Raw genomic sequence first — 54580 nt, forward strand, 5'->3', positions numbered from 1 at the left:
CCTTGTTTTTTTATATATTTTTTTTTTTTTTTTGAAAATGTGAATTATCTTCTGATAATTAATAAATTATATTTTTCCAAGAAATGCATTTTTAATTTTTGTAAAAACACCTTCCTGATATAGAGATTTGAGATTGCCACTTAGGGCTAAAAGTCCGATAAATCCGACAATTACAATCAAAGCAAGTATAATCCCGTACTCGACCATTGATTGACCTTTCTCTTCTTGTGTAATAAATTTATAAGTATCTACGATAGTAACTTTAAAATCTTTTCTAATAGCATCCATAAATTAACTCCTTTATTTATAAGTCCTGTTACAATTCCTATCATAATAAATCCAGCTAGTGGAATATATGACTTCATGGTTAGATAATGTGTCATCAAACCATAAACTATGTAAGCCAACATGACACTCATAGTAATAAAGATACCAAATATTAAATCAGGATAGCCTAATAAAAAAGACATAACCATCATTAGTTTTAAGTCTCCGGCTCCTCCGGGCACAGTCTTAAATAAAAACTTCCCAAAGATTAAGAAACTTCCGACTAATAATATAAAAGTCCCTATTGATGAAGCTATACTATTTAATAAATAAATTATACCGCCATCAATAAGTCTAAATGGTATACTTATTACAACCATTAATAATATCATTTCATTTGCAATAATTCTTACTTTATTATCCACTAAGGTTCCAACACATGCAATAAATGAAAATATTAATAGAAATATAAATTTCCAAAGCGGAAAATATATAAGTCCTAAATAAGATACCAATACCCCAACAGTGAATGATAAAAAGTAACCGAATATTTTCGAACTGTGCATATGACTATAAGGTTTTCCATTTTTATTTTCTTTGTACTCTATAAGCTTGTCTGTACATATAGGTACGAAGTAAACAAAAATGAATCCAATCACTATAGGGATAATATAATTTAATAACCCTTCCAAATAATTCTCCTTTTTCGTTTTTTAGTCATAACTGACTTTTTTATTTTACATCTCTGAACTTTTTTGTCAATTTCTAACGCAAATTTTTTTCGTTTTGCCTCCAGAACAAATGAACATTCATTCAAAGATTTTAAATTAATATTCAAAAAAACTTGAATATTTTTATATATTTTTGCTTGAATTTAATTTTTTATAATTTTTTTTGCATACAGAAAAGATGTTACATTTTTTTAATAAATGTATATTTACTCTATTTTTATTAATTTTAAATTTTCTATTAAAAGCTACCCCCCCCCCTCAAATTTTGGCTTATTTACAGGTTTTAGTGAAAAATTGTATTTTTTCACTGAAAAATTTTTGTCATAAAATAAACAAAAATATTATTTTTAACGTTTATATATTAATTAATTTTATAACAAAAAAGTTATATAACATTATTGTTATAAAATTATTATTCACTTTTTTCACTTTTTTACACTTTTTTGCGAAATGCGTATTTTTACACGTTTATAGCATATACTGAAAATATGAGTTTTATAATATAAAATTAAATATTTATGCCTCATTTTTAAAAAAATCCTTTTTAAATTTAAAGTTTTTGTGTAAATATAGCTATTTCATACAATATTAACCACTACATATAGTGTAACTACTCAAATAATGATTTAATAGTAAAAAATTCTTTTTATAGATATATTAGTTATTTTTTCATATTTTATTTTCATTTTTTGTAAATTTTTTCTAAAATATAATAAAATTTTTGACGAAAAATGCCTATTTTTACAAAAAAGTTATATAAATACAGTTGGAATTAATAGTGATTTTATAAAAATATAATTTAATGGAAGTTTTTTATATGAAAATACCGGCGAGCTCGTTTCGTGATGACTTACGAAAGGAGCTCACCGGTGGGTTTTCTTGAAAAATGTATTTTATTATTCTATTTTTGATTTAAATGCTTTTATTAAATTCATTTTATTTCCATAATTTAGTGTCCCCTGTCTATATATCTTAATGGAAATTATGGACATAATCGCTGTGGTTACTATCAATATAATAAAACTCAAAGCAATTTGATATAAGGCTACATTACTTCCTAATGATCTTGTAAGCATTGAAGTCGGCGATGAAAATGGCACAAATGATGCAACTTTCAATATAGTTGAATCAGGTTTTGTCATTAATCCCATAGGTATAAACGTTGCAAACATCACTAAAATCATTACCGGAGATAGTGCTTGATTTAATTCATCCAATCTTGAAACAAGTGAGCCGAGAGCAGCAAATATATAGAAATACATTGTCACACCGACTACGGTAAATAACACTAAAACTAATATATCTGTTGTTTTTATTTCTGATATGATTGTCTTTATAGTGTTTGACACTTCAGGTTTATCGTGTAAATTTATCATTAATCCCACTACGGCAGATAAAATAGTTAAAATTAAATTAACAAAACTTGTAAACACTCCGGAAAATACTTTTCCATGTATCAAAGCTGACGATTTAACATTTGTAATTAATATTTCCATTGTCCTTGTTTCTTTTTCTTTCGCTACATTTGTGGCAATTTGTGAACCGTGTAGCATTATTATCATATATAAAAACATAACACTGAAATATGACAAGATAGTGCCCGACATTGGGTTTCTCCCAAATGATTCAATTTCAATTTTTGGAGTGACAGAATCAATTTCTATAATTTTATTAACATCAATGCCCAGCTTCTTATATTCTATATTGTATTTGTAATTTTCCTTTAGTATATCTTCTATTAAATACGCCCTAATAGTACCTATACTGCTTTTACTAATTTCTGAAATTTTATTTGAGCTTTTATAAAGTTTCGCACTTATATTATCTTTTAATAAAATCCCCTCCGCAACTTCTTCCTTTTTAACTTTTTCTTTTAGTTCATTCTCATTATTTACCTTTATTAAATTATATCTTTTTGAAAGTGTATCAATAACGGACTTATCAACTCCCTCTTTAGCAAAATATGCCAAATCTTTTTTACTATCATTTGGCAATGATTTTTCATTTATTTCAAACTTTGAATTTGAAGCTTTTCCCGAATCCATATAATTTGTAATTTTAGGTATAAATGTTATACCAAAAAATATCGCACACGATATTAAAAGAGAAATTAAAAATGTTTTTTCCTTAAATTTTTGCTTTGTTTCAAATAAAAATACTGTCAATATATCTCTCATATTACACTTCCTTATCTAATTCAATAAATATTTCTTCCAAACTAGGCTTGTATGGTTCAAACCTCAAAATTTCAATATTATTTTCAATAATTTCTTGTAAAATTTGATTTGTGTCCATATCCTCATTTAATCCAAATATATATCCGGATTTTATTTCATCCAATATAGATATCGACTTTATTTTACTTAATTTTTCAAATAATTCACTTGAATTTGATTCAATCAAATATTTTCCATTTCCCTTGTCAGCCTTTATTCTTTCCAAATTATCAGACAAAATTATTTTGCCTTGTTTTATAAATGTAACATCATCACAAAATTCCTCCACATAACTCATTTGATGTGATGAAAAAATAACTATCCTGTTTTTTCTAATAAATTCTGAGATAATATCCTTTAATACCATTGAATTTACCGGATCCAAACCGCTAAATGGCTCATCAAATACTACAATATCCGGGTCATTAATTATCGCTTGTAAAATCTGAACTTTTTGCTGATTTCCCTTAGACAATGTTTCCAGTTTCTTATTAGCATATTCACTAAGCTCTACTTTCTCCAATAATTGTAATGCAGATTTTCTAGCCTCTTTAGATTTCATCCCTTTTAATTCCCCAAAATATACAAGTTGGTCAATTATATTAATTTTTTGATACATACCTCTTTCTTCAGGCAAATATCCAATCTTATATTTTCTTCTATCAAATGGCTCTCCATCTAATAAAAATTCTCCGCTATCCGGCTTAAATACATTCATAAGTGTTCTGATAGTAGTCGTCTTTCCTGCACCATTCCTACCCAAAAATCCCATAGCCTTACCGCTTTCAATAGAAAAACTGACATTATGTAAAATTTGTTTTTTATTAAAACTTTTATTTATATTTTTTAGTTCTAATCTCATGTAACCTCTCCTTTAATACTTTTTACTATAATATATGTATGACATAATATATATCAAATAAATCGCACCAATAATAACAAGCAACGATTCTCTTAATGAAAAATCTATATTAAATGTTGCAAATACTATGCTCATAAACGACAATATTATTAAAATTATTATCAATGTTGTTTCTGAAGTTTTTTTACCAATATATTTTATTCTTTCATCATTTAATTTAGCATATAATTTTTTTAATTTTTCTTCACTTCTCAATGCTTGTATATTTCTTAAAATATAGAATATAAACACCAAAATCATTCCTGTAAAAAATCCCCTTACAGATTCCATATTAGTGTTTTTACCTGAATAAACTATACTAAACACAAGCATAATTACAGCAAAAAACAATATTACAGAAGTAATAATTGTCTTATTTTTTATCTTTTTTCTAAATTTTTCTAACATATTACTCCTCACTTTTGATATCCTGCATTTGTTTATCAAATAAACCCCTTAAACTTTTACAACTTGTTGCTCCTCCACTTTTGATATCCTGCATTTGTTTATCAAATGAACCTCTTAAATTTTTACAACTTGTTACTCCTCCACTTTTGATATCCTGCATTTGTTTATCAAATAAACCCCTTAAATTTTTACAACTTGTTACTCATCCACCTCGCTAAAATCAAATACTTCCTCAATAGTCATACCAAAATATCTTGAAATTTTATATGCTAAAACTAGCGATGCCGTATATTTTCCATTTTCTAATGAAATAATTGTCTGCCTCGTAGTGCCGAGCTCATTTGCCAACTCTTCCTGAGTAAGTTTTCTGCTCTTCCTTAATTCTGAAATTCTATTTTTCAAATCCTCCCTCCTTATTTTTTATCTGCGTAGTTTTGTATTTCTTAACCTTAATCTATTTTATGTGCGAGGTTTTTGTTTCTAAAATCAAATAAAAATGTTAAGCTAATTTTACAAAATAAGTATAGTAAACTTTACATTTAAAGTCAAGTTTATTTTACATTATATATTAATTTTAAAATCTAAAAATAGCAAATCATGTAATTTGTATGTTTTTTTGATTTACAGGTAATGCCTGCCCCGCAAATTCATGTATATCAAATATTTTTACAATTTACAGGTAATCTGAGCTCGGCAGCACTCGGTAATTCATGTACTGCAATTATTTTTTTATATTACAGGTAATGGCTGCCTCGCAAATTCATGTATATCAAATATTTGTACAATTTACAGGTAATGCTATCCGCCTTGCTCATGTATAATGAATATTTCTTTGATTTACAGGTAATGGCTGCCCCGCAAATTCATGTATCTCAAATATTTTTACAATTTACAGGTAATGCGAGCTTGGCTGCCCTCGACAATTCATGTACTGCGATTATTTTTTAATATTACAGGTAATGGCTGCCTCACAAATTCATGTATTTCAAATATTTTTACAATTTACAGGTAATCTGAACTCGGCAGCCTTCGACAATTCATGTACTGCGATTATTTTTTAATATTACAGGTAATGGCTGCCTCACAAATTCATGTATATCAAATATTTTTACATTTTACAGGTAATGCGAGCTCGGCAACACTCGACAATTCATGTACTGCAATTATTTTTTTATATTACAGGTAATGGCTGCCTCACAAATTCATGTATTTCAAATATTTTTACAATTTACAGGTAATCTGAGCTCGGCAGCCTTCGACAATTCATGTACTACGATTATTTTTTAATATTACAGGTAATGGCTGCCTCGCAAATTCATGTATATCAAATATTTGTACAATTTACAGGTAATCTGAGCTCGGCAACACTCGGCAATTCATGTATAATAAAATTCTCTTTCATTTACAGGTAAGATTATTAAATTTTAAAATTTTTTTATTTAAATTTTACCTATAAATAAAAAATTTATCGAAATTGCATGAGTAGAATAAAAATTTTTACCTGTAAATAATAAAATTAAAATGTATACAGGTAAATATAAAAATATTGTAATAATAATGACAGTATACTCTAGTGTATTTTATGTAATAATAGGTATATGGAGGTATTTATGAAATTAACAAAAAAATATATTAATGATTTAATTACAAAATATACAATTATTAGTGAACAAATCAGAAAATTCAAGTTGCCTAATATTGCTGGCACGTTGCAAACTTACTTATCTAAAGGATGTTATCAATATTATATTAGAATAAAAAATCCGGAATCTAATAAATTCAAAAGAATATACTTAAATAAATCGGATAAAAATAAAATACAAATTTTGGCACAAAAAGAATATCTATATAAGGCTAATAAAATTGTAAAAAAAAATTTAAAGGCTTTAGAATATTTTAATAAAAATTTTGATGATGCAGCTCTTGATAATTTATATGAAAATACGCTTAAACCTAAACAAAATTTTATATCGCCAATAACTATGACAAAAAATCAAATTTTTAAGAAATGGAGAAATATAACTTATACTCCAAAACCAATTACTGATGAATTTATAATTATTGCTAAAAATGGCGAAAGGGTTAGATCAAAAAGTGAAAAGATATTAGCCGATATATTTTATGATAACAGGTTAGAATACAAATATGAAAAACCGTTAAATTTAAAGAATTTAAGCATTAATCCGGATTTTACTTTTTTAGATAAAGATACTTGTAAGGAAATTTATTGGGAACATTTTGGTATGATGGATAACTTAAATTATGTTTCAAGTGTTATCGATAAAATAGAATCCTATCAAATGAATAATATATATCTTGGAGAAAGATTAATTATAACCTTTGAATCTTCAAATAAAAATTTAAATTATTTATTAGTTAAAAATTTAATCAATAAGTACAATTTTCTCAAACGATAAAAACAAATATACATGTACGAGGCGGGCCACATTACCTGTAAATTGTAAAAATATTTGAAATACATGAATTTGCGGGGCAGCCATTACCTGTAATATTGAAAAATAATCACAGTACATGAATTGTCGAGGGATGCCGAACTCAGATTACCTGTAAATTGTACAAATATATGAGATACATGAAATTGTAAGGGTGACATTACCTGTAATATTAAAAAATAATCGCAGTACATGAATTGTCGAAGGCTGCCGAGCTCACATTACCTGTAAATTGTAAAAATATTTGAGATACATGAAATTGTAAGGGTGACATTACCTGTAATATTAAAAAATAATCGCAGTACATGAATTGTCGAAGGCTGCCGAGCTCACATTACCTGTAAATTGTACAAATATTTGATATACATGAATTTGTGGGACAGGCTTTACCTGTAAATCAAAGAAATATTCATTATACATGAGCACGGCGACCCACATTACCTATAAAGAATATCCTTAGATATATAACAACAAGCCGTGCAAGTTTTGGTTGATAAGTTCCAAGCCCTGCACGGCTTAATTTTTAATTAAAATCCGTTATTTTCAACTAATTTCTTATACCAATGGCCGGATTTTTTGATTGTTCTTTCTCCTGTTTCAAGGTTTAATTCAACTAATCCGTATCTGTTTTTATATGAATTTAGCCATGACCAACAATCGATGAAGGTCCAAACATGGTAACCTATACAATTTGCTCCTTCTTCTATCGCTTTGTGTAGATATGTTAGGTGTTCTTTGATAAATTCTATTCTGTAATCATCTTGAATTTGACCATTAACCTTGAATTTTTCTTCACCTTCGACCCCCATGCCATTTTCGGACATTATCCATTCTATATTGTTATAATTATCCTTAATATACATGGCTATATTGTAGACAACTGAAGGGTCTATTTCCCAACCTCTGTGGGGATTGATTCTTCTGCCCGGCATTTCATAGGGTTCGTAGAAGTTTGTTGGAAAAAATATTGCATCTTTTTTAATTTCATATTGAACAGCTTTTACTCTTAGTGGTTGATAGTAATTTACGCCTAAGAAATCAATTGTATTATTTTTGATGATTTTTAAATCCTGTTTATCGACTGTTGGTAATAAATTGTATTGTCTTAAAAGGTCAATCAATTCGGGTTGAAATGTGCCTTTGATGGAAGGATCTAAAAATGATCTTATTGCAAACATTTCTGCATATTTTGCTGCTTCTAGATCTTTTGGATGTTGTGATCTGGGAATAGCAGGTGTTAAATTTAATACAATACCGATTTTAGATGTTAAATTTAGTTTTTTAAATTCTTCAATTGCTCTTGCACTTGCAAGTTGTGTATGAAATCCAACTAATATTGCTTTTTCAGGACTAACTTCCAGGGGATAGTGATATTGCAACAAATAGCCGCATTCAACATGGACAATTGGTTCATTAAATGTAAACCATCTATCAACGTATTCTCCAAATAGCTCAAATGCAGTTTTTGCAAAATTTGCATAATGTTCAACAACATCTCTGTTTTCCCATCCACCAATATTTTGCAATTCTACCGGCATATCAAAATGATATAGATTTATAAATAGGGTCAGGCCCTCATCTTTAATTCTCTTAAATACGTCCTTGTAAAATTCAACAGATTTTTGATTAATTTCCCCATATCCTTTTGGAAAAAGTCTGGACCAACTTATGGATGTGCGGAATGAATTTTGTCCTGTAGCCTTTAATAATTTTATATCTTCTTTATAATTTTCATAAAAAGAGCTTGTTTTTGATGGACCGATTTGATTGTGAAATTTATATGATTCTTTTTCAAACCACAAATCCCAAATATTATCTCCTTTTCCATCACCTTCAACTCTTCCTTCACTTTGTGTAGCTGATGTAGCCGACCCAAAGTAAAATCCTTCAGGAAATTTAATCATTATTTCCTCCATTAAAATTATTTAGTCCATTTTTTGCAGCACCCACCAATCCGGCATCATCGCCAAATTTTGCAACTTCAATAAATATTCTATTTTTTAAGCCTTCATAAACTTTATTTTTTGTAGCCTCTATTACCTTATCAATCAAAAATTGATTTTTTGTGATTACCGACCCCCCTAAATAGAAAATTTCAGGTTCTATTATTTGTAATAAATTTGCTATAGCTCTTGAGAAATATTCTGTCCATTGATCTATGATTTCTACCGCTTTTTCATCATTTTCAGCATATTTTTCAAATAATTCTTTTGTAGAAATATCTGTTTTATATACTTGTGTAGCTTTTTTTGATAATGCAGTACCGGAGCATAGGCTTTCTAATGTCCCCGCATATAATTGACTATGATTTCTATCATCATCAGAAATTATCATCAATCCAAATTCACCGGCATATACTTTTTTTCCTTCCATAAGCTCACCTTTATAGACTATGCCTCCACCTACTCCGGTGCTTACTGTCATGAAAACTATAGTTTCTCTATTATCTCCTACCGCTTGTGCCATTGCCGCAGCATTGGCATCATTTGTTAAAAATGCTTTTCTATTTGTTTTTTCTTCTATTAGCCTTAAAAATGGCTTGTTTCTCCATTTTGGTAAATTGGGAGCATCCAAAATCATACCCAAATCTTTGTCTAAAGGTCCGGGAGAACAAATCCCTACAACTTTTGTTAAACGGTCAGGGTCAACTTTATTAATCATTTCAGATATTTCATCTATAATATCATCAAATTCCTTGTCACCTGTCTGTGTAATTTGTTTTGAAATAATATTAAAATTTTCATCAAACAGTGCAACTCTGGCACTTGTTCCACCAATATCTACACCTATTGATTTCATAATCTTACTCCTTTTTCTATTGATTTTAATAAGTTTGAATATGCTCCATATAAATTATTGTCATTATAAAATGTTACCGGTCTGATATTTATGTAGGCTAAATTAAATGGCTCTTGTCGTAAAAATTTTTTAAGTTCTCTTATGTATTTTTCAGATTGTGAAATACCGCCGCCAATATATATAACCTGAGGGTCATATATATATTGAATATTGTACAATCCCATACACATATATTGAAACATATTTTTAACTTCACTATAAAATGGTTCTACTTTATTAAAATATTTTTCTAATACAATATGAGGTTTTTCAACTATATTATATTTTTCTTTAATCCTAGATACTACATTTGGAATTGTAGCAAGCCTTGAAAAATTTGTATATTCTCCTTCTATATTTTTTAATAACATATAGCCAAATTCTCCGGCTTCAAGTCTACGCCCTCTAATAATCTGTTTATTTTTTATAATTGCTCCGCCAATTCCTGTTCCCACAATTACAAATGCAATATCTTTTTCTTTTGGTTCATCCATAAACATTTGAGCTAATGCAGCACAATTTGCATCATTTTCTATCGCCACAGGCAATTTAAACTTATCTTGTATATGCTTTGCAAAATTATATTTATGAATATAATCTATAGCACTCAAACCATAAATATTACCTGTTTTTGAATCAACTGTTCCGGGACTGCTAAATCCGACTCCTTTTATATTATATGTGCTAATATTTTTTTCCACTTGTTCTTCAAGCATTGATAAAAATTCCTTAAGAGTTTCTTTTCTCTCAATAGAATACTTTTTTATTATTTCTTTGTCTTTTATAATTCCTATTTTAGTAGACGACCCACCAATATCAAATATTAAATACATAAAATTCTCCTACATTTTTTTCTTATGCTATGATATAATTATACTTGTATACGATTAATTGTACTCATAATGAGGTGATAAAATGAATAAATCATATAAGTTTATAAAAAATCTTATTTCAAAAAAATCCATTAAACTTTCCCATTTAGAACAAGAATTTCTTGATAGACTTGGAGAAAGTAATATTGAAATTTTTGATTCTTATATAAGCGAATTATCTAAAACATTCTACATTTCAAATTCTACAATCACTAGATTTGCTAAAAAACTAGGTTTTGATGGTTTTAATGAGCTTAAATTTGCTCTTCAAAATATTCAAGAACCCGAAAAATATCAAACACAGAAAATTTATACCTCTGTAATTAATGATATTAAAGAATTTGATAAAAATGTTGTAGAATTAATTCATAATTTAGATAAATTCCACAGAATAGTAATAGTCGGCATAGGCTCTAGCGGTTTAATTGCAAATGAAATGATGTTTAAATTAGGCGAAATCGGATTAAACAATCTTGACTACGCTAAAGAACCATATGGAATTAACATTCTTTCAAATAATTTATCCGAAAATGACTTATTAATATGTATTTCACTTTCCGGTGAAAATACTCACATATTGGAAGCTTGTGAAAATGCAAAAAATCGCAATGCTACAATTTTCTCCATATCCGGAAATGTTAATTCTTCATTAAAAAATTATTCTGATTATTTACTTAAAACCCCTGGATATTCTACTTATGAATATTCCATATCTAAAATGTTACCAATATTAATATACATTGATATAATTTGTGAAATATATACTAAAAGGGATTAAACCCTTTTAGTATTTTTTATTTCTTTATTTTCTAATAATCTTTTTGCCCAAATATGTTAAAATCGCTTCACAAAACATTGAATTTGACCATGAGAACCACTCTCTTGTAAACTTAGACGGATCATCTACATCAAATCCTTCATGTAACAGATTTGTATCTGCATCAGTTGTCTCAAACCATCTTAATATTTGTTCAATTTCTTCTTTATCTGTTGATGTCATTAATTGAATTGATAAAGCAATATGCCAAATGTATCTTTCCGGTGTATGTGGTGAACCCACGCCTTTGGCAGCTTTTCCTTCATAAAAATATGGATTCAATTCTGAAAGTACAGCTTTTCTTGTATTTAGATATATGTCATCATTTTTTGATATATATCCTAAATAAGGTAATGACAATAAACTCGGAACATTAGCATCATCCATAAATAATTGATTTCCAAGACCGTCGACTTCATAAGCAAATATTTCACCAAATTTTTCATTTTTCATCATGCCATATTTTTTGATGCCATCATTAATTTCACTCGAAAGCTTTTTCATTTTCTCAATTAATTCAGTATTTTTAAAATTAATTTCTTCCAACATTTCTACCGTCTTATTTAATGAAACAACTGTAAATGCATTAGCAGGAATTAAATACTGTAATTCGCATGAATCATCACTTGGTCTAAATCCTGACCATGACATGCCTGTAAATCCTACCGGCGTACCCATATTTGATTTTCTTAATGAATCACTTGGAGCCCATGGATTTGGTCTTTCAAATCTGTATGGCGAATTTTCATGATTTTGTTCGAGTATTAATTGATCCACTAAAACTTCCATCCATTTTGCTATGTGATTATCAATAATAGATGCATCTTTTGTTTTTTCATAATACATGTGAAGTAATTGGAACATATATGCTATCGAATCCAATTCGTACTTTCTTTCCCATACCCACGGGCTATCAAAATCGGTTATATCATCATGTGTCCATTTTGAATCATCCCCCGTTTCATTAAAAGCATTTGCATATGTGTCTTTTTCAATGCAGAACCATTGTCTTTTTATTACTTTTTTAATCAGTTCATCAGCTTCGTTAGATTCAATATAAAACAAAGGTCTGATTTGTGCACTTGAATCCCTAAGCCACATAGCAGGTATATCTCCTGTTAAAACGAAGGCATCTTCTCTATCTGTAATTTTAATGGTAGTTGTGAATGTATTTTGAATTGCATTTTTAAACATTGCTTTAAGTTTGGTACTCAAAGTGGAGTTTTCAACAAATTCTATCAATTCATTTACAATATTTTTCATTAATCCTCCCATTTAATTGTTCTAATCTCATATGGATTTAAGAAACTGTTGTTTAAGGATTCATCGTTTAACGACTTACGTCCTAAAATATCACATATTTCACCATTTTGAACATATAGTCTATGTGTTATCTTATCAGGATTGTAAACTCTTAAAATCCTTTCTCCTTTTTCATTTCTGTACAATGTAGAGAAAATATTTGAACCTAAATTCATATCATAAGATGTATTTGCTTCGATTTTACCTTCATTTTTAGCAATTTGTGTTGTAAAGTAAGGCACTCTATTTCCCAATGCCCTTTGCCATGAAGATACATAATCCTTTACGAAGAAATCTAAATGAAATTCAAATTTTAAAAACTCTTGACATTGTGCATCAGGTGTTGGAAAGTATCCCCAGTCCCCCATTTCTCCAACAGCTCTAAACAAGGTCAATGCTAAACCATCTTCTGTTTGCTCATATTCTTGAACACCAACTGAAGATATTGTAAATCCGCCATCTTTATCGTGCATTTCCACAAATCTGTTAAAGTTTTGAGTAAAATCCGGATTTTCCCATGTTTTTGGAGGATAAGCATCTCTTGAAACAACTTCAAATATAGACTCAGCATTTACTTTGTCCGTATCTAAATTGTGATCAATTAAGATTCTCATTCTATGATCTTTAGCTGTATTTTCAAATTTTATTTTAGCTGTAATTGTTGACTTTAGCTTATCTATTTTAATTTTCTTATATACTAAGATGTCTACATATTCATCACAACGTGGAGCTGTTCTATTTTCTACTGAAATTACCAATTTTTGTTCATCTAATAATTGTTGTGATGCACTTTTTGGCACAGAGATTCTTTCAGTCATCTTTATTTCATAAAGTTTAGTTGTCAACTCTTCAACTGAGTAGTCAACTAAAGTTGAACTCTTAATTACCTTTTTATCTCCGGATTGTCTATAAATATATTCATTTCCGATATCTCCACTATCTTCAATCATGAATACATTTTTATATACTTTATTGTTTCGCTTGTCAGTTATTGTTAATGTTGCATTGTCTTCAATCTTCAAATTCAAAATATTTGTATCAACTTCTCTAGTGTCAATCATATTTGGTTTTCCAATATAATCTTCCTTAGGTACCAATCTGAATATTCTTCTTTCAAAAGGATCTAACTCCGTAACAAACTTAACTTGAATTTTTCTTGTAAAGTATCCTCTTCTAAATTGATTATCCGGTAATTCATAATCAAATAACACTCCCAAATCTTTTACATATGTGTCATATTCGACATAATCATCAACAACTCTTAAATTAGGGATTCTTTCTTTTTTCATTTCTTGAGTAAATTTCAAATATTCAAATCCTGAAAAATATCTCTTAGCATATTCTATTTCGATAGTTGCTTCTTTTCTTTGATGATAAGGTGTAGTATTTATAACTGTAAACACATGTTCTTCCTTATAATCATTTTTAATATTTTCACTCAAATATTTCTTTGCCTGATTTTCAAGATAATCCAAGCCTTCAACACAAGTCTTAAATCTTCTTATATTTCCATCATGCACAGAATCTACCGAGCAACCACAAATGCTATCATGTGGATGATTTGTAAATAATGTCCTATAAACATAATCAATTTTATCTACAGGATATTTTTCTTTATCAAACAACATTGTATAAAGTGGCTGAACAACTTCTTCTAATCTCATTTCAATAATTTTATTGTAATTTTTTAATCTATATCTTGATGATGAAGTTCCTTGCAATGTCCCCCAACCATTTGTAGTTTGAGATCTTAGTTCGCCCTTAATTACTGATAGTTTTGAACCGTCTACTTCCGATGCAACCGATTCATAGTAATTATCTAAGTTTGAATGTATGAATTCATAATCTTCATATAGTGTATTTGCTTTTTCGATAATTTCCCCAATATTTTTTTGTACAGGAGAATGATCGCAACCATTCATCAATAATAAATGTCTTGTTGAGGCATATTTTTCCATATCCTCAATTTTCTTATCGAGATATTTTTTCATCAATTCAGTTTCATAAGGAATATCCACTCCATTACAATACCAGTTCGCAAATAATATACCTAAAACTTTTGACCCATCCGGTGATTGCCAATACATTTCAGAACTACTTGATGTATAATCTTCAAAAACTACATTAGCAAAACCGGTAGCTTTTACACCTCTACCAAAATATGCATTGTTAATGCCTGCTTTTTTTAGAATTTGTGGTGCTTGACCTATATTTCCAAATGTATCCGGGAAATATCCAATTTTTGCAGGCACGCCCAGTTCTTCAGACTTTTTCATACCGATTTCAAGGTTTCTAACATTTGATTCTCCGGAGGTTAAAAATGAATCTTGAAGAATGTACCAAGGTCCAATTATAATCTTGCCTTCTTTTATTAATCTATAGACAACATCTCTATTTTCCGGTCTAATCGCTAAATAGTCTTCTATTGGTAAATAATGTCCATCCATTTGAAATGAGATAAATTTATTGTCTTTCGAAGCTTCTATAATCCCGTCAATAAGATCTACAAGCCTCATCTGATGGCTAACTAGGGGCATATACCATTCTCTATCCCAGTGAGAATGTGATACCACATGAACTATTTTTTTCATCTATCCTCCTAAACTAAATATATCTTTATCTAATATAATTTTACAATCAAAACTATCTAAACACAAGTATTTAACAATAATGACTGGATATTTAATAGTTACAGCTTACATACAATTTTTTTGAAAATAAGTTCAATTCTGATATATGTTTTTATCAATAAAAATATTGGAAGTATTTTTAAAAATCACCGCTTTTTCTTTTTCAATTTCAAATTTATTATTTATTATTTTTATATTTTTATGAATAGATACTTCTTTGTTTTCATTTTTCAATATCGGCTCTATCCAAATTGATTTAGTATCATTTAATTTCAAAAATTCTTTATTATATTTAAAAACATTATTTTCTATAATCATATTTTCAATTTTTCCCGATTCATACCATTCATTAGCATCATTTGATAAGTATATTGAAGCCATAGTAATATTTTCAAATATATTGTTTCTTATTACTGTTTTTTTTCTGGTAGTACATAGTAAAGCTCTGGATGGAACATTTGAAAATTTATTATTTTCTATTAAAACCTCCGGAGTATAAGTTATATTTTCTGCTACATATTTACCTTCATTATCAATTTTATCATTTAAATAATCAGGTAAGTCTTTATCAAAATAAACTTCCATATATTGCAAATTATTTGAATATTCTCCGGGATTAGTTACATCAATAACTCTATAGGACTTATTTTCAACTTTTTCTAAGGTTTCCCTGTTAAAAAATTCCACTTCATTTCCAACAAAAAATTGCTTAAATCCCCCTTGTTGATGGTGTACATATCTCATAATAGCTTTGTTTTTTTCAACCTCTTCCACTCTCACATATGTACCATGTATATTGATTGAATCATCTAGGGACGAATCAAAAATACAATTTTTAATTTCAATTTTACCTTTTAATCCCGAAACGTGAATGGAATCAGCAAAACTTGATACAATATGTTTTTCATTTCCCATAAATTTACAATTTTCAAAAATCACATTTTCTGACATTTGAATTAAAAGCCCAAAACCATGTAAATAATTGAAACTAACATTTTCAAATTTTATATTTTTTGATTCTATAATTGAAAAACCGGCATTATTTCTATCATAAGACTCATTTAAGCATATCATATAATCTTTTTTTACAGATTTTGGTATCTTTTTGTAAAAAACTCTTACACCGTCACTAAGTTTTTCAATTGAAATATGATTAATTAAAGGTCCGTCATTTATATCCATTCTTTTACAATATTTATTTTTTAGATCAAAAATTGTTACCGCATATGATTTAAATTGATTTTTCCCCATCCAATAATAGTGATTCTCATTTTTTTCTGAAGTCCAAATTATATCATTTTCTTCTAAATAATAATTAAATGCTTTAGGAATAATAAAATCAACATAGTTTAACTGTTCATTTATATTTTTAACATATAGCTCTATTGATGTAGGATTATAATAATCAATAGTTAAATTTTTTATTGTTATATCGCAACAATTTTTAATTAAAAATGTATTTACATCGCCATGAAAAACTAATTCGGCTTCATTTCCATCTATTGTGTATCTATTTTTATTTTCTACATTCAGCATTATATGCTTATATGGATTTTCAATTGTATTTGTATTTGAAAAATGAACATTTATATATTCTGAATCTTCTTTAAAAAAATCATATTTTGAATTTTTGAATTTGATATAATCATCTCGATTTTCAATTATATTTTTTATTTCATTTATTTTCATATCTTCTCCAAAGAAAAAAGGATGGGAAATACCCCATCCTCTAATATTTTTCAAATCTTATTTATGATTTTTTGCATACCAAGCATCAAATTCAGCTTTTAATTCTTTAACAACTTCATCTGCTCCGGCAGCTTTAACACGTTTTACAAACTCATCATAAACATTCATTCTACCATTTTGTAAATCAACAATACCGTCTCTTGCAGCTAAAACATTGTCAATTTTTGTTTGTAGACCTTCACTTGGGTTAAATCCTAAGTCAACAGAAGGCACAATTGGTTTTACATATGCATCTATCTTTGCTTTTAACTCAGGTGAATTAATATCTGCACCTGTTGGTTCTGGGATTCTTACGTCATTTGACCATTGATTTCTCCATGGGTTCCATCCTTCTTGTTTATCAACAGGAACTGCTCTACCGTCTTTAACGTTGTAGTGTGTACCTTCAATACCCCATGCCAATAGGTTTTGGATTTTTTCATCAAATCTTGCTAATTCTATAAAGTTTACTGCTTCTGCTGCATGATTTGTATGTGCATAAACAGATGTTAATTTACCTTGTATATTGTCATTGTATAAGATATTATCTTCTGCAATTGGAACTGCTACTACAGGTGTTTTATTTTGATCTGTCCATGTTGCTTCTGAACCAGGTTCTCCTTCACCTCTTGATACTAACCATTGATCTGGTTGTTTTTGTGTTTCTTTTAATGGATTATTTTCTGTACCTGATTCTTTTCCTAAGTATCCTGCATCTCTATATTTTGCAACTAATTCAAATTTTGCTTTTAACTCAGGTGATGTTAAGTAATTTTCTACTGTATATGTGCCGTCTGATTTTGTTCTGATGAAGTTATTTAATCTTCTTTCTGCCCATACGTCACCTCTCATTGGTGTTTTTTCTGGGAATTTTTCTTTATAAGCTTTTAATATAGGTTCTAATCCTTTAACGTCAGTAATATTCTTTACATCTTCCGGTTTCTTACCTATTTTTTCTAATTCTTTTACATTCCAAATAAACATATCTCTTGCCATTGGAGCTTTATCAATAATTGTTTGGATACCATATAATTTTCCATCAATTGAAGCCCCTGCTTTTTGAGCAGCTGTTAAAGATTTTGCCAGTTTTGGAGCATTTTTTTCTAAATATGGATTTAAATCCAATAATGTTTTATCAGCAACCAATGTTTTGAAAGGTCCTAACCATGAAGCTGTTGTAGCTAAATCAAATTTTTCTTTATCAGCACCTCTAGCTAATAAACCAATCTTTGTTTCATAGTCTCCCCATGAAAATGCCATAAATTTAATTTTGTAATTAGCTTTTAATTCTGCTAATCTTTCGTTAATTTTTTGAGCAACTTTATCCTTGTCTTTTCCTGAAGCGTGTACCAAATATGTAATAGTTGGTTTTTCTTTCTTTTCTCCCTGCTTAGTTTCTTTCTTCTTTTGGCCACATGCTACCAAACCAAAAACTAAAACTAAAGCTAATAATGAAGCTATAATTTTTTTCATATATATTTTCCTCCTAATATATAAAATATATTTATCTTGTTTAGAAGAGTGTTAACTCTTACTTACAAATATATTCTACTATGAAAACTATCTTTTGACAACGAATTCATATATAAAGATTAAGTTTTCTTTTTTAAATCTTTTTTTTATAAAAAAATGATTATATTTTCATAATGTAACTTTTATGTAACCAGTGTATAAGCTAACTAAACTTCTTAAACTCAACTATTATACGGGATATCTCATATTCAAATTTTTTTTATAAATTATAATTATTACAATTTCTTAAAATCTTTTTTGTAATTAATTCATTTAAGCATTTTTTATAAATTTATTTTTCAGAAAATAAAAAATGTGAAATCATATTCTTAATACGATTTCACATATAAAATTTTATATAATTATTCTTTAACTGCTCCTAATGTTAATCCTTGTACAAAGTATCTTTGGAAGAATGGATATGATAAAGCTATTGGGAATGTAGTTACTACAACTATCGCCATTCTAATACCGTCAGTCGGTAATGATTTCAATGCTTCCATAGCAGCAGGTCCCATGTGTGAGCTTTTTAATATAACAACTTCCAGTGTTCTCTGAATTTTAATTAACATATATTGTAATGTTGAATATGGTGAAAATGTATCATCTAAATAAATCATAGCATTAAACCAATCATTCCAGTATGCTAATGTTAAGAATAGTGATATTGTAGCGATACCGGGTAATGAAATAGGTAAAACAATTTTGAAGAAAATATCAAACTCATTTGCCCCATCAACCATTGCTGCTTCAATCAAAGCAAATGGAACACTTGTTTGGAAAAATGTTCTCATAATTACCAAATAGAAAGTATTAAATAATAGTGGTAATAAAAGTGCTAATGGTGTATTTTTTAATCCTAAAATATTTACCATAACAATGTAGCTGGCAACCATACCACCACCAAATAACATAGGAATAAATGCAATTGTATTGAAAAATCTTCTATACAAGAAGTCATTTCTTGACATCGCATAAGCATAAGTAATTATTGTAAATGTACCTAAGATTGTACCAACTATTGTTAATATTACCGAATTCTTAAATGCATTTAATATAGAACTACCATTTCCAAGAATTTGTTTATATGAAGCCAATGAAATTTCCTTAGGAATAATTTGATAACCATATTGTGCAATTGATTCTTTTGTACTTATAGATATTGAAAATACATATAGTAACGGGAAGATACACATAGCTGCAATCAGGAATAATAAAATATTAAATAAAATATTTGTTCCACCAGAAATAGCTATACTTGATTTTAATTTCTTTTTTGCCATTTTGTCCTCCTCCTTCTAATAAATTGCTCTTTCAGGGTCAAATCTCTTAACAATCTTATTAGCTGTAAATACTAAAATAAATCCTATTACGGATTGGAAAAATCCTATAGCCGACGATTGTTTTATGTTTTGGCTGTTCATCAGTAATTTATATATATAAGTATCGATAACTTCTGAAACATTTCTTAATGAAGCAGCTCCACCACCACTGTTTGGTATGTGGAAGAATAGCCCGAAGTCTGATCTGAAGATACCACCTAATGATAATATAAATATAATAATTATAACAGGTCTTAATAAAGGTATAGTAATATGCTTTGCTTGTTGCAATTTACTTGCACCGTCAATTGAAGCAGCTTCATATAAAGATTTATCAATTCCTGATAATGCCGCTAAATATATAACCGTATTATATCCCAGCCCTTTCCACGTATGTAAGAATATATAGAAGAAAGGCCAATATCCCGGCTGTCTATACCAATCAATTCCTTCAAGTCCAAACATTCTTCGTATTTGGTTAAATAGCCCTGTATCATTTTGTAACATTGCATATACTGAATAGGATATAACTATCCATGATAAAAAGTATGGTAAAAATGTTGCAGTTTGATAGGCTTTTGCCATTCTCTTATTTAAAAGTTCGTGTAACATTATAGCTACGATTAAAGGAACAACAATATTCAATGTAATAAATACCATGTTGTACATCAATGTATTTTTTGTAACTAGCCATGCATCACTTGTTTTAAAGAAAAATTCAAAGTTCTTTAATGTCCATTCACTCTTAAATAGACTTGTAAAGAAATTTCCGTCATAATTTTTGTAATCCTTAAATGCAACTACTAAACCAAACATTGGTAAATAGCAGAATACAATTAACCAAATCAAACCAGGGACTGTAAACCACGCTAATTGTAAACTTCTCTTACGAGAATCTTTATTTATTTTATTGTTCTTTTTCATTTTTCCCTCTTATTTTTTATTTAATTTACTTAGAATTAACTTATGAATATAAGCTAATATTAATGAATATATCGGAATACCAATCGCTATTATTTTAAATGGATATTTTGGAAAATGATATGCCATCCAAATAAAAATAAATACCATAGCTACCGTAATTATTCCATACATTGCCGAAAGCAAAAATGAATTATTTATTGTTTCTCTTATTGACTTTGTTTCATATAATGCAAATTGTATAGTCGAGTAAATTATATTAGGTAGTATCATCATTATAATCAATGCAAATAATATCCAAAACATAGTATTTACTTTTACTATCATGACATATGTACTATTAAGTCCAAAATATAATAGTGAAACTGCTACAAAATAGTAAAAATAATTTTTAATAAAATTTTCCCTTAATGATTTAAGAAAAAAAGGTTTATAATATAATTCATTTTTAAATATAATCTTATAAATTGCATATGTTAATGATTTTATTGCCATAAAATATAAAGTTACTAACGGAATAAATAAAATCGGAAACTTTATTATATTTCCTCCTTTTATAAATAGACCAACTAAAATCAAAGGCAAAGTCAAGATAAATGTATAAAATATATTTATCAAATATGCTAATATTTTTTCAGAAAAAGCATATAGCCATTCAAACATTCTATTATAATTCATTAAAATAAACTTTCCTCTGTTTCATCATCAAATAATGTAATCTTTGAAGCATCAACTTTAATATCATATTCTATTCTTGATTCATCAAATTTATCAACGTCAACATTAATCTTTGAAACAGCTTTTTGCCCGGAAATACTACCGTGTAAAATATATTCATGTCCAAGTAATTCTGAAACTTCTACATGCATCTTCATGTGTGCAGTTTCTGTAAATTCTTCTTTATCAAAATCTACAAGTCTTAACTCTTCAGGTCTGATACCTAATGTAACTGATTTGCCTTCGTATTTTTTAATTACATCTTCATGTCCCTTTGGTAAATATACGTCTAAATCATTTGCAACAAATCTTCCATTTTCAATTTTACCACTAAAGAAGTTCATAGCAGGTGATCCTATAAAGCTGGCAACAAATTTATTTGCCGGTTTACTATATATTTCTTTTGGTGTACCAATTTGTTGAACGTAACCTTTACTCATAACAACAATTCTTGATGCCATTGTCATAGCTTCAGTTTGGTCGTGTGTTACGTAAATTGTTGTTGTTTCCATTCTTCTATGCAATTTTATCAACTCGGATCTCATTTGAATTCTCAATTTAGCATCTAAGTTTGATAATGGTTCATCCATTAAAAATACATCTGCTTTTCTTACAATAGCTCTTCCCAAAGCTACCCTTTGTCTTTGTCCACCGGATAATTGCTTTGGTTTTCTATCTAATAATTCTTCAATTTCAAGAATCCTTGCAGCCTCTTTAACCATTCTATCTATATCATTTTTAGGTATTTTTTTTAGTTTTAACCCAAATGCTAAATTGTCATAAACTGACATATGTGGATATAAAGCATATGATTGAAATACCATCGCAATATTTCTATCTTTTGGTGGCATATTATTTACAAGTCTATCATTAATATATAACTCTCCAGCAGAAATATCCTCCAATCCTGCTATCATACGTAATGTTGTTGATTTTCCGCAACCGGATGGTCCAACAAATACAATAAATTCCTTATCTGCAATATCTAAATTAAAATTGTGTACCGCTTGGAATCCATTATCATACACTTTATCAATATTTTTTAAATTAAGTGTTGCCATAGTTCCTCCTAAATTTTTCACTTTCATATATATTCTATTACAAAAAATAAATTTTGACAACGATAGCAAATTTTTGAAGATATATTCATAAAACAGTAAAGATGAAATTATTTTATGAAAATAATTTCATCTTTATAATTTAGCTATTTAAGAGTTTTTGTCAAAAATTCAACAATTTGAGCAATGTTTTTATCAATTCTGTAAGTGCCTGACACCGCCTTTAAATTTTTAGCAGGAAACTCTGATGTTTTTGTAAATACTTCATACTTTTTGCTATCTTCCAGTAATTTCTTACCTATTTCAAATTTTTCTTTTGCTTTTTCTAATTCATTCTTTTTGATTAATTCTATTGCAAAAATAAAATTAAATGCAGCTTTTGATTTATCCCTTAAATTCAATACATAAGGCTTAATTTGAACTGCTAATTTTGAATTTGAGAAATTTTTGTAATATTTTTCTATAGATTCATATATATTAAAATATTCTCTCTTTAATTTATATAAATTATATCTGTATTCAAAAATATTATCGGATTCAAATGTTTCTTCAAAGTTTTCGATAAATGTTTTTAATTCTTCTGATTCTTCTAAATTAGATATACCACCGTTATCAGAATTTGTGCCTGATGCATCTGTATTTGACATGTGCTTGCAAATTTCATAAAGTTCATCTGAAACATTTTCATCAATATACTTAAATGACGCCTCCCATGATTTTTGTGCATAAAAATCTTCTGTATTCCAAGAATAGTCAGCTATTGCAAATAATGCAACAAGTGATGCGTACCCTTCTTCTAATGGATTTGTAAGTGAACCTACAAGTCCTTTTGTGCCGGGTTCAAGCATTTCTCCTTTACCCATAAATAATCTTCTATATGAGGTTCTATCAATATCATTTACCGGCCAATTTAACCAAAATAGAGGATCTCTTCTTTCTCCACGCTTTATTTCTCTATTTTTAAAATCTATAACTGATTTTTGTGTAATTGGTGCACAAGTATTATCACCTGTAAACATTATTTGGACATTATCAGGAAACTCACTTGAATACAAATCCAGTTCATCAGGTCTAAATCCCCAATCAGCTAATACATACCCTTCCGGCACAAATACAAAATCATAAATTTTATCTTTTTTGGACTTAGCCCATTCATTAACTCTGTTCATTACTTTAACAACAACTTCTTTAGGTAATGCTCCCACATCGTCACCTAAAACTCCAAATTGTCTTAAACCTATTTCATAAACCTGATCCAATTTTGCAAGTAATAATTTAATATTTTCTTCAAATGATTCCTCATTAATTGGATTGCATTCTTTTTTAAATGGTGAAATCGTCCAAACAAATCTTGTTTTAATTTTATTTCCCAATTCTCCCAACATTTTAAAATCTTCAAGTTCCTTTGCAGGATATGGTTCAAACCATTTTTCTCTGTGATATGGGTCATCTTTTGGAGCATATATAAATACATTTGCTTTTATTTTTGATGAAAATTCCATCACATCCTTACGAAGCTCTGTTGAATAAGGTATTCCATAGTACCCTTCAATTGTTCCTCTAATTTTTTGAGTAGCGTAATCATTTATATATAAATTTCTTACAAATTTAGAATTTTGTTCAAATATTTGTAAAAGTGTCATATATGAATAATACAATGCGTCATTACTTTGTGCGGAAATATTAATTATATTTTCTTCTATTTCAATTGTGTATTGATCAAATTTTTCTAAACTTTCATCTAATTTTAAGTTTACTTTTATTGATGAATCTTCTGTAACATCAAAATTTAATTCGTCTATAATCTCATTTAACTTTAATTTATTATAATCCGAGATACCTTCCCCAAAGTTTAATTCAAATGTTTTATTTAAATAGGTCGATCTGTATCTGTATTCTAAATGTTTTGGTACAGGATAAATTTCATATCTTAATGTTTCTTCATTTTCTAATAGATATTCCCAATTAAATTCTCTATACATTATATCCATATCATTATGCATCAAGCTGTCACCACCCTCATACATAATCGCAAATTTATCACCAAATTTTTCCATTGATGAATACCAAAACATTCCAAATGAAATATATTTTGAATTTACAAAGTTAATTTCTCCAGTATCACTAACTTCCCCGATATATATTCTTCCATTGAATCTTTCGTTTGAATGAGCTGATGATGGCGATGAAACCAATACGTACTCTTTATCTTGATAATGTGTATGTACCACCGACAATTGACAATTTGATTGCGATTCAAAATTTACATCTACCAATTCGGATTCAAATGTTTCACCATTATCCTTACTTGTTGCAATTTGAATGTGTACAGGTTTTCCATGGAATTGATTTCTAACAAATACTTTGATATCTCCATTATCTAACTGTACAAGTTGTGATTCGCTGGTTTGATAAAAATAATTATATTCTTCTTTATCATTTAATATTTCATCTTCAATTTTTCTATTTTCATTAACTGATTGACTTCTATGCCATGTTTTACCATCATCATCAGAATAAACTAAACACGTATTTTGTCTTGTATACTCATTTGTGAAATATGCAGGAAATATAATCCTGCCAGATTTTAATGTTATTCCTCTTCCGGGTGCAACCCCCATAAATTTCATCCATGATTCTTTAACTTGCGGATTTAAATCAATAGGATATGACCACGTTTTTCCATCATCTTCAGAATAGGTCATCAAAATATGTGAAGTTTGCTGTATAAATAATTCACTATTCATCAAAAATATATTTCCAACTTTTACACTACCCTTATATAAATCTCCGTTCTCATGAAATGGCTGAATTTCATCTTTTTTAACTGTAAATTCTGTTAGTTCTCCTTTAAGTGTATAAACTTTAGAATCTTTTACATAATATCTGTTTTCTTCTTTATCAAATAATTCTAGATATTTATTGCCTTCAACTTCTACGTAACCGTTTCCGGATTCTCTAATTGAGAAAAATCCTTTTGATTGTGGAAATGCAGTTACAAATGCAAATATTTTACCGGAATTTGACTGCAATACAACCGGATCAATTGTAAATGCAGATTTATCCCCTATATCCAAATCTACAGGCCATGTTACATATGGTGGCATTTCTCCACCATCCTGATCTACAGGATCTATAATAACTAAATTTTTTGAAAATACTTTTTGTCCCTTTTCTTTTCTTCTTACCACAAGGTCTATATTTCCCCAATCATATTGGTGTTCATTTCTCTTATCCGCAAATGCAAGCAATGTACCTTCTTTAGTTTCCAACAACGCAGGAATTCTATATGATTTCGAATTATCTAAACCTCTATAAAATATTTTTTCTGCATGCGAAAGATTACTTCTTTTTGCAAAAATCTTATCCAAATACTCTTTTAATCTTGTGATAATAGGATTGATTCTAAGTGTTGATGTTTCTGATTTTTTCATAAATCTATTTGATTTAGGGTCAGCATCAATTGAATGATATGCGTATTTTTCATTATAATATCGTGCCTTATCATACAATTTTAATCCAATTTCTTTTTGACCTTCTTCTAATGCACCAAACGAATCAATATAGTAAACACCTGATAATAACAATTCTCTAAACGCATCAAAATACGGTTTTACTTCTTTAATTAATTTTACTTCTTTTGATTTTGCAAAATATCTATCTACCGTTTTAACTAAAAACTCAAATTTAGGTTTTATTTTTCCTAATACATCTTTAACCTCTGAAACTAGAGCATTATCCATTGCCTTATTAAATTCAAATTGCAACTCTTTAAAATCTTCCGACTCTTCTAACTCTTGTATACCTTTTTCATTTTGATTTGCCATATGTGCTGCAATCGTCTTTAATTCTTCAAAGGCAAATTTATCTATATATTTAAATGAATCATTCCATGACTTTTCACAATCAAAAGATTTAATATTCCATGAATAATCAGAAACTGCAAAAATTGCCACTTTTGAAGCATTTGCTTCTTGCATTGGATTTGTTACAAGACCAACTATATTGTCAACGTCTTTATAAAGCAATTCACCTTTACCCATGTATAATTTTCTATAATTCATATCAATGTCATTTACAGGCCAATTTAGCCAGAAAAATGGCTCTCTTCTTTCTTTGCCTGTGCCTCCATGTGCTTCATCAATTTCTTTGGTTTTTAATTTGTCAACATCAGCTTTATTTACAGGTGAACATGTTTCTTTTCCTGTAAAGAAAATGTGTACATCTTCAGGAAATCCTTCTGTATAGGCATTTAATTCTTGTGCATCCCATGCCCATGTCAATACGTATGAAGCAGGACAATACAAGAAGTCTTTTACATCTCCTTTTTCTTTTGACCAAGCTGACAATCTATTCATAACATCTACAACAACTGAATTAGGAAGCTTTCCAACATCATCACCCAATACTCCAAATTGTTTTACTCCTACTGAATATAATTGTTCAAATTTTTCAATAAGAATACTTACTGATTCTTCAAAATTTTCTTTGCTAATCGGATTTGATTCTTTCTTAAATGGAGAAATTGTATAAACAAATCTATTTTTATACTCATTTCCTAATTTTGCCATTTCTCCCAATAAATTTAATTCTTTTTCAGGATATAATTCATACCATTTTTCTCTATGATACGGATCATCTTTTGGAGCAAAAATGAATAAATTATTTTTAAATTTAGAGCCGAATCTTAATAATTCTTTTTTATTTTCCCATGACCATGGAATCCCATAAAACCCCTCAATTATCCCTCTGTACTTAATTGAAGCATAATCTGAAATTTTTAATTTATTTATATCATTTTTTGATTGTTCAAATATAGCTTCTAATGTTTGAATTCCATAGAATAATGCATCGTTATCTTTAGCGATAATTTTAATTTCATTTGTAGAAATTTCTAATTGATATTCATCGTGATTTATTAAATTATCTGAAAATTCCAATATTATTAATTTATTTGCATTGTCAGATAAATTTATTTTCTTCGAACTTAAAAGTTTTTCAATTTTATTTTTATTAACTTCATCAACTTTTTCGTTTAATATTAAATTAAATTCAACATTTAAGCTAAGCTGTCCTTCAAAATATTCTATTTCTTGAGGAATAGGATATATTTCGTATTTAATCATTTTTTCTCCTTAAAATATATTTGTTTTCCATTAATTTATTTTCTGATTTAACTATATATGTTATATCATCATTTTTCGTAATTCCTGGTATTTTAGTAATTGCCGCATTATTTGTAGCTTCTACAATTATTTCCTTTATATCTTTAGAAATATCATAAATTATCTTCTCTTTCTCAAATTGTAGGATTTTACCGTCCACTAAAATTTTTAACTCATAATCATCCAATTCTTTTACTTCTTTACCATATGCTTTAATTTCTGTAATTCCAATCGCTTTATCATCTTGAGCAATCATTTTTACTCTTATAGCATGTGTAAGCACATCTTCAAATTCAAAAATCTTGAATTTTTCTCTTTCGCCAATAGTTTCAGTATAATTTGAAATTTCCCTCCAATTATTATCATCTGCCAGTTCATGTTCTAATGATTGAATATTTTGATAATCCTTAGGAAATGAAATTTTTTCAGGAACATAATATTCTAATTTATATTCTTTTGGTACGGACACTTCATTATCTTCAAAGAAAAACACTTCTACTTTATTAATTTGATGTTGTTCAAATTCTCCTGCAAGTCCAAATAATATCCCTGCCCAATCTTCACTTCTCTTTTCTTTAGAAATATTTGTCCATCTGTCAATATATGTGTCATCATATGAAACTATTTCATTATTTAATGCTTTTGTTGTTGATAATGTATAATCTAAATCCGATGTAAATGATGCGATTCCTGCCGGTATTTCCGAACCATTCCATGATCTGGCATAATTATAACTAGAAATTACACTAGCATCATTGTTTTCAACAAATCTAATATTTAATTTTGAAATAAAATCTGAATTTTCCAAAATTCCATGTAATAATAAATTATCTGTATTTTCTAAACTATTAAAATCTACTTCTTCATTTGTATTTTCATCAATCCATTTTATTATCGGTAATTTTCTCATATCTCCAGAAGTATTATAAACTGTAGCAAATTTTGGCAATTGAGGTTTTTTTGTGCCCTTTCTAAATGCAAAGCTAAAGTTTTCAACAGAAACAAAATCATTTACATTTATATTTGCAATTACATTTTCGCCACTTTGAGTTTTTCCATGAACTAGATATCTGCCTAATTCTTTAATACTTGATAAATCGTCGAAATTCCACTCTACATTTTCATAACAATTAAATTTATTTTCTAATATAACTCTAACTTTTTCAGGTAAATGCAATTCTTGACCTTTTTGAATTGACAATACAATATCCTTAGTTTCTATAACTTTTCCATCAGCAATATTAAAAATTTTGCTTCCTAACTGTGAAATTTCATTTTCAATAAATGTTACATTTTTAGGATTTAATAATAATTCTATTTCTGCACTTTCAAGATTTTCAGATTTTGCTTTTAAAATAGCCATACCTTCTGATTTCATTTGAATTATTACCATACCTGAGCCACTAAATGCTTTTCTGATCCATCTACCGTCATTTTGTGATTTATATCTTTCCTGAGATGCTGCATCTCCATTGTCAACACCTAATATTTCTGCATTTCCTGTTACTTCAAATTCAACTAAATTATTTGCATATGGTACAATATTTTCATTTTCGTCAATAATATCAAATCTCACATATACTAAATCACATTTTTGTAAATTTTCATCTACTGATAATTTCACTTTTTTAGGTTTTTCAGATGTCATCACTTCATCTCTGGCAATTTCGTTTCCATATTCATCTTTTGCAATTGCTTCTAATTTCCCTTTTTCAAATGGAACAAGCCATTGTAAATATAAATCTCTTTTTGTTTCTCCTTCTAGATATTCAAATCCATAATCTGTAGTTTTTTTATTAAATTCTTTTTCTCCTAATGATTTTCCATTTAAGAAAAGCTCTATTTTTTCAATATTTGAATATACTCTAACAGGAATTAAATCATCATCTCTTTTCAAATCTGTCCCAAATTGTTTTAATAACTTTCTATCTTCAAAGTTCCAGTGTGGCAATATTTTCACTACTTTTTTATCATTTTTACTGAACCATTGAGATTGATAAAAATAATAGTCCATCTTTGGCAATCCTGCCGTATCAACAATGCCGAAAAATGATGATTTTACCGGTGCCCCCAAATCTTCTTCATTATGCCATGGTGTTGGCTCTCCTATATAATCAAATCCCGTCCATATAAATTGTCCCGCATAATATTTTCTATCTCTATCATGAATCCATGAATCAATAGCAGTTTTCCCCCATCCTACTCTGTCATTTCCGTAGTCTGACATTTGATACATTCTATCCGGTTTATTTGAATTTCCGGTAGCAATTGAATCTCTAATTTGCGAATTATAATATATTCCCCTACTTTTTACTGCGGATGATGTTTCCGCTCCATACAAAATCCAATCCGTATATCTTTCAAATAATTCATCAGAGCCATCTTCGTTATAATTTAATCCAACCGTATCAAGCATTCCTGCAATTTTAACATGATGGGCTTCTTCATTTCTATTCCATATCAAAGAATTTTCTCCGATTGTAACGTATCTACTTTCATCAATTTCTTTTATCCATTTAATTAAGTTTCGAGCTTGACTAACACCATAAGGTTGCTCAGTTTCAAAAATTTCATTTCCAATCGACCACATTATAATCGACGGACTGTTAATATCTCTTCTAACCATGTTTTTAATATCAAATTCCGCCCAAATTTCTCCATCATTTGCATCCGGATGTGTCGATAATTTATTAAAAAACCTATTGTAGTCATATTCTTTTTTTCTATTTCCAAACCATGTATCAAAAGCTTCCTCTTGTACTAAAAATCCCATTTCATCACATAGTTTAATAAATTGTTCAGATTGCGGATTGTGAGAAGTACGTATCGCATTCACTCCCATATCTTTCATGATTTGAAGTTTTCTTCTATCTGCCTGCTCATACAATTCCGCTCCCAACGCTCCATTGTCATGATGCAAACAAACTCCATGAAACTTTAAATATTTCCCATTAAGTGAAAAACCATCTTCTCTTGTCCACGAATAGTATCTATAACCAAATCTTGTAAACTCCTCATCAATTAACTCTTCATTTATATAAATTTGAGTTTTTAGGTAATATAAATTAGGATTATCTATATCCCATAGTTTAGGTTTTTCAACTACCATAGTTTCATTAATCATTAATTCTGACTTATTTCCTATTTTTTTTGAAACTTCTAAATTTTTAACCTCTTTTCCATTTGCATCAAATAGGTTAAATTTAATCTTTATATTTTCTTCATAATTTGAGGAATTAAATAGTTTTACTTCAATTTTTGTTTCAACGTTTTCTTGATTATATTTTAAATTTGGCGTTGAAATTACAATTCCATTATTTTTAATATATATTTTTTCTCTTAATATCAAATCTACATTTCTATAAATTCCCGAACCTGAATACCATCTCGATGAAGGTTGCATATTTGTAACTTTTACAGCTATAGTATTTTCTCCATAATACAAATATTCTGTTAAATCATATGTAAATGTGTTATATCCAAATGGATAATTTCCAACTAAACTCCCATTTACATAAATATATGAGTCCATATAAACTCCGCCAAATTTTATGAAAATATTTTTATTTGCAAATGACTCATCAATATTTATTTTTTTTACATACCATGCAGTGCCGCCATCAAGTAATCCCCCTTCATTTCTCGATAATGACTTTTGATTAAAATCTTTATATATGCTCCAATCATGTGGCAAGTCCACTTCCGTAAAATCAGAAATTTCTTTTTCTGTTAAATCTTCAATTTCTAATATATCACTTTCCTTAAATTTCCAATTTCGATTAATATTCAAGTATTTTTTATTTAGCATAATCCCTCCACTTAGTATAGACTATGTATTTTATTTAAGATATAAAAACATAAACTTTCTTTTTTATATTACCATAAAAATATATGAAAACCTATTCTGAATATTGAACATTTTTTATTCAAAATTAAAAATAATATCAAAAAAAAGAGCCGTTACAAAATAATGCTTTCATTATTTTGCAACAAGCTCTATTAAAATTTATTTATTAAATTTTACCTACTAAATCTTTTCCAGGTGTTAATGTATCATCTCCCGGATGCCATGCTGCCGGACATACTTTATCTCCATATGTTGCAACAAATTGAGCTGCTTCAACTTTTCTCACCAATTCGCTAGCATCTCTACCGATACCATCAGAGTGAATTTCATAAGCTACAATTTCATTTTCAGGATTAATTACAAATGAACCTCTTAATGATTGTCCGTCTTTTTCCTTTAACACTCCTAACATTCTTGATAAAACAAATGCTCTATCTGATAACATTGGGTATTGTACTCCCTTAACTGCTACTGACTCGTCTTTCCATGCTTTATGAACAAATTCGCTATCTGTTGAAACACTGTATACTTCAACTCCCAATGATTTTAATTTTTCATAATGGTTTTGTAAATCTTGTAATTCTGTTGGGCACACAAATGTAAAGTCTCCCGGATAGAAGAACAAAATTGACCATTTTCCTTCTAAATCTTTATCTGTAACTGTTGTAAAATCTTCGTTCGCATATGCTGGAACTTCAAATTCTTCTAATTTTTTTCCTATTAAATTTTCCATAAATTGTCCCCTTTCATCAATTTATTTTTAGTAGGAGTAGACTCCTACATATACATGTTACTATAAAAAAACATTTATTACAATTAAAATATTTTTATAACAAATTTATTAATTAAAATTCAAAGTAAATACACTAGTAATTACTTATTTTTTTCTACTTCTACAATTTCAGAAGCCAAATGGTTACCATTAGCCTTTACCCTAACTTGATATTTATCCCATCTCGTGTTGTTATTTTTGCCAATATTTCTTTAATTTTTCTACTACTTATTGTTTCAAGAATAACAACTTCAAAATATGCGAATCCAAACAGTTTTGTTAGAGCATCTTCAAATTGAAAGTTAAATATATTCCAATCTCGATTCATCTTTTGCCACAATACCACTGTTTTTATAACTGTGTAAAACATATTATTCTCGCAGATTATTAAAATAAGAATATTTTCTATATACCTTCTTCTAAAAAAACTTATCTATTATCAAAAAAAATGATTTACAACTATATTAATTATTAGAGTTTTCAATGTATAATCCCACATACATCTACATTCATTTACCGGCTGTATATAGTAAATTCCAAAAATGCATTTTACTTCTTACATAAAATAATTTCAATTCTAAAGATACCCCTAATTTATCCATAAAGTAGTAAAATTCTTTTTTTATAACCACCACAAACTGCTTTGTCTTATAATATGATTTTTACTTAATACTCTTTACTCTTCATCAAAGTTAACTAGACTTTTACTCTTAACTATTGAACCTGAAAAAATTTCAGACGATCAACTAACAATTTTATCAAATGAAATTGCATTACAAATTGAAAATGAATTAGAATACCTAAAATATTGTTTTATACAATTTCCCCCTTATAATAAACCTTCCTTGAATCACATTTTCATTTTATTTATATGGATAATATCTCCTATTACCAATTCACTTTTCATATCTCCTTTTTTTAGATCAAGATAATACCCTTTATCTTTTTCTTTCAATCAGTATTTTTTATTTGATCATTATATTTATAATATCACTTACCATTTTGTTGTATCCAAAATTCTTTAGAAACAGCTATATCATTCATATTTAATGTTGTAAATGTTTCAAAAGCAATTAACATTATCGTTAAATATATTTTTTGAATTTACAGCTACTGGCGGAGGCGGAATTTCATGTATCTCAAATATTTCTTCGATTTACAGGTAATGGCAGGGCGGTGCTCATGTATAACAAAATTTTCTTTCATTTACAGGTATTGCCTGTGCCGCAATTTCATGTATCTCAAATATTTCTTCGATTTACAGGTAATGTGAGCTCGGCTACCCTCGACAATTCATGTACTGCAATTATTTTTCAATATTACAGGTAATGGCGGAGCCGAAATTTCATGTATCTCAAATATTTCTTCGATTTACAGGTAATAGCAGGGCGGTGCTCATGTATAACAAAATTTTCTTTCATTTACAGGTATTGCCTGTGCCGCAATTTCATGTATCTCAAATATTCCTTCGATTTACAGGTAATGTGAGCTCGGCTACCCTCGACAATTCATGTACTGCAATTATTTTTCAATATTACAGGTAATGGCGGAGGCGAAATTTCATGTATCTCAAATATTCTTTCGATTTACAGGTAATGGCAGGGCGGTGCTCATGTATAACAAAATTTTCTTTCATTTACAGGTATTGCCTGTGCCGAAATTTCATGTATCTCAAATATTTCTTCGATTTACAGGTAATGCGAGCTCGGCTACCCTCGACAATTCATGTACTGCAATTATTTTTCAATATTACAGGTAATGGCGGAGGCGGAATTTCATGTATCTCAAATATTTCTTCGATTTACAGGTAATGGCAGGGCGGTGCTCATGTATAACAAAATTTTCTTTCATTTACAGGTAATGCCTATGCCGCAATTTCATGTATCTCAAATATTCCTTCGATTTACAGGTAATGCGAGCTCGGCTACCCTCGACAATTCATGTACTGCAATTATTTTTCAATATTACAGGTAATGGCTGAGGCAAAATTTCATGTATATCAAATATTCCTTCGATTTACAGGTAATGGCAGGGCGGTGCTCATGTATAACAAAATTTTCTTTCATTTACAGGTATTGCCTGTGCCGCAATTTCATGTATCTCAAATATTTCTTCGATTTACAGGTAATGCGAGCTCGGCTACCCTCGACAATTCATGTAAAATATATTTAAATTTATTTACTAAACTATATATTAAATCTCCATAATATAATTATGAATTTTAAAATAAAAATTATCCATCTATACAATAAATCAAATATTGCTTAAATGGATAATCAAAATTTAAATTACTTTGTTTTATCCCACTTTCCAAAATTATCTACATGATATTTTCCTATCCATTCAGATTTCGCCATCTTTCCATCATTTTTTAAATAGTAATTACCTTGCCATTTATTTTTTGCATATTTTCCATCATTCAATAAATAATAGTAAGAGTCATAATCTTTATCAAATATCCATTCGGATTTTGCCATCTTGCCGTCACTTTTTAAATAGTAGTTACCTTGCCATTTATTTTTTGCATATTTTCCGTCATTTAATAAATAATAGTAAGAATCATAATCCTTATCAAATATCCATTCGGATTTTGCCATCTTGCCGTCATTTTTTAAATAATAGTTGCCTTGCCATTTATTTTTTGCATATTTTCCGTCATTTAATAAATAATAGTAAGAGTCATAGTCTTTATCAAATATCCATTCGGATTTTGCCATCTTGCCGTCACTTTTTAAATAATAGTTGCCTTGCCATTTATTTTTTAACTTTTTACCGTAATTATCTATATAATAGTAGTCTCCATTTTTATAAATCCACTTGTTTTTTAATGATTTATCTTCATTTTCAGAATTAAAATCTTTATTCAAATTACCCTTTTCTATATTTTCTTTATTTCCTTGATATGGCATTTTAGTATTTTCCTTAAATACTTCAGGTAAACGAACTTTTAGTTTCTCGCATTCAATTCTAAAGTAGTCTTTTGTGTAATTTAAGGCATCTACAAGTTTCTTATAATGATCTAATTCAACTTTACCGTTTTTTTGATTTTTTAATAATTTTCCATAATATGATTTAGGTGTAAGTAATACCTTCGATGCTAAATCATGGTTTTTAAACCATTCTTCATTTTCGATTTTAATTACTTTTTCATATTCTGCAACTAATTTATCTACATGTTCTTTACTATACCATGTTAAATCATTTGCCGGTATCCTTGATCTCAAAGCTGCGTCTTTATTTAATAATAAAATGTCCTTCGAGTTATAATTAATAATCCAATCTTCAAATTCTTTATTTACATGCATAAACTTATTTTCATAATATTCCGTTTTATTATTAGAATCAACTACCGCATATAGGTCTTCATCATCAGAAAACATATCTCTCGTATAACTTGGAAGCGAACCTATTGAAGCCGTTAGATCAAGAACATGCCATTTTTTATTATAAAAAGCTCTTGTAGTAGCATGAATTTCTCCATTATAGTTTCTACCTTCTATAACATAAGCGGGTATACCCATTAAATTCAATCCTCTTGCTGCAAAAGTAGAGAATCCTAAACACATCGCCTTATGTCTTTCTGTAACAGAAAAAATATCAGATGCCAAATAATACAACAATCTATCATCATTATAATATGCTTCTCTATCATAAACAGTATTTTTCCCTACTTGAAGTATAAATCTTATTATTTTTTCTCTATCGTCTATACCCTCTTCATTGGAACCCGCTTCATGAATTATCTTCTTTATAGCTTCATCATTTTGCTTTATTCTATCTAAGTTCAAATTAATGTACTTATTGTACTGCTCTTTATTATTTGCACTTATATTAAATGCAAACCTGTTATCTATATTTAAATTTCTGGTATATATATTAACACCATTTATTCCAATGTGTTTTATACCCCTTCCCATAGAAAGACCAACTGCATTTAATCTAATTTCTATAAAATCTTTATCTTTAATAGGAAAGGTTGTATGTATAACTATATTTTCAAATTTTGATATATTTTTTAATCTTTCATCCATTATTTTATTGTATTCATCTATATTTTTTACAAGCCTATCTTCTTTTTTCATTATAAACAAAGCCATGCCATGAATTGCTTTCCCATTTAGTTTAACAAATTTATATTTGTCTTCTAAAATACTTGAAATCTGATCCTTTGGCAAATTTTCCTTATATATAACAGAATCATTTCCCAATATATAAACATTTATATTTTCAAAATTTGAAGATTTCATCTCACTTTGTACATCTTCTATAAATTTATTTTTATCATTATCTTCTATCACAATTGATTCCTGATTATTAATTTTTTGCAAGCTTTCCGCATATACAGGCCTATTAAGATTTACAAATCCTTGGTTAAATGGTGTAACCAGCCCAGCCATAAGGACTAATAATACTTTAGACTTATTTTTAATTTTCATAATTATACCTCTTTCAATTATTTCTAAAATCGTAGAACCTAATATATTTTACGAAAAGATTATAGCATAAAAGCATTTAATAAAAAACTTTTTAACAATAAAGTTATATGTTAAAATTAGTATATTATATATTAAGGGGAAAAAATGGAACAAATACTACATAATATTTTATCATCTGTTGCTCCGATTATAATTACAGCTTTAGAACTTATCGGAATTTCCATAATCGCATTTGGAAGTTTGGCTGCTCTTTATAATTTTGCAAAACACAAATTTGATTTAAGAGAAAATAAAACCAAGATAATCTTAGGCGAAGCTTTAGCTCTCGGACTTGAGTTTAAGCTGGGTTCAGAAATTATAAAAACCGTCATAGTTAGAGATTTAAATGAATTGATTATATTAGGTATAATTGTAGTTTTAAGAGTTGTGCTAACATTTGTAATTCATTGGGAAGTAAAACAAGCAAATCTCTCCCATGATTTTAAAAATACAAATCCTATAAAAAAGTCTAATCATGCAATATAGAAAAGTCGCTATATCAAACATAATTTAAACATATTTTTTCAATATATTTATTTTATAATCATTATAAATATATTGGAGGATATATGATAAGAAAAATTTTATTGTTAATTATTAGTGTTTTGTCTTTTATTCGAATCAAAGAAGAATATTTAATATTTGATACTCTTATAAAATCAAATACTAATTTGTCCAGTTTTTTTCTAGCAATTTTAAGTTTTGGTATTTACATAGCACCACTGGCAATCATGTCATACATAGCTGCAAAAAAATATAAATTAAAATTTAGTTATTTCCTAATAAGTATTTTCTTTGGCTTTTTTGTAATTTCTCACTGGTCCGGAATTGCAAACATAAAATTTCATGATATACTTTCAGGAATAATAAAAAATAAACAGTTTATGGATACATGGGGGCCAAGTATTGTGCCGGTAATTGTAGAAGAAGGTTTTAAGCTTACATTAGCATTAATTATAATATACATATTTAATATAAAAGATATATTTAATATTTTACTTGTTGGTATCGGTGTCGGATTAGGCTATCAATTTTCAGAAGACTATGCATATATATTGGGAGCAATGATCGAGGGTAAAAATATTTTTTCAGAAGTACTTTCAAGATTTAGTTCAGCATTTGCCGGTCACTGGATATTTAATGCATTTTTAACTACAGGTGTAGGTTATTTAATTTTTTATAAAGAAAAAAGAAAAGAATATCTATCATATTTTTGGATAATATTGCCATTTTTACTTCACGCAATATGGAACAGCCCTTATGTAGAAAAATATCCAATGTTAATTTATATAATTATTCCAATAAGTTGGGCATTTTTATTTAAGCTTGTAAAAGATATTATAAATACTCAAAAAAACAATTATGAAAGTATTTAAAAATAAAGAGCTGGTTGCTAAATAATTTTTTATTTTTGCAACAGCTCTTTATTTTTAATTCCTTTTGCATTTTTGGCTTTTGGAATTATCTTCCCCTACTTTTTAATGATCATGGTCATGATCATCTTTATGGTCGCCATCTGTTATTTCATCAAATCTGGTTGCTTTCTTTTGATTAAATTTCATTTCTTTTAATTCTTTATTAAGCAGTTCTTCCTGAGCAGTGGCATCATCTTTTTTTAATTTAAGGTCTTTTGATTTAACAATATTACTTTCTTGATTTTTATTTTCTTCTTCAAATGTTCTGAAAATAAAAATTGATTTTTGTGTAGTATAATTTGCTAAGTCTTTGGCAAATAATTTAATTTCGTTTTGACCCGGTTTTAATTTAAATGTATATTCTTTTTCAATTTTAACTCCAGGCTTGTCAAAGGTTAAAGTAGTTTTATCTACCTTATCAAGTAGAGAGTCATTATGATAAAGACTAAGTTTTAATGAATTATCTTCTGAAACTACCTTTATAGTTACTTCGTCGCTTTCAAGGTTTCTACTAATTACTTGATATGAAAGGTTTGGTGTAAGATTATCAAACAATACTCTTCTAACTATGCTTGATTCTAAATTTTTAGTAGTTACAGCTTTTACTTGTATATTAGTATTAAATCTGTCAACTTCTATAGCGGATTCAAATCTATAACCGGACCCATTATAAAGATTTTTATTACCGTTTGAATATAGTATTTGTTCATCTTTCTTTAATTTGTCCTTAGTTATAATTGCAGGTTTTCCGATTTCATTTCCATCATTGTCAAGTTTACTAATGATAACTAATTCTACACTATCATCAGAATTTACATAACCTACAAAGCCTTTTATAAATATATGATTATCTTCTATAGTTTTTGCGTTACTTATCACATCTAGTAATCTTTGAGTTTCAAGAAATACAGCAGGATATTTTTTCTTTGAACTATCATTATTTATCAATTGAGTATCATCATCAAAATGACGATGTCCATGTCCATTGATATTTGGAGATACTGATGGTATATCTTCATATTTATCTCCGTATTCAAATTTAATTTCTCCATCTGATTTAAGATTTAGGCTTAATTGGATAGAATATTCAGAAATAGAGTATTTATCTATAAGTTTACCACTCTCAACATCAAAACTAAAACTTGTTCTTTCCAATTTATTTTCTTCATTTCCCTGCTTCAATACAACCTTATTGATTTTCTTATCTTTATTTTTTTCTTTATCAAATACCATTTCAACATAAACTGTACCGGCAGTTACTTCACTAGAAACTCCACTGTCTTTATTTGTAATTTCTTTATTATTGATTTTTATCTTACTAAACCTAGATAAATATGAATTTTCAAAACTCAATTTTACTTTTTTACTTGAGTTATATTCAGCAAAATTACCATCTTTTACAGTTGTATACACTTCTAGCTTAGAATCATTGGCTTTCAGTATGAATTCAACAGTTTTGCTATTTTTATCTAATTTAAGTTTATACTTTTCAGCAAAGCCGGCATTCACCGAACCATCTTTAATGACATCTTCAGCATTTTTGCCTTCTCTAATTTTCAATGCATCTAGGTATTTATTATCTTTATTAAATACAATTTTTACTTTTAATTCTTTTTCTAAAGAGCTGTATATAGGGCTATTTACTTCTTTATCTCCTATATATAACTTAGCATTTGGTTTTATATTATGTTCATAACCCAAAAAGTTAAGTGTATTGTAACTACTATTTTCTCCGGTTTCTTTTATTGATTCTACTGAATTTCCCAGATAGTCATTAACAAGTAATTTAACATGAGTCCTATCGGCATAAAATGGAACTTCAAAGTGCAATTCTTTTGCAGTTGAACCATTTCTATAAATTTTAATTATAGAGTCAACATCAGGTTTATCGCTAACTTTTTCAAGTGGTATCTTTATCTTATTTCCATCTTCGATTTTTAATAAGTTTTCTCCACTATTTAAGTCCTTTTCATAGTCAACTATTTCTATACTTATATTTTTACCGTATTTTACAGTTTTTAGATTTTTGTCGCCTATAAACCCTTCTGCAAGTTTCTTTATATTTTCAATAGTAAATCTTGATAATAAAGGATTTTTATTTTCTTTATTTTTCTTATTTTCACCCGGTGCTTGATTTAATTTATCTAAATCCAATCCACTCTTTTTATCTATATTTTCAACCTTATTAGAGTATTTTAGGGACATTATTGAAACTTTTCCTATACCCGACTCATTGTCTTTTGCGGAGAATTTTAATGCCTTCATTCTATCTTTGTCAGTTTTTTCAATAACAAAATCTTTTATAATTTCCGGTTTTAAATTATCGATTACTATTGGATATTGGTAAACTTGGGTGTTTGTTTTTCCGTACTGTTTATTATTTAATTTTGCTTTTATTTGATATAAATATTTTTTACCTGCTCGTGCCTCTTTTCCATCTATTTTACCATCCCAAATAGAATCAATCATAGGGATAAAGCTATTTTTGATTTTTAATCTACTTAACTTTCTTACATCATAAGTTTTACCTAAAACTCTTAAAACCTCTTTTGTATCAGCGTCTAAAATAGAAAATTCTATTTCTTCCATATTTCTTAAAGGAGCTATTCTTGCAATTACATCCTTAAAATATTCACTATTTGGAGATAAATAAACTGTATTATCTATTATAGGTAATGGACCCCCATTTGATGTTAAAAATGCGGACGAATTGATATTATTTTTCTCGTTAACAACAAATTGAGCTTTTTCCTTTTCTTTTTGATATTCAGGAATTGCAAAAGCATCTATAGCTCTTTGATTAGACCAATCTCCATAAAATCCTAAAAATGGTATAACCAAGTTTTCCTTATCACTGTCAACTTTTATAAATCCTTCTAAGAAATTATTTTCTTTTAAATCGGAATCACTATAATCAGCTACAAAACTTACTTTCTTTGTACTATTAGCAGGTATTGTTTCTCTTAATTTTTTTTCTGAATTTTTGTTATTTAATTTTTCAGGTTTTTGTGTTCTGCTTCCATCTGATATTGGTTCATAAATAGCACTATGTGAAATTGTAACCTTTTTTTCAGAATTGGAAAAGTTTTGAATCTCCAATTCTACATTAAAGCTTTTTTTATCAATTTGTCTTAATTCAAGTTTACCATCAGCTACTTTATCATTTTCTCCTGTAGCTTTAACAGTTAATTGTGTACTGATTGCTTTCTCTAAATTTATTTTACCGGCTCCCTGTTGTCTTACAAAATAATAATTATTTTTTTCGTCAGATATAGGAGTAGCAGTATTCATAAGTAAAAGCTTTATAAAATCAGGATCATTCGGCATATCACTTCTGGTTTTTAAATATTGTTTAACTATAGCAGAAGCACCGGCAACTTGAGGAGCCGCCATTGATGTACCGCTCATATTTTTATATGCTTCATCCTCAGCAAGTGAATAGATATTTCCACCTACAGCTGTGATTTCGGGTTTTATCCTTAAATCAGGTGTTGGCCCCCATGATGAGAAACTTGAAACTTTTCCCTTATTTTCATTTTCAACCTCAGATGGTTGAGTTTTGATTATCAAATTAAATGGAAAATTTTTATTTTGTTCTTTTGTACTAATCAAATCCTTATAGGTAGAATGTTTGATAATACCAACTGTAAGATTACCTGCTTTCCCTGTCAGCGTTATCCTTCCACCAAGAAAATCTGTTTGTTTTTCAGTTTTGTACATTATAATTGCTTTTGGGGAATGTCCCGCAATATTTTCTAAAACTTGGTTAAATGTTTTAGCCTCTTCCGAACCGGGATATTCGACAAGTGCTATTTTATCTTTTATTTGATTATCATTTAAATCTTTACTTTTTTTTAAATCTACTATATCTGATGATATAGTATTGTTATAATCTTTAGAAGCTACAGCTAAATTAATTATTGCTTCTTTATCTAATTTTTTTCTACTTCTTCCATTTCCATTATTTAAATCAAACCACTGTATCTTATAAACATATTTTTTGTCATTTTCCATTGATGCTACAGCAAATGAATTTTCATCAACAGCTGGATTTGCAATTTCAGAAGTATCGTAAACTGATGACAAAGGCTTGATACCCACACCATAAAATCCGTCAGTAATAGTCCCGTCATTTCCGGATGCTACGGATATTAAAATCCCTGCATCTTTTGCTTTTTTCATCATTTCAGCTTCAGGATAATATTTTTTATCTACATAACTAAATCCTGCCGCAGTCCCCAAACTCATATTAATTACGTCAGCTTTTAATTTTATCGCATCATCTATCGCCTTTAACCAAATGTCTGTAAAAGTAGTAGGATATTGAATGTCATCCGAAAAAACTTTCAATGATAATATCTGAGCGTTTGGAGCAACCCCATATTTGTTATTTTTAGTATCATTTGCCCCTATTATCCCTGACACATGCATTCCGTGCATTGCACCATAGGAATCAAATAAATTTTTGTTGTTATCATAATAGTTATATCCATAAGGAATTTTTTCAGAATAAAAACTCCCCTTTAAATTTTTTTCTTTTATTATTTTTTTTATATCTTCTTCTTTAAATCTTGCTTGACTCTTAGCATTTTCATCAAGTTTTAATGCACTATGATTGTGGTCGATACCTGTATCGATTACAGCAACTACAGTCCCCTCACCTTTATATTTAACATTATCCCAAACTTGATTTGCCCCAATTATTTGTTGTGCATTTTTCATTAAAGGTCTTGTAAACTCTTGAGAAAGATACACCTTTTTCACATTAGAATTTTTTTCAATCTTACTGATATCATTTCCCTTTACCTTAAATGACACACCATTCATAACAGTATCGTAATTTAAAACTTTATCTTTAATATCTACGTTTTTTTTCAACTCATTTATCAAATTATTTTGAGAATCTTTTATCTTCTCCTTATTTTCTTTTATTTTCGTTTCAGAAATATCTGCAAGATTTTTATGCATTTTATTAGCATAATCTAAAATTGAATCTTCTTTAAGCTCAACTATAACCCTTACATCACCGCTATTAAATTTTTCCCTCTGTGCCTTTAACTTATCAATCTCTTGTTTTGTATCATTATATTCGGTTAAATTTTTTTCGGTATTTTTTTCTGTACTTTTTACTATAGCATCACTTTTATTACTTTGAGCATAAATTTTTGGCAAATTTACAGATGAAAGTAACAAAGAAAATGCCAATAAAAACGACAATATTCTTCTTTTTTTCATATTCTATTTTACCCTAACCTTCACTTTTATAATTACTTTTCCATAATCATGTCCATTAATTTCCAAATCATCTTTAATCTTTGCGATTACTTCATAGTCTCCAGTTTTACCGCTTTTAACATCTTCAAGACTATCTCCGGACCACTCCAACTCGTGTAATTTATTTTCAAACTCTCCAGTATTTGCAAGTCCCACAAGACTCTTTTTAGGCAATTCAACCTTATTTTTATCAAAAACTAAATACTTATCTTTTCTCAAATTTGAATTTAACAATATATACTTATCCGATGGTTCTGCATTTATATTTTTTTCTTCCGAATTAGGTGATTTTTGTTTTCTTTGTTCAGAATTTTCATCGGAATTAACATCGGAATGTTCACTATGATTTTCTTCTATTACATCTCGAGGTATAGAAACATCATTATCTATAACTAAATCATCGTCATTATATTGCTCAGTATCACTATTTTTTACTGAATCTTTTTTAGCAATATCTTTTTTTTCTTTTTTCAATTTACCCTTTTCATTATCAACCTTAATTTTCTTATTATCTTTATCAATTTCCACTTTTTTATTTTCCCCAATATTTTTATCTTCACTTTTTGACTCAAAATTACTTAAAGCCACTCTAAAAATATAGTAAGAAAATATTAAAAATATCAGTATAAATGATATAAATAAAATTTTTTTCTTTTTCTCCATACCACCTCCGTTAATTGAGAATAATTCTCATTACTATTATTATACAAATATTAAACATATATTTCAAGCAAAATATGCTAAAAATCACGCTCTAATTTATAATATTCCAATCACAACGAATATTTAATTAGACATAAAAAAATTGTTGCAAAACAACTTAATAGTCATTTCGCAACAAATTATTTTATATATTATTCATCTTTTTTTCTTGTTGCAACTAATGCTGCTCCTGCTGCTAATGCAGTCACTACACTTGTCACCACACCTAAATCTCCTGTTTCAGGATTTTGGTTATTTTCAGATGGTTTTTGTTGTGGTTTTTCCACTTCTGGTTTTTCTACTTGTGGTTTTTCCACTTCTGGTTTTTCGACTTGTGGCTTGTCATCTGAAATCTTATCTTCAACAACTGTTAATGTTGTCTTTAAGATTGCTGAATAGTATTTATCTGTTTCTTTTGATACCACTTCTATCACATATTTTCCTAATGGCAATTTTTCCAAGTAGGAATTTTTCAATGTAACCATTGTGCTTCCATCTTTTACTTCGTAATTTGAAGGATCTAATACTTTTCCACCAACTCTAACTTCTACAAATGATGAAATTTCCGCATCTGTCTTGATTACAATGTCTTTCATTGAACCTTTTACATATTTTACTGATTCTTCAGTTAATAGATGTGGGTTTACCTTTGTAATTGGTTTAATTGGTTTAATTGGTGTTGCAGGTGTTAATGGTGTCCATGGCACACTTGGTTTTTCAGGTTGTATTGGTTTTATTCTATCTAATTGAGATTTTCTACCATCCAAATCTTCTTTCTTCCAAGCATCTGATAGACCTTCTAAATCTTTATTTATCTTAGCTCTCTTTTCTTTTTCCTTTGCTTCTTTTAGCAGTCTTTCTCTTTCTGCTTGTCTGTGTGCTTTTTCTCTTTCCTTAGCTTCTTTTAGCAGTCTTTCTCTTTCTGCTTGTCTATGTGCTTTTTCTTTTTCTTTAGCTTCTTTTAATAGTCTTTTTCTTTCTGCTTGTCTATGTGCTTTTTCTCTTTCTTTTGCTTCTTTTAGCAGTCTTTTTCTATTTTGTTCTCTTTCGCCTTTTTTGTCTGTTTTAGTCCAAGCATCTGATAGACCTGAAAGTTCTTCGTTGATACGTTTCTTTTCTGATTCATTCTTTTCTTTAGCAATTTCCAATACAAGTTTCATACCTTTAATAGCTTCTTGTTCACTTTTTATAGTTTCTTGTCTCAAAATATCCCTATAGAATTTCATACCATCTTGGCTTAGATATTCTAATTTCTCAAGCTCTTGTATTACATTAATTTCAGCTTCATACTTCTTAAGTTCTTCTAAATTTTTAGCTCTATCAATTCTTGTATTAAGTCTATCAATGTCCTTTTCATCTTTTAAAGATTTTACATTTTCTTTTAACTTATTCTTTAAATCTCTTTCTTCTCCCATTTTCTTTATCAATGGATTAACAGTTTGCTCAAGTTCATTTAATTTTTCTTCAGTAAATTCTTTACTGCTGTATAAATCTTTTATCTTCATTAAGTTCTTTTCTAAGTCTGTAACAGAAGATCTTCCATAATCTTTATCTCCATCACTTAATACTTTAGCTGCTTTTTCAAACAAATTATCTAGTTTATTTTTTACTTTCTTCTTATTTTCAACATTATTTTTCAAACTATTTACAGCAATTTTAAATGATTGTTCATCTTTACTCCAAGTATCTGCATTCGTTTCTAATGCTTGTTTCTCAACACTACTTAAATAATCTATTCCATCTGCAAGAGCTACCAGTAATTTCTTCTTATCTGCCTTATTAACTATATCTTTTTGAATGTCAAATATTACTTTATATAAATCTTCACAATCTTTTGCACGATTAATTTCGTTCAAATATCCATCACTGCTATTAGGCAAAATTATGTCTTTAAAAGCTTCTTTTACATTTTCCCTAATTTTATTAAAATTTTCGTTATCTGTTGGTTCTTTTTTCTCTAATTTTTCTGTTTGAGGATGATCTCCTTGCGGTTCGTCGCCTTGAGGTTGTTCTTCGTCTCTTTCTCTTTCTCTTTCTCTTTCTCTTTCTCTTTCTCTTTCTTTTTCTCTTTCTCTTTCTTTTTCTCTTTCTCTTTCTCTTTCTCTTTCTCTTTCTCTTTCTTTTTCTCTTTCTCTTTCTTTTTCTCTTTCTTTTTCTCTTTCTTTTTCTCTTTCCTTTTCAAAAGATTCAGTTTTAATTAATTTTGAACCAAATAGCTCTTTAGAATTAGAAAGAGTACCTCCTGGTGTGCTTAGATATAAATATTCATCACCTAAACTACTATCTTTTATTTCTATTTTGAACTTATGTTTCCCGTCGAAATATTTACTGTCTTCTACATCAACCTCAAAAATTATGCCATTATTTTTACTAACCTTAAACTCAAATTGTTTTTCTTCTCCTTCATTACTTATAATAACTAGTTTATGTCCTTTGAGCAAATGACGTTGACTTATATCTTTTTTAAATCCGTCGAATGCTAGTGTTACTTTTGTTTCAGTTACAAATATTTTAGTCCCTTGATATCTTTCTGGAAGTTTATTTTCAGCCTCTTTTTGTGCATACACTACCCCCCCCCTAGAAAAATCAGCACCATAGATGTTTGATACGCCAAGTATAGTAAATGCACCTACTACAACGGATACTACTCCTATGGATAATTTTCTTATAGAATATCTTAATATTCTATTTTTATTTTGTCCTTTCATATTTACTTCTCCTCCAATTTTATTTGTCAATTATAATTATAATAAATATTAACAATATTTCAAGCATTTTTTGTAAAAAAATGATATTTTGATGAATAAAATTTACATCTGTTAAAAATTTCTTAATTATGACAAAAATGACATATAAATATTTATAAATCAAAAAGCTCTGTCGGGTCTATTTTAAATTGCAACATATTGGAAGTTAATCTTCCGTTATCTCCTCCCTTTCTTTGAACTGTAATTTTCCCTAATTTTATTGAACCTCTAGGACTAATTTCAACTTTTCCATCCGAAAAATAATAATTTATCACTTCATTTATATTTTTTAAAGCCCATCTGGCATTTTCTTGTGATTTTTGTACTACTAAAACCCATTCAGCAGAAAATTCTCCTCTTCCTTTTAATATATCAGATACTATTAATAATTTATTATTGTTTATCCAATCTAACACCAGCATTTTTTCTTCTTCTTTAAATTCATCCATAAACATTCTTCTATTATCCCTAACATCATGTTTATACGGTTTTAATTCTCCTGTAAAATATTTTAAAATTGTATATACATCTAAAGGTATATTCCATAAATCTTTATAACTTTTTAGCCATCTTTTATCAATTTGATTAAATCCTTTTTTATTACTTACTAGTTTTACCTGTATATTTTCAATATCAACTGCACATTTAAGTTTAACTTGTATTTTCACATTTAAATCTGCCTTATATCCATTGATAATAACTGCTTTTACATAATCTATTTCCATCAAATTATAACCCATAATTTTTAACCACTGTTTAGCTTCATTATCAATTTTCCAATTATTAAATTTTTCAGCAATATATTGTTCATTCTTAAATCCGTCTTTTGCAATTTTTGAACCAAAACTAACTTTATCTATTGCACGCATTATTCTCTCCTAAACTTCAATATTATTAATCATTTTTTTAGCGATCGCATCTATAACGTTTACAGTCATTGCGTTACCGGCTTGAGATAATACTTTATTGTTATTTAAATGATTTTGTTTTACTTTTTCTGCAATATTTTTAGGAAATCCTTGAAGCAATAGTGCTTCATATCCGTTTAATTTTTTTATTTTTTTATTTTTTATATAAAGTAGACCATGTCTCCCCGTTCTTAGTGTAGGAAAAGTTTTATTGTATCTTCTTAAATCCGACTGACGCCAATCAATAACATAGTTTTCCCAACTTAATACCTCTTCATTTGAAAATTTATTATCGTTATATTTATTTGATAAATATTTTTGAAATGTTTTATCCAAAATACTTAGTTCAAAACTATTTTCTTCATCTAAAAAATAATCAAAATCTTTATTAGATGATTTTTTTACGGGAAATTCAAATTTTCCGTTATCATATTCTTTTTTAAATCCAACAATATAGATTCTCTCTCTCATTTGTGGGACTCCGAAATCAAGACTATTTAAAACATTGTAGTAAATATTATATCCTTGAGCTTTTAACTTATTTTTTATAATATCAAAAGTATTTCCTTTATCATGATTTACTAATCCTTTAACATTTTCTAAAATGAAGTACTTAACATTTTTTTGCTTCATAATTTCTATTAAAGAATATATAATTTGTCCTCGCTCATCATTAAATCCTTCTCTTTTACCGACAATTGAAAATGTTTGACAAGGAAATCCTGCTATCATAAATTCAAAATCAGGCAAACTACCGATATCGACTTTAGTTAAATCTCCATAATTTCTATCATCATCAAAAAAAATATTATAAGTATTGGCAGTTTTTTCATCTATTTCACAATGCCCAACGCATTCTAATCCATTGTTTTCTAATCCAATCCTTCCTCCACCAATTCCTGAACAAAAATCAAAAAATTTTAACATATAATATTCCTTCCCTATTTCAAAACTAATTACTCTAACCATTATATAGTCTAAAGCTAAAAAAACATTATAGATATTTGTATACAATACATGTTTATTTTTTTCATATCAACTATACAAATTTTCTATAAATTAATTTTTATATTATAATATTTTTTGTTTCAATTAATTATCTCCCCCAGTGATATATATTGTAATATACCATCTTCATAATCTTGAATAACCTCACCTTTAATAAGCGGTAAAGCATATTCAATAATTTTTCTTTCAAGTGTTTCTTGAGTTTCAAACCATTCTTTAGGAACTTTTTTTTCTTTATTTGCAATTATTTCGGATTCAATATATTCATATTTTGGCTTATATGTATCAGACTCCTCCCTTATAATTACAGGTACCATATTAGTAGTTGATTTAGCAATCTCTAGTGATTTATATCCTAAATTGAAGGCTTCTTCTGAGTCAGTCTTACTAATTAAGTGATTTACTCTTTGAACAATACTCAATTCTACAGCTTTTGTTTTAATATCAAGTTGCTGATAGATATATTCTGAAAGTCTTCTTGACATACCTGAAATAATCGGATGATTAAATCCCTCATCATATGTTCGTTCAATTTCTCTCTTAAAGTTATTTTTTGCATCAACAAAGCCTTCTGATATTACTATTATCAAATTATCTTCTTTTTCATGAGATTTTTTGATATCTTCAATTATTTGTTCTTTGTTTATCTTCATTTCCGATAAATAAACCAAGTTTACAATTTTTCTACGTCTATTATAATTTGCTAACAGACAACTGGCAGCTAACCAACCGGCATTTCTTCCCATTATTTCAACTATTGTAACAGTTTTTTTCTTGTAAATGTCTACGTCTTTTCTAATATCAACGATTGTATTTACAATAAATTTTGCAGCTGATCCAAATCCCGGTGAATGATCCATTAACATTAAGTCATTGTCTATTGTTTTAGGAGAACCGCAAATATTAATCCAATTTATCCCTTTATATTGCATGTATTTATTCAATTTCAAAACTGTATCCATTGAATCATTACCACCAATATATACAAAAATAGAGATTTTGTATTTTTTTAATTGCTCAAAAATTTTAACATAAATTTCATCTTCCATATTATCAGGAAGTCTAAATCTACATGAACCTAATATTGAAGAAGGTCTTTTTTTTAGTCTTTCTTTTCCATTCGCATTTTCAAATTTTTCTTTATTAAATTCAACTATATCACTAGTTAATAATCCCTCTATACCATTTTTGCAGCCGAAAATTCTAAAATCATTATCAAATGCAGCTTGAATCACTCCTGACAATGAAGAATTAATAACACTTGTAGGTCCCCCGGACTGTCCAACTAAACAATTCATCTTAACTCCTTAAATTTTTAATTATTATTTATTTTATCACATAATGTAATAATTTGTAGAATAAAGTTTCATTATACAATATATAGTATATTACGATTTCATTTACCAAGTTATAGTTGAAATTAATTAATATTAGATATATAATCTTAACATTAATAAAGATTAAAGAGGTTATTATGGAAGGAGACAAATACGTGATAGTTTTAGCTGGAATGATTGGAGCCGGAAAAACAACATATACCAGATATATTTCTGAGCATTTTGGTAGTGAGGCATTTTATGAAAGTGTTTCTGATAATCCAATTTTAGAAAAATTTTACCATGATAAAGAAAGATGGGGTTTTGCTCTTCAAGTTCATTTCTTAAACACAAGATTTAAGAGTATTAAAGAAGCATTATTACACAAAAATAATGTGCTTGACAGATCAATTTATGAAGATTCTCTGTTTACACAAATTAACTACGAGCAAGGAAATATTACAGAGGAAGAGATGAATATTTACAATTCACTACTTGAAAACATGATGGAAGAAATTGATGGCATGCCAAAAAAATCTCCGGATCTTCTAATATACTTAAGAGGTTCGTTTGATAAACATATGCAACATATCAAAAAAAGAGGTAGAGATTATGAACAAGAAGATAAACAGGTAGAATATTTTAAGCTTCTGCACAGCAGATATGATAAATGGTTTAGCAAATATGATAAGAGTCCTACACTTGTATTTTCAATTGATGAATTGAGCATCGAAAATCCTGAAGATAGAAAATATATTTTAGAAACAATTGAAACAAAATTAGAAGAAATAAGAGGGTAGTTTTATCTCCAATAAAGATAAAATAAATCATATATGAAAAATAGTGAAGACGAACTTTTAGAACAATACAATAAAACAAGAGAAGATTTAGAAAAAAACAGAATTAAAATCAAACAAATTAAAGAACAAACGAAATTTACCAAAGAAGAATATTTAAATATTATAAAAAAAATAGAAAAATCTGATGTTTCAAACAATTCAGAGTTGTGCAAAATTAAACTCTACCATTATAATAAAAAAATAAATATTTTAACAGAAATATTTAACGCAATCACTCATGGTATTGGTGTTTTCATAGGTGTAGTTATTTTATTTTTACTATTAATAAAATCAAAAACATCTATTGATTATATCGCTTATAGTATATATGCCTCTTCATTCATACTACTTTTTTTAGCTTCGACTTTATATCACAGCTTAAGTTTCACAAAAGCAAAAAAAGTATTTAGAATAATTGACCACTCATCAATATTTTTACTTATAGCAGGTACTTATACACCTTATTTATTAATTAGTTTATATAACAAAAACGGATTACTGTATTTCATAATAATATTGGCTATAGCCATAATTGGAATCAGCATAAAAGCAGTCATGTTTGATAAATCAAAAAAATTAGGACTAATTTTATATATCGCTATGGGATGGATAAGTTTATTAATGATAAATGACTTACTTAAATCCATTGATTTAATGGGTATAATTTTGCTTGCATTAGGAGGCTTAACCTATACTTTCGGAGTCTACTTTTACAAGAAAAAAGATATGTTATTTTCACATGTGATTTGGCATCTATTTGTACTGGGTGGAGCAATATTGATGTTTATGTCCATATATTTTTTTATTTGAAACTTTAATAAAAAATGTTATAATAACGCTGTAAATTAATTATATAAATAAGGAGTTAATAATTTATGAAAAAATCAAAAATAATTTTTTTACTTGCTGCAAGCATTATACTATCATCAAATCCGATAATTGGTACAGGATTTAACAAAGTATATGCAAGCCAAACTATAAACAATAAATATTCTGTTGAAGTTATCAAAGATAAATTTGATGAATTTTTAAAAAATGCTAAAGAAGAAGCAAAAAAGCAAAATATAAGTGAGGTATTTATCCATAAATTAGGAAGCGACACTTTACACAAAAGTAGTGCTGTAAATATAAATGAAATCAACAACGCTCAAGACCTATTTAAGGGAGATAATGAAAATACAAGTAATGAAAAATATGTATTTGTAAAGATAAATGAAAAATTTATCACAGAAAATAACAGAATTGTTATAATGAATGAAAATGATATTGTAGTTACTACAAAAGATGAATATGAAAATAAGTTGAAAGAAAGAAAAAAAGATTTAAACAACTTTTCATATAAAAACGGTAAAATACACTCTTTAGAAAAAATAGAAGATGATAAATTCTTTTTCACTCTATTAGATGCCCACGGGATTTGGATGGGAAAAGAAATAAAAGAAACTAATTTAAATGATATCAAAATATACACTAAAGATTTAAAAATCGAAAATAAATTAACTGTATATAACGGATTAAGTCCTACAGTGGAAGAAGGATTTAATCATAATCTGACTTTTGATAATTTCAAAAAAAATGATGAAGACATAAAAAAAATGATCGAATCTGCAAAAATAACAAAAGATGACGAGGATCGTGAAAAAATCAAAAAATTTGCAATAGAGATGGGAAAAATCAACTATGATTTTAGTACTTTATACAGCAATCAATACTCATCAAAATATAATTCCGCATCTGATTTATTTGCAGTAACAAGAAAAAAATCTGCTATGTGTATGGCTTTTAGTACGACAGCTTCAAGAGCCTTTAACCTTATGGGGATTCCGGCATATGTAGCAACTGCAAAAGTTGAAAGCGGAGGCCTTCATGCAGTTACTAGATCATTCTATGACGGCAAATGGCATACTGTAGATTTAACAAGCAGTAAAAGGGATATAGATATCTCAGGTTATTCTGAAGCTATGTTTTATCGCAGCGAGGATAAATATCAAGAAGTTGATAAAGATTATTCGCCAAAAGAATCATTAGCAAATACCTATCTTTTAGCTAACTCACAAGTTATAATTTATAAAAAATATGAAGAATGGGCTCAAAAACAAAAAATTAAAGATTTAGTAGCAGTTAATACAGACGCAATTTATGATTATGCACAAAAAGATTTGACAGCTATGGAAAGAGACCCTGAAAATAAAGTTAAAGAGAGATTAGAAAAAAGAAAAATCGAAAAAGAAAAAGAAGAAGAAAGAAGAAAAATACAAGAAGAAAAAGATAGAAAAGCATGGGCAGAATGGGAATTAGAGAAAGAGCAAAATAAAAAACGTCAACAAGAAGAATTAAGAAAATTACAAGAAAAATTTGAAGAAGAAGAAAGATTAAAAAAACAACCTCAAACACTAAAACAGCCCGCAAAAGATAATAAAATCAAATTAAAAAATAATGATAAAAAAGATACACAAAATATTAATAAAGGTTGGAATAAGATTAATAACAAATGGTTTTATAGAAATAATCTTAATAAATTAGCTAAATCTGAATGGGTTTATGATAAAGAATATTCAGCTTGGTACTACCTTTTAGATAACGGCGAAATGGCCACCTCTAAATGGATTAAACATGCCGACTCTAAATGGTACTACCTTTTAGATAATGGCGAAATGGCTACCTCTAAATGGATTAAACACACCGACTCTAAATGGTACTACCTTTTAGATAATGGCGAAATGGCCACCTCTAAATGGATTAAACATACTGACTCAAAATGGTACTACCTTTTAGATAATGGCGAAATGGCCACCTCTAAATGGATTAAACATACCAACTCTAAATGGTACTACCTTTTAGATAACGGCGAAATGGCCACCTCTAAATGGATTGATGGATGGTATGTAAATGCTGACGGTGTATGGGTAGAGTAAAAATTATTAGATTATAAAACATATTGAGGGATTAAAAATATAGTTTTTAGTCCCTTTTTAATGCACATAATATAAAATGTAGATTTTATCTATTATTAAAAAAAATTATGTTTTAACAATTATATAGTATAGGAGATTAAATGAAAGAGTCATTATTTATAGAAAAAATTACCTATAACTGCAATAAAAAAATTGATTTAATTGAAAAAAGTATTGCAAGATACGCTTTAAGATCTATATTTGCAGGAGCTGCCCTTCTTTTTTTACCTGTAAATTGCAAAAATATATGAGATACATGAATTTATGGGGCAAGCATTACCTGTAATATTGAAAAATAATTGCAGTACATGAATTGCTCAGGGCTGCTGAGCTCATATTACCTGTAAATTGTAAAAATATTTGAAATACATGAAATTGTGCGGGTGGCATTACCTGTAATATTAAAAAATATTTGCAGTACATGAATTGTCGAGGGCGGTCGAGCTCACATTACCTGTAAATTGC

The 54580-nt window shown here is 28.1% G+C and carries 36 protein-coding genes; 8 read left to right on the forward strand and 28 right to left on the reverse strand.

From position 1 onward, the window contains the following. Positions 1-66: 66 nt before the first annotated feature. The 6 genes from ABGF45_RS05680 to ABGF45_RS05705 all read right to left on the reverse strand — a co-directional run bounded on the left by ABGF45_RS05680 (position 67) and on the right by ABGF45_RS05705 (position 4925). Positions 67-288: a Flp family type IVb pilin gene (locus ABGF45_RS05680; RefSeq protein ID WP_134712059.1), complete on the reverse strand. Its 222-nt coding sequence runs from the start codon at positions 286-288 to the stop codon at positions 67-69. Continuing rightward, on the reverse strand, positions 249-959 hold the full coding sequence (locus ABGF45_RS05685) for a prepilin peptidase (protein WP_408112392.1): 711 nt from the start codon (positions 957-959) through the stop codon (positions 249-251). The genes ABGF45_RS05680 and ABGF45_RS05685 overlap by 40 nt, the downstream gene beginning before the upstream one ends. A 935-nt stretch (positions 960-1894) precedes the next feature. Further along, positions 1895-3175: an ABC transporter permease gene (locus ABGF45_RS05690; protein WP_408112644.1), complete on the reverse strand. Its 1281-nt coding sequence runs from the start codon at positions 3173-3175 to the stop codon at positions 1895-1897. A gap of 1 nt (position 3176) precedes the next feature. Beyond that, the gene (locus tag ABGF45_RS05695) at positions 3177-4076 is read right to left on the reverse strand and encodes an ABC transporter ATP-binding protein (protein WP_408112645.1); all 900 of its coding nucleotides are present in this window, start codon (positions 4074-4076) and stop codon (positions 3177-3179) included. Positions 4077-4088: 12 nt separating this feature from the next. Beyond that, positions 4089-4523 (reverse strand): hypothetical protein, encoded by a 435-nt coding sequence (locus ABGF45_RS05700; protein ID WP_408112646.1) that lies wholly within the window; start codon positions 4521-4523, stop codon positions 4089-4091. A gap of 198 nt (positions 4524-4721) precedes the next feature. Then, positions 4722-4925: a helix-turn-helix transcriptional regulator gene (locus ABGF45_RS05705; protein WP_134744585.1), complete on the reverse strand. Its 204-nt coding sequence runs from the start codon at positions 4923-4925 to the stop codon at positions 4722-4724. Positions 4926-6133: 1208 nt separating this feature from the next. Between ABGF45_RS05705 and ABGF45_RS05710 the strand changes: the two genes are divergently transcribed. Next, positions 6134-6940, forward strand: coding sequence for a hypothetical protein (locus ABGF45_RS05710; protein ID WP_134712069.1), 807 nt, complete (start codon positions 6134-6136; stop codon positions 6938-6940). Positions 6941-7503: 563 nt separating this feature from the next. On the opposite strand, the gene ABGF45_RS05715 is transcribed toward ABGF45_RS05710, so the two are convergent. From ABGF45_RS05715 to ABGF45_RS05725, 3 genes are read right to left on the reverse strand one after another with little or no spacing between them, the layout of a single operon-like run. Further along, a complete protein-coding gene (locus ABGF45_RS05715) occupies positions 7504-8880 on the reverse strand; it encodes a glycoside hydrolase family 1 protein (protein ID WP_134711971.1) in 1377 nt (458 codons plus the stop codon). Beyond that, positions 8873-9775 carry an ROK family protein gene (locus ABGF45_RS05720; RefSeq protein WP_134744489.1) on the reverse strand — a complete coding sequence of 301 codons (903 nt, stop codon included), beginning with the start codon at positions 9773-9775 and terminating at the stop codon, positions 8873-8875. The genes ABGF45_RS05715 and ABGF45_RS05720 overlap by 8 nt, the downstream gene beginning before the upstream one ends. Continuing rightward, positions 9772-10647, reverse strand: a complete 876-nt coding sequence (locus ABGF45_RS05725; RefSeq protein ID WP_408112647.1) for an ROK family protein — start codon at positions 10645-10647, stop codon at positions 9772-9774. The genes ABGF45_RS05720 and ABGF45_RS05725 overlap by 4 nt, the downstream gene beginning before the upstream one ends. 82 nt (positions 10648-10729) lie before the next feature. On the opposite strand from ABGF45_RS05725, the gene ABGF45_RS05730 reads away from it, so the two are divergent. Continuing rightward, entirely contained in the window at positions 10730-11464 is a 735-nt protein-coding gene (locus tag ABGF45_RS05730; RefSeq protein ID WP_134711974.1) for a MurR/RpiR family transcriptional regulator, read from the forward strand. Positions 11465-11488: 24 nt separating this feature from the next. On the opposite strand, the gene ABGF45_RS05735 is transcribed toward ABGF45_RS05730, so the two are convergent. From ABGF45_RS05735 to ABGF45_RS05795, 13 genes are all read right to left on the reverse strand, one after another. Then, positions 11489-12766 (reverse strand): glycoside hydrolase family 125 protein, encoded by a 1278-nt coding sequence (locus ABGF45_RS05735; protein WP_408112648.1) that lies wholly within the window; start codon positions 12764-12766, stop codon positions 11489-11491. Further along, positions 12766-15396 carry an alpha-mannosidase gene (locus ABGF45_RS05740; protein ID WP_408112346.1) on the reverse strand — a complete coding sequence of 877 codons (2631 nt, stop codon included), beginning with the start codon at positions 15394-15396 and terminating at the stop codon, positions 12766-12768. The genes ABGF45_RS05735 and ABGF45_RS05740 overlap by 1 nt, the downstream gene beginning before the upstream one ends. 132 nt (positions 15397-15528) lie before the next feature. Beyond that, entirely contained in the window at positions 15529-17124 is a 1596-nt protein-coding gene (locus ABGF45_RS05745) for a right-handed parallel beta-helix repeat-containing protein (protein ID WP_408112649.1), read from the reverse strand. 57 nt (positions 17125-17181) lie between these two features. After that, positions 17182-18636 carry a hypothetical protein gene (locus ABGF45_RS05750; RefSeq protein ID WP_134711978.1) on the reverse strand — a complete coding sequence of 485 codons (1455 nt, stop codon included), beginning with the start codon at positions 18634-18636 and terminating at the stop codon, positions 17182-17184. 401 nt (positions 18637-19037) lie between these two features. Then, positions 19038-19958, reverse strand: coding sequence for a carbohydrate ABC transporter permease (locus ABGF45_RS05755; RefSeq protein WP_134711979.1), 921 nt, complete (start codon positions 19956-19958; stop codon positions 19038-19040). 15 nt (positions 19959-19973) lie between these two features. Then, the gene (locus ABGF45_RS05760) at positions 19974-20921 is read right to left on the reverse strand and encodes a sugar ABC transporter permease (RefSeq protein WP_134711980.1); all 948 of its coding nucleotides are present in this window, start codon (positions 20919-20921) and stop codon (positions 19974-19976) included. Positions 20922-20930: 9 nt separating this feature from the next. After that, the gene (locus tag ABGF45_RS05765) at positions 20931-21596 is read right to left on the reverse strand and encodes a hypothetical protein (RefSeq protein ID WP_134711981.1); all 666 of its coding nucleotides are present in this window, start codon (positions 21594-21596) and stop codon (positions 20931-20933) included. Beyond that, positions 21596-22696, reverse strand: coding sequence for an ABC transporter ATP-binding protein (locus ABGF45_RS05770; RefSeq protein WP_134711982.1), 1101 nt, complete (start codon positions 22694-22696; stop codon positions 21596-21598). Before ABGF45_RS05770 ends, ABGF45_RS05765 begins: the two co-directional genes overlap by 1 nt. A gap of 143 nt (positions 22697-22839) precedes the next feature. Continuing rightward, positions 22840-27819: a beta-N-acetylglucosaminidase domain-containing protein gene (locus ABGF45_RS05775; protein WP_408112650.1), complete on the reverse strand. Its 4980-nt coding sequence runs from the start codon at positions 27817-27819 to the stop codon at positions 22840-22842. Next, on the reverse strand, positions 27812-31666 hold the full coding sequence (locus tag ABGF45_RS05780; RefSeq protein ID WP_408112651.1) for a glycoside hydrolase family 2 TIM barrel-domain containing protein: 3855 nt from the start codon (positions 31664-31666) through the stop codon (positions 27812-27814). The genes ABGF45_RS05775 and ABGF45_RS05780 overlap by 8 nt, the downstream gene beginning before the upstream one ends. A gap of 205 nt (positions 31667-31871) precedes the next feature. Further along, positions 31872-32438: a redoxin domain-containing protein gene (locus ABGF45_RS05785; RefSeq protein WP_134711985.1), complete on the reverse strand. Its 567-nt coding sequence runs from the start codon at positions 32436-32438 to the stop codon at positions 31872-31874. A gap of 196 nt (positions 32439-32634) precedes the next feature. Continuing rightward, the gene (locus ABGF45_RS05790) at positions 32635-32847 is read right to left on the reverse strand and encodes a hypothetical protein (protein WP_134711986.1); all 213 of its coding nucleotides are present in this window, start codon (positions 32845-32847) and stop codon (positions 32635-32637) included. 1918 nt (positions 32848-34765) lie between these two features. Continuing rightward, positions 34766-36913 (reverse strand): N-acetylmuramoyl-L-alanine amidase family protein, encoded by a 2148-nt coding sequence (locus tag ABGF45_RS05795; RefSeq protein WP_408112652.1) that lies wholly within the window; start codon positions 36911-36913, stop codon positions 34766-34768. A 144-nt stretch (positions 36914-37057) separates the two neighbouring features. On the opposite strand from ABGF45_RS05795, the gene ABGF45_RS05800 reads away from it, so the two are divergent. Together ABGF45_RS05800 and ABGF45_RS05805 are read left to right on the forward strand one after the other, a co-directional pair. Beyond that, on the forward strand, positions 37058-37438 hold the full coding sequence (locus tag ABGF45_RS05800) for a DUF1622 domain-containing protein (RefSeq protein ID WP_408111895.1): 381 nt from the start codon (positions 37058-37060) through the stop codon (positions 37436-37438). A gap of 83 nt (positions 37439-37521) precedes the next feature. Continuing rightward, positions 37522-38328 carry a PrsW family glutamic-type intramembrane protease gene (locus ABGF45_RS05805; RefSeq protein WP_408112653.1) on the forward strand — a complete coding sequence of 269 codons (807 nt, stop codon included), beginning with the start codon at positions 37522-37524 and terminating at the stop codon, positions 38326-38328. A gap of 102 nt (positions 38329-38430) precedes the next feature. Here ABGF45_RS05805 and ABGF45_RS05810 read toward each other — a convergent pair whose 3' ends face one another. From ABGF45_RS05810 to ABGF45_RS05835, 6 genes are all read right to left on the reverse strand, one after another. After that, a complete protein-coding gene (locus ABGF45_RS05810; protein WP_408112654.1) occupies positions 38431-43602 on the reverse strand; it encodes a S8 family serine peptidase in 5172 nt (1723 codons plus the stop codon). 3 nt (positions 43603-43605) lie between these two features. Then, the gene (locus ABGF45_RS05815; protein WP_408112655.1) at positions 43606-44304 is read right to left on the reverse strand and encodes a hypothetical protein; all 699 of its coding nucleotides are present in this window, start codon (positions 44302-44304) and stop codon (positions 43606-43608) included. A gap of 191 nt (positions 44305-44495) precedes the next feature. Then, positions 44496-47051, reverse strand: a complete 2556-nt coding sequence (locus ABGF45_RS05820) for a YSIRK-type signal peptide-containing protein (protein WP_408112656.1) — start codon at positions 47049-47051, stop codon at positions 44496-44498. A gap of 152 nt (positions 47052-47203) precedes the next feature. Further along, positions 47204-47959, reverse strand: coding sequence for a hypothetical protein (locus ABGF45_RS05825; RefSeq protein WP_408111891.1), 756 nt, complete (start codon positions 47957-47959; stop codon positions 47204-47206). A gap of 9 nt (positions 47960-47968) precedes the next feature. Then, positions 47969-48925, reverse strand: a complete 957-nt coding sequence (gene dcm / locus ABGF45_RS05830) for a DNA (cytosine-5-)-methyltransferase (protein WP_408112657.1) — start codon at positions 48923-48925, stop codon at positions 47969-47971. A gap of 161 nt (positions 48926-49086) precedes the next feature. Then, positions 49087-50304, reverse strand: coding sequence for a diphosphate--fructose-6-phosphate 1-phosphotransferase (locus ABGF45_RS05835; protein WP_408112658.1), 1218 nt, complete (start codon positions 50302-50304; stop codon positions 49087-49089). Between the two features lie 176 nt (positions 50305-50480). Between ABGF45_RS05835 and ABGF45_RS05840 the strand changes: the two genes are divergently transcribed. From ABGF45_RS05840 to ABGF45_RS05855, 4 genes are all read left to right on the forward strand, one after another. After that, positions 50481-51122: a deoxynucleoside kinase gene (locus ABGF45_RS05840; RefSeq protein ID WP_408112659.1), complete on the forward strand. Its 642-nt coding sequence runs from the start codon at positions 50481-50483 to the stop codon at positions 51120-51122. Positions 51123-51155: 33 nt separating this feature from the next. After that, positions 51156-51971, forward strand: a complete 816-nt coding sequence (locus tag ABGF45_RS05845) for a PAQR family membrane homeostasis protein TrhA (protein WP_408112660.1) — start codon at positions 51156-51158, stop codon at positions 51969-51971. A 65-nt stretch (positions 51972-52036) separates the two neighbouring features. Beyond that, positions 52037-54076 carry a hypothetical protein gene (locus tag ABGF45_RS05850; RefSeq protein ID WP_408112661.1) on the forward strand — a complete coding sequence of 680 codons (2040 nt, stop codon included), beginning with the start codon at positions 52037-52039 and terminating at the stop codon, positions 54074-54076. Between the two features lie 140 nt (positions 54077-54216). Next, positions 54217-54366, forward strand: a complete 150-nt coding sequence (locus ABGF45_RS05855; RefSeq protein WP_209021436.1) for a hypothetical protein — start codon at positions 54217-54219, stop codon at positions 54364-54366. Positions 54367-54580 lie beyond the last annotated feature (214 nt).

This window comes from Helcococcus sp. KG196 (assembly GCF_046035495.1).
Classification (GTDB): Bacteria; Bacillota; Clostridia; order Tissierellales; family Peptoniphilaceae; genus Helcococcus; species Helcococcus ovis.

Coding starts and splice junctions, on each gene's coding strand:
- ABGF45_RS05715 (WP_134711971.1), bottom strand. CDS start 8,880: ATGATTAAATTTCCTGAAGGATTTTACTTTGGGTCGGCTACATCAGCT.
- ABGF45_RS05845 (WP_408112660.1), top strand. CDS start 51,156: ATGAAAAATAGTGAAGACGAACTTTTAGAACAATACAATAAAACAAGA.
- ABGF45_RS05745 (WP_408112649.1), bottom strand. CDS start 17,124: ATGAAAATAAATGAAATAAAAAATATAATTGAAAATCGAGATGATTAT.
- dcm (WP_408112657.1), bottom strand. CDS start 48,925: ATGTTAAAATTTTTTGATTTTTGTTCAGGAATTGGTGGAGGAAGGATT.
- ABGF45_RS05785 (WP_134711985.1), bottom strand. CDS start 32,438: ATGGAAAATTTAATAGGAAAAAAATTAGAAGAATTTGAAGTTCCAGCA.
- ABGF45_RS05850 (WP_408112661.1), top strand. CDS start 52,037: ATGAAAAAATCAAAAATAATTTTTTTACTTGCTGCAAGCATTATACTA.
- ABGF45_RS05810 (WP_408112654.1), bottom strand. CDS start 43,602: ATGAAAAAAAGAAGAATATTGTCGTTTTTATTGGCATTTTCTTTGTTA.
- ABGF45_RS05700 (WP_408112646.1), bottom strand. CDS start 4,523: ATGTTAGAAAAATTTAGAAAAAAGATAAAAAATAAGACAATTATTACT.
- ABGF45_RS05740 (WP_408112346.1), bottom strand. CDS start 15,396: ATGAAAAAAATAGTTCATGTGGTATCACATTCTCACTGGGATAGAGAA.
- ABGF45_RS05755 (WP_134711979.1), bottom strand. CDS start 19,958: ATGGCAAAAAAGAAATTAAAATCAAGTATAGCTATTTCTGGTGGAACA.
- ABGF45_RS05760 (WP_134711980.1), bottom strand. CDS start 20,921: ATGAAAAAGAACAATAAAATAAATAAAGATTCTCGTAAGAGAAGTTTA.
- ABGF45_RS05775 (WP_408112650.1), bottom strand. CDS start 27,819: ATGATTAAATACGAAATATATCCTATTCCTCAAGAAATAGAATATTTT.
- ABGF45_RS05840 (WP_408112659.1), top strand. CDS start 50,481: ATGGAAGGAGACAAATACGTGATAGTTTTAGCTGGAATGATTGGAGCC.
- ABGF45_RS05790 (WP_134711986.1), bottom strand. CDS start 32,847: ATGTTTTACACAGTTATAAAAACAGTGGTATTGTGGCAAAAGATGAAT.
- ABGF45_RS05780 (WP_408112651.1), bottom strand. CDS start 31,666: ATGCTAAATAAAAAATACTTGAATATTAATCGAAATTGGAAATTTAAG.
- ABGF45_RS05720 (WP_134744489.1), bottom strand. CDS start 9,775: ATGAAATCAATAGGTGTAGATATTGGTGGAACAAGTGCCAGAGTTGCA.
- ABGF45_RS05725 (WP_408112647.1), bottom strand. CDS start 10,647: ATGTATTTAATATTTGATATTGGTGGGTCGTCTACTAAAATAGGAATT.
- ABGF45_RS05835 (WP_408112658.1), bottom strand. CDS start 50,304: ATGAATTGTTTAGTTGGACAGTCCGGGGGACCTACAAGTGTTATTAAT.
- ABGF45_RS05690 (WP_408112644.1), bottom strand. CDS start 3,175: ATGAGAGATATATTGACAGTATTTTTATTTGAAACAAAGCAAAAATTT.
- ABGF45_RS05795 (WP_408112652.1), bottom strand. CDS start 36,913: ATGAAAATTAAAAATAAGTCTAAAGTATTATTAGTCCTTATGGCTGGG.
- ABGF45_RS05855 (WP_209021436.1), top strand. CDS start 54,217: ATGAAAGAGTCATTATTTATAGAAAAAATTACCTATAACTGCAATAAA.
- ABGF45_RS05710 (WP_134712069.1), top strand. CDS start 6,134: ATGAAATTAACAAAAAAATATATTAATGATTTAATTACAAAATATACA.
- ABGF45_RS05750 (WP_134711978.1), bottom strand. CDS start 18,636: ATGAAAAAAATTATAGCTTCATTATTAGCTTTAGTTTTAGTTTTTGGT.
- ABGF45_RS05805 (WP_408112653.1), top strand. CDS start 37,522: ATGATAAGAAAAATTTTATTGTTAATTATTAGTGTTTTGTCTTTTATT.
- ABGF45_RS05680 (WP_134712059.1), bottom strand. CDS start 288: ATGGATGCTATTAGAAAAGATTTTAAAGTTACTATCGTAGATACTTAT.
- ABGF45_RS05820 (WP_408112656.1), bottom strand. CDS start 47,051: ATGAAAGGACAAAATAAAAATAGAATATTAAGATATTCTATAAGAAAA.
- ABGF45_RS05735 (WP_408112648.1), bottom strand. CDS start 12,766: ATGAAAAATATTGTAAATGAATTGATAGAATTTGTTGAAAACTCCACT.
- ABGF45_RS05695 (WP_408112645.1), bottom strand. CDS start 4,076: ATGAGATTAGAACTAAAAAATATAAATAAAAGTTTTAATAAAAAACAA.
- ABGF45_RS05770 (WP_134711982.1), bottom strand. CDS start 22,696: ATGGCAACACTTAATTTAAAAAATATTGATAAAGTGTATGATAATGGA.
- ABGF45_RS05815 (WP_408112655.1), bottom strand. CDS start 44,304: ATGGAGAAAAAGAAAAAAATTTTATTTATATCATTTATACTGATATTT.
- ABGF45_RS05825 (WP_408111891.1), bottom strand. CDS start 47,959: ATGCGTGCAATAGATAAAGTTAGTTTTGGTTCAAAAATTGCAAAAGAC.
- ABGF45_RS05800 (WP_408111895.1), top strand. CDS start 37,058: ATGGAACAAATACTACATAATATTTTATCATCTGTTGCTCCGATTATA.
- ABGF45_RS05765 (WP_134711981.1), bottom strand. CDS start 21,596: ATGAATTATAATAGAATGTTTGAATGGCTATATGCTTTTTCTGAAAAA.
- ABGF45_RS05730 (WP_134711974.1), top strand. CDS start 10,730: ATGAATAAATCATATAAGTTTATAAAAAATCTTATTTCAAAAAAATCC.